We start from the raw sequence: 56,552 nt of genomic DNA, 5'->3' as shown, positions 1-56,552 counted from the left end.
GGATCTGACGCGCCCGCGCCGGCCAGTAGAAGTCGAGCGCCGCGTACGGTCGTACGGCGAGCTGGCGGCCCTTGCGACTGGTCGCGTGCGTGGCGAACAACCAGCCCCGGGCGTCGACCCCGTGCAACATCACCGTCCGGACGTCGGGCAGACCGTCCGCGTCGGCCGTCGCCAGTGCCATGGTGTGCGGTTCCGTCTGCCCGGCCGCGACCGCGTCCGCGAACCACTCGGTGAACAGTTCGCGGGGCTCCGCGGGGCTCGCCTCCGGGGCGAAGGCCGGGAGTTCCGGCAGGTCCCAGACCCGCAGGGTCCTCAGCAGCGCGTCGAGATCGGTGTCCATGCCCCCGAGTATTCCCGTCCGGCCGCAGTCGCCGACGGACGGGGCGCACGGTGTCCGAGGGTCAGAACGAACCCAGCGTGAGCGCGTTCCCGTTGACGTCGTGCACCGAAACCGCCCCCTTGACCCCGTTCGCCGCGTCCTTCCACCGGTCGAAGGCACCGGCGAGGGCCTTGGCGGCGCCCAGCGGGTCGGCCACCTCCGTCTTCCCGCCGTTGATGTCCGTCGAGATGTACGCCTCGGCGAGTTCGCCCTGCCAGTCGCCGAGGACCCGCTGTATCCGGGAGGCCGCCGCCTTCTGCTGCTCGTCCCCGTTCGCCTTGATCCAGGTGCGGAACTCGGCGGCGGCCTTCTTCGACCCCGCCGCGTCCGAGTCCTCGGGCAGCTTCGGTTCCGTGAGGGTGGGGGCGTCGGGGGCCTTTTCGCCCTTCGGCTTCGATTCGAGCGGATTGCAGCCGGTGGTGAGCCCGGTGACCAGGAGCGCGGTGAGGGCGCCGGAAGCGAGTCGGGTGAAGCGTGTGGACATGTGCTGAATTCTCCTCGGAAACCGTTCGCGCCCCGTCGGGGACGGGGCGCGAACAGAACGTCACATCAGGCCGGAATCAGAATTTGATGGCGTCGGCCTTGTCATTCCAGTTGCCGCCGTAGGGGTAATCGTAGTCCTTGAAATTCGCGTACAGGCTCCAACCGGAGGCCAGGATGAGGTGCGGGTCGGGCAGGCCGCTGCGGATGTCGTACAGCCACACGCCCCGCTGCGGGCGATTGACGAACGCGGAGGAGGTCTTGTCGCGGAAGCTCGGCTTGTAGCGGTCCAGGTGGCGGGTCTTCGCGGTGTCGTACGTGGGCCACTGGAGGCGACGGCCCGTGAAGTCGGCGTGCTCCCAGAGGCACACCCAGTCGCTCGGGCAGTCGCTGTACGCGTTCGTCCCCACGTTCCCCGCACCGGCGGCGGCCTGTGCCGCACCTTCCCGTGCCGCCTGTGTGGGCGCGTGCTGGGCGAGGTAGGCGTTGGCCTGCGCGTCGGTGTCGAAACAGTGCATGGTCGCGTCCACGCCCACCTCGGCGCACACCTGCGCGGCATCGGGTATGTCCACGTTGTCGGGCACCAGAGCGCCCTGGTAGTAGACGCTCGCCGGGTGGGTCGCGGAACTTTCGAGTTCCGCCTCCTCCGCGGGCGTCAGCGTGCCGGAGACCGGCGTCGCCGGATTCGGCACGGGTGCATTGGCGAATGACGGGGTGACGAAGATTCCCGTTGCAGCCATGGTGAAAGCGGCGGTCGTCACAGCAAATCGAGTTCGATTGCGCATGGTGATCCTTCGCTGGTCGGTGTTGGTCAAGCACCGCAATGGAGTGAGGTCGCGTACGACACCACTCACTCGCCCGCATTTACTGCGCGCAGTTCGATGGAGAACGCGCACAGGCGGGTCGGCCGTCCCCCACGGCCTCGGCCGTCCCCTACGGCCGTTCCGCAAAGATGGCACACACACTCCTGGAATTCAGGGGCGGTGTGTCTTGAATGGCGCTTGACCGAAGGAGCCGGCGCCGCGGACGCCGCGGTACCACCCGCTGCGGAAGGAACCCGTCCGGAGCGGGTGCCGCAACGCCGTGGCCGCGGAGCCCGCCGGAAGCCGCACACCCGCCCGTTCGCAGCCCTGTCCGGGGCCGTTCACCGCCCGCCGCCCCAGCCTCTTGCCGGACCCACGGGCGGCGGCCGGGCAGGACGCGGCCAAGATGGCTCATTGTGCGATCAGGTCCCCCGGCAGGTGGGGGAGCCGTACGACCAGCATGTCGGGGGTCGTGCTCACTCCTCGGCGAGGAGTCGGGCGGTCGGCGTGCGGCGTTGGATGAGCACGGGGACGAGGGCGGCTGCGGCGGAGAGTGCGGTGCCCGCGACGACGACGCTGACGGTGGGGATGAGTAGGTCGCCCGTGTTGCCTGTGGGTGCTAGCCAGAGGGTGGCGGTTGTGCCGAGGAGGGTTCCGGTGAGGGTGCCGAGGAGGCCGATGAGTGTGCCTTCGGTGAGGACGAGTCGGGTGGTGACGCGTTCGTCCCAGCCGACGGCGCGGAGTAGGGCGAACTCGGCGGCTCGGTCCTGTACTCCGAGGTAGATGACGTCCCCGACGGCGACTGTCGAGAGTACGACCATGGTGATGACGGCGGCGATGTCGGTGGAGCGTACTTGAACGGAGATGGTCTCTCCGAGTAGTGAGCCGGCCAGGGTGCCTTGGAAGGTGTAGGTGGCGGCGAGGAGGAGGACGGTTGCTGCGGCGGCGGTGGCGACGGCTGCGGCGCCGAGGAGGGTTCGGCCGCGGGCGCGGGTGGCGCCGGCGAGGGCCATGCCGACGATTCCGGCGAACATGCGGGTGCGCCGTCCGGTGGTGACGGCGGGGCGCAGTGCGGTGATGGGGTGGACGCGGGCTGCGAGCCAGGCGGGTATCGCTCCGCTGACCAGCGCAACGGCTAGGGCGACGGGGATGGCGAGGGCGGCTCGCGTGGGGGGTACGTCGATGTCGAGGACGATTCCCGCTGCCCAGGCCACGCCCGTCCCGGAGATTCCGGCGATGGTGCCGAGGAGGAGGAGTTCGCCGAGGACGATGGTGAACAGGTGCCGGCGTTGCCAGCCCACCGCGGCCAGCAACCCCAACTCGCCGCGCCGCGACCGTACCGCCGATGCCGCCGCGTTCGCCACGAACAGCGTGCACACCACCAACACCAGCACCAACAACACCAACGACTTCGCATCCGATGCCTTGATGATCTGCGTCGCCACGTTCTTCTTGCTCCACCACTCCGTCAACCGCAACTCCGGCCGACCGTTCTCACCCGCCGGCAACACCACCGTCCGCGCCACCGGCGACGAACCCAACACCACGTCCACGTGCAGGCCCGTCCGTGCCTGGATCTCCTGAGCTGCGATCCGTACCCGCTCCCGCGACACCTCGTCCGCGCCCGACACCCCGGCCACCCGCACCCGGATCGCCGACACCGGCGCCAACGACTGCTTCCGCGTCATGTAGCCGTTGTCCGCCAGCCACTGCGTGGACGCCAACGACACCAACATCAGCGGAGGTTGCTGGACGTAGGAAGCGGGGGAGGCACCGGGGCGCAACGCGTCACCGCCCAGCAGTTTTCGGGAGCGGTCGTCGGCGCCGGTGAGGGCCGGTGCACCGTACGTACCGAGGGGGACCCGGCTCGCCGCGTCGAACTCCGGCAGCCGCTCGGCGTCGAAGGTGCCGACGATCTTCGGATGGCTCCTCAGCTGCACGGCCTGCGACTGCTGCGGTACGAGCGTACGGAACCACACGTCCTGGCCGTCGAGCGGCAGGATCGTCTGGGACAGCGGCGGGCGTTTCACCGAGCGGGGCCGCAGGGTGCCGTCGTCGGACAGGTCGTAGGTGATCGGCTGCGTGGCCAGGAACCCGGGCAGGACCATGTCGCTGCGCTTGCCGATCGGGTGGTCCAGCTGCCGGGCGCCGGCTTCGAACCGCTTGCGCAGGAGCGGCCGGTCCTCGCCGCGCCGGGTCAAGCTCACCCGTACCGCCAGGGCGTTCGCGGCGCGCTCGGAACGGAGCATCGGGAGGGTCGTCTCCACGGACTGGTCAGGCTTCGTCACATGGAGGGGCCCGGCGGGGCTCAGGTACTTCCCCTTGGTGACCGCCTCGTCGAGGCCGAAGAGCTCGGCTTCGGCGACCGGGTCGACGCCCGCGACGAGGTACGACACGGGGAAGTTGAACAACACCCGGGTCCGGGGCCCCGGCTTGCTCTGTTCGAAGTCGGGCCCCGTCTCGGTGACCTTCGCCCAGGACAGGCAGGTGACGGAACTGGAGAGTCCGGGGACGTGTTCCGCCTTGCGCATCGTGCCCTTGCACACCTCGCGTCGTTCGCCGGAGGGGAGGACTTCGAAGAAGCGACTGGTGTGGTAGGTGACGGCCCCGCTCGCCTCCGTCTGTTCCACCTTGGGCCCGGGTTTGGCCTCCAGCGGGTGCGGGGTGATGAAGACGGTGTGCGTGCGTTGTTTGATGGTGGAGAGGCCGCGGTCGTACTCCCAGGTCCGTCCGAGGTCGAAGGTGCCCCGGGTGCCCTTGGGGATCAGCTCGGCGAGGTCGATGGCGACCCCACCGGGCTCCGACGTGTGCCCGAGCATGGCGAGCGGTGCTGCGACGTCGACACCGGGTACTTCTCGTACGGTGGCGAGCTGGTCGGTGGTGATGCCGCCGTAGACGTCGGAGAGGGAGTTGGGACGTATCAGCCCCTCCGCCTTCTCCAACTCCTGTGCCGAGCCCTTGGGTCGGACGAGGAGGTCGTACGGGACGCGGCTCTTGGCGATGGTGCCGGTGACGGTGAGCTTGCTGGACTCCGTGGTTGCCGTCAGCACCACGAACGACGACACCGCCACGAGGATCCCGGCGAGGAGGGCCACGGAACGCGCCCAGTGATGCATCAGATGGTGGCGCATCAAACGGAGCACGGGGCCCTCCTCATCGGGCTTACCTCAGGTGCGTCGTGCGGCGGTCAGCACATGCCGCAGTACTCCCAGCTGCCGCAGTACGGGGTCGGGCAGGCCGACCCGCCCGAGTAGCAGCACCGGACGAACCTCCGCCCGGCCGTGCATCGGCCGTCCGGGCGGGCGGTGTTGCAGGCCCCGCTGGAGCAGCTGTAGCAGCCGGCATGTGCTTCGGCTTCGGGCGCCAGCTTGCTGAGCAGGGTATCGCCGAGCCTGGTCAGGAGCTTCACGGGATTCGCCTCTTCTCTTCGTGCGCCGTCGTGGGATGTGCGTCGTCCGGGTTCCGACGCCGCTGGCTGCTTGCAGCGGCTGAGCGGGAACGCCGCGGGGGCGGGTCTCCCGATGCCGGATGCGCGGCGGATTCGGGGAGGAACTCCCGAGCGTGTGGTGTGGAGTTCCGCGGGACACCACGAACGGCGCTTCTGATTCTGAACTCTTTGGAGTAGACCATTCACTCCGCGTAGTCACAATGTGATGATCAGCCATGCGACTCAGGCCACCTCCTGTTGCACGTGTAGCGAAGTGGTGCGAGCCGCGGTTCCGTTCGGCGGCGCCTGTCGGGTGCGGGCCGGGGCGGCCGTCGCCGGTTCGTCCCAGGTCGGGCCCGGGGTGAGGTCCGGTCCGCAGCGGGCGCACGCGGTACGGGTCCGCCCGTCGACCTGTACGGGTAGCCGGGCGGAGGTGGGGCGGGCGCACCGTACGCAACGGTCCGTCCGGCGGCGGGGGACCGGCACGGTCAGCCCCTCCCCGGTCATGCCGTGCTCCCCACCGCGCGCAGCTGCAACGTACGGTCGTCCGCGCGGTGTTCCGCGGGCCAGCGGAGGTTGAGTACGTGCGCCGGTATGGGCGGGACGCGGGGTCCCGCCCATACGTCGGGCGGCCCGTCCCACTCCTCCGGGAACAGCGGCTCCGGCTCCCGAACGGCACGGTACGCGGGCGCAGTTGGCGCGTGCCGTCCCCGCGACGGCCACAGGCGGCTCAGCACCCACAGGACGAACGACCTCAAGGAGCCGCGGCGGGCACCGTGCACCACACCCACCCCTCCCGGTCGACGCCCCAGTCCTCCGCGAGTGCCGCGACGAGCATGAGGCCGCGCCCGTTCTCGTCCCCGGGCCCCGCTGTTCCGACCCGTACCCGGTCCGGTTCGGTGAACCCGCTGCGCACCGCGAGGTCGACCCCCTCGTGCGTGCAGGTGATCCGGACGCGGATGGAGTCGCCGTTCCCGTACAGGAGGGCGTTGGTGACGAGTTCGCTGACGAGCAGCCCCGCGTCGTCCCGCAGGTGCCCCAGTCCCCAGTACCTCAGCCGGGTCTCGGTGAGCCGTCGTACCTGGCCCACCCAGAGCCGGTCGGACGCGGCCGGGAAGGTGCCCGGTCGGAGCGGGGTGCGGTCGAAACAGAACGCGGTCACCGCTGCCGCGTGTGTTCTGCGGGTCGCACGGCCGGTCATGGGTGCGCTGGGCATGGGGAGGTGCCTTCTCTCGTACCGAGGGTGTGAGGGTTCCCCCGCTCGGGCCCTGGCCGGGGACCCGATGGGCACGCGACAGCTGAGGGGCGCGTGCGCGGGGGCGCGTTGAGTGGAACGGATGCGCTTTCCGTAATCGCTCAACTACAGTCCTGCATCACGCACATGGCCTGCAAGTGCGACGAGACCTGTAGGCAAAGTGGCACATGCCAGCGCGCGGACAGGACCTCTCGCCCGGCTCACAGGGGGTTCGAGGCCGGGAGCATCCGCACGCGGGGCGTTGTCACGAGTCAGGAGAGGACACACACGCGTGGCTGCACGACGAGGTCCCACGTTTCGGCGTCGCGCTCTCGGCAAGGAGCTGAGGATGCTCCGGGAGCGGACCGGGATCACCATCAAGGAGGCGGCAACGGGCCTCGGCTTCAGCGAGACGAAGCTGAGCCGAGTGGAGACCGGGCACAACAACCTCCCCAGGGCGGAGGACTTGGAGGGCCTACTCGACCGCTACGGACTCATGGACTTCGACCAGCGAGAGGCTCTGTTGACCCTCCATCGCGAGTCGCTGAGTCGCGATCCCTATGTGAGCTTCCAGAACATGGTGTTGCCCAGCATGCCGATGTTCGCCAGCCTAGAGTCTGACGCACAGCTGATTCGGGCCTGGCACCCCATGTACGTCTTCGGGCTGCTTCAGAGCGAGAGTTACATGCGGGCCCAGTTCACCATCTCGAAACCGGTGGACGAGACGACGACCCAGTTCATCGAGACCAACGTGCGGCTTCGGATGGAGCGCAAGAAGGTGCTGACGCGGCAGGACAACCCCGCGGCGCTGTGCGTTGTCCTGGACAAGTCCGTACTGCGGCGTGTGATCGGGAGTCCCCAGGTCATGCGGGAGCAGTACGCGGAGCTTCAGCGGCTATGCGTCCGGGAGAACGTGACGGTGCAGATCCTTCCGTTGAGCGCGAGGAGCTATCGCACGGGTGGCGACTTCACCATCCTGGACTTCGGCGCATCCCTTGACTCCGTAGTCTTCGTCGATGTCTCGACCGGCTGCACTGTCACGGACAAGGAGTTCGACATCCATCAGTACAACCGACGATTCGATGCCATGCGAAGCGAGGCGTTGGGTCCCTCGGCCACTCCTGACCTTCTGGACCAGCTCATCAAGGAGTTCGACTCAGCGTGAACGTGCCTGCAAGCAGCTCGAAGATGCCGAGTGAACAAGTATGGTTCAAGTCCTCCTATAGCGGAACGGAGGGCAACATTTGCGTAGAGGTCGCCCACTTTGCGCACCGTACGGGCGTCCGCGACTCGAAGGACAAGCAGCGCCCCGCGCTGTACGTCCCGCACGCGGCCTGGCAGGAGTTCGTACGGCACACGGTGGCGATCTTCAACGACCCTCGCTAGGGTGCGTGTTGCTCATTCGAGAGCGAGAAGCGCTGGCGACGTGTCCGATGGGGGACAGTGCTTCGGTCTCGATAGGCAATGAGCACCATGAGTCTCTAATCGTCGCAGAGCCTCAGCAGGCCATCCGCAAGCGGTGGTCGAGCTGAGGCTGCCCGCCGACTGGTCGATCACCTTGGTGAAGGGATCGACTGGTGAGGCCGACTTTTCTCGTGCAGGTGCTTCTCACACTCCTGTCCTTCGTGTCGTCGCTGCTGGTAGCGGTGGTCGCGGGGGTGCTTTCGCATGTGACTGGGGCGCGGGTAGCGGGCGCGTTGCTGTACGGCGGCGGCGCGTTCATCGGCTGGATGACGCTCTGCGTGATCGTGCTGACGGCACTCGGTCTGCTCGGGCACCACGGTCAACCCGGCGAGTGAGGAGCGTGCGGAAGTCGCCCTGACGGAGACCGATCCGAGGGATCACGTGGTGCAGCAGCCCGGACCCGCGATGGTGGACGATGGAGCCTGCCCGGTCGAGACGGACGCCGTTGCGGTTGGATGGTGTCGCGGAGAAGCTGCCCTTCGCGTTCGAGCAGATGGAGGGGTGTGCGGCCCGGTGGATCAGGTGCACGAGGTTGTGACAGGGAACCGCTATCCGGGGCGGGGCGTCGAGGAACTGCTGGCCAAGTAGAACCTCTTCGACAACCGCTCGCTGGAGTTGTCGAGTTGGCGCGACGCCCGGGAGGAGGCCGCCCGGTCCGAGCCGTAGACTGCCCGGCACCGAGCTCGGACCGACACCAGGGGAGGAACCCCGTGACCGACACCCGCACCATCACCAACCCGTCCGGCCTGCACGACCCGACGCCGTTCGGCTACAGCCACGCCGTGTCCGCGCCCGGCGAACCGGTGTTCATCAGCGGCCAGTACGCCTCCGACGCCAGCGGTCAGGTCGTGCCGGGCGACTTCGCCGCCCAGACGGAGCTCGCCCTCGCCAACCTGCGCACCGCGCTCGCGGGGGTCGGCCTCGGCTTCGAGCACGTGGTTCGGCTCGGCTCGTACATCGTCGACCACGACCTGGAGAAGCTGGCCGTCCTCGGTAAGGCCCTGGCCGGGGCCTGGGGCGACCGGCTGCCCGCGCAGACGCTCAGCGGGGTCGCCTCGCTCGCCCTGCCGGGGATGCTCTTCGAGATCGATGCGGTCGCCGTCCGGCCGACGGCGGGGACAGCGGACTGACCCTCTGCTCGGGCGCCACGGTCAGCTCGGCGAGTGAGGAGCGCCCGGCACTCAGGAGCACGGCCGGAGTCGGATCCCACCGGCGGACCCCGGAGGTCAGAGCTGGCGGGCGAAGACGCGGGCGCCGTTGTGGAAGTGGACGGTGAGCCCGTGGTTGCCGGCACGCTCACCCTCGCGAGTGGACCAACGTTCCACGGACGCGATCTCAGCGTTCTCGGACCGGGTCAGCGCCGCGGCGAACCACGCCTCGGGAAGGTCGTCCGACTGCGGGGGCTCACCCGTCGGCGGGGCCGCGTCGGTCACGGGCGCGTCGTCGAACGAGTCGTGCTTCGCGCCCTCGGGGAGCTGTCCCACGAACTGCCACCGGGCCTCCCCGGTCGCCGTGGTGATGACCACGCCCCGCGGGTGCTGCTTGTCACCCGCTTCCGCGAGGGTTTGCACACGGCTGGCCGTGGGCTGGTTCTTGACCAGGTCGATGACGAAGTCCGTGAAGCGGGTGGGGCGCATGACGTGAAATCCCTTCGTGGAAGCCGCGCCAGTCTATGAGCCGTCACGCCCCGGCCGAGGCCATCGACACATCACGTGCCGAGCCCCTGCACGCGTCCTAAGGCACTGTCACGGTCGAAGGGATGCCGCGATTGCGGGGAGGCCGGCGGCCCGGCGAGCCATCAGGAACATTGGCCCTCGGGACCTCTGTGTTTCGTGGACGACGGTGAAGCCCTGCTGCTGGTAGTAACGGACGAGACCGGGGTAGCGGCAACCGCGCCGCACCCACACCCGGCCTTCGCGGAAGGCCCGATCAACTGCCCACAGAGCCAGCAGCGTGCCGGGTTTCCACGCGCGAAAGCGGGGGTCGGTGACCGTCGTGTAGAGATACAAGGACGGCTCGCCCAGTTCCTGTTCCGTCCAGGCCATCGGAGGCGTCGAATCCGTCACGGTGGTACACCCGGCGGGCTTCCCGTCCGCCTCCAGGATCCACATCGATCCGTCTACGTTGTCGGTGAGGGCGGTGACGCGCCCCACGTCCGCACGCCAGCTGGGGAACCCCCGCTCCTCCAGCCACAGCGACCGCGCCAGCACGATGGACTCGACTGCCGGCTCATCGGCTGGCGTTGCGGGACGAACTCCGAACCGGACCCGAGCCCTTCCCTCACGTCGGTCCGAGCCGGAGGCTTCGTTGACCCGTGGGCCAACCGGTTCTGAGGCAGGTGCTTCACCCATGCCGTCACCGTACCGAGGCGTGAACGTCACGTGCTCGCGCAACAGCCGGAACCGTACTGGCGGGCACGTCGGCGAACGGGACAGAATCGTCCCCATGAGCCTGCGTCTCGGGGAAGCGGCGAGCCGTCCGGCCAGGTGGCCCGGTCACGCCGCGGTCGTGTGGGGATTGGCCTTCGCCATTCCGAGCTTCGCCTGGGCGTGGGGGGTCGGCCTGGCCACCGCCTCGACCGCGCTCGCGCCATCGCTGGTCGAACTGGCCCGTGAGCGCGACCCCGGGTTCATCGCGCTGCTGTGGGCCACGGGCGCGCTCAAAGCCGTGGGTGGACTGCTGGGCGTGGCGCTGGTGTGCCGTCATGCCTGGGGCCGCGGCATGAACCGGCTGCTGCAACTGGCGGGCTGGGGCGCGACGGTCCTGCTCGTCTGGCACGGGGCGGAGTTCGTGGTGCACGGACTGCTCGTACAGGCCCACGTCATCGACATCGACCCCGACCTGAGTTCGGTCACCCGCTGGTACACGTACCTGTGGGGGCCGTGGTTCGTCGCGGGCGGGGTCCTCTTCGGGCTCGCCGCACGGACCCACTTGAGCACGGTGGCGGACCGTGGGGACGCCCTGATCGCGGGGAGGATCGGGGGCTTCGGAGCGCTGGCCCTCTCCGCCGCCGCCCTGATGACAGGGATCGGGTAGGGCCGCCGGAGGTCCACCCTTCGGCAATCGGCGCCCCCCAGCGGGCCGCCGCTCAGAGGCTCTGGACGAGCCCGACCCCCAGGGCGACGAGTGCCGCGGCGATCAGAAGGGCACCGGCCCGGGTGAGGTGCGTGCCCAGGGACGCGCGTCCTTCGGAGCCGAGGGCCAGGTGCACGAAGAAGCCGCCGGACTGGGCGAGCACCCCGACCAGGAGGAGGACGCCGAAGACCCAGTCGGTGCTGGACGAGAACTCGGCCTGCGGCAGGTAGAGGAAGTAGACCAGGGAGAGGATCAGCAGCACACCGGCGTGCGCATGACCGGCGCGGAAGGACCGTTCGCGCAACGGGGTGAGCGCGCCCTGCCTGGTGGTGATGAACTGGAGCAGCGCATGGCCACCGAACTCGACGGTCACCAGGGCGAAGAGCGCGATGATCGGCAGGAGTTCGTACGCTTCCATGACGTGCCGCCTTCGGCCGTGACGGGCAGGGGAACGGGCCGCACGCTACGGCACCCTCCGCTCGCCGCCGGTCGGTGGCGAGCGGACCCGGTGGGGATTCACCCGGACGGCACGTCGCCGTGGACCGCAGGGTGCCCGTCGGCGCACCGCGTACCAGTAGCGTCGCTGAACATGCGGAAGTCGGTCGTTCTGGGGGCGCTCGTCCTGTCGGTGGCGCTCCTCGGGGCAGCTGCCGAGGGGTCCGTCCCCGCCACTTCGCCGGGTGCCGGGGACGGTCTGGACCGGTTCAGGAGCCAGGCCGTCAACTGGACGCGGTGCAGGGACGCGTCGCTCGCCGCGAGCGGGACGGAGTGCGCGCGGATCACCGTTCCGCTCGACTACGGACGGCCGCGGGGACGCACCATCGAGGTCGCCGTCTCGCGGATCGCGTCGACGGACGCGGCGCGGCGGCGCGGCATCCTCCTGACCAACCCGGGCGGTCCCGCGGCCCGGGGCCTGGGCCTGCCGAGGGACCTGCGGACGGTGATGGGCCCGGCGGTGACGGCGGCGTACGACGTCGTCGGCATGGACACTCGGGGGCTCGGCGAGAGTACCCCGGTGGACTGCGGGCTGACCCGGAGCACCTGGCTGCTGCACGCGCCGGGGCCGGACCGGGCGGGGTTCGAGGAGAGCGTACGGCGCTCCCGGGCCGACGCCCGCAGCTGCTGGGAGCGTGCGGCGGACGTGCTGCCCCACCTCTCGACCCGCAACATCGCCCGGGACGTCGACGTCGTCCGCGGTGCGCTGGGCGAGCGGCGGACCTCGTGGTTCGGCCAGTCGTACGGGGCGTTCCTGGGGGCCTCCTACGCCCAGATGTTCCCCGACCGGGTCGACCGGCTGGTGCTGGACAGCGCACCGGACCCGGCCGAGTACCCGTTCCGGATGGTGCGCCGCCAGGGTCTCGCCAACGAACGGGCGCTGGACGACTTCGCGGCCTGGGTCGCGCCCCGGCACCGTACGTACGGACTCGGTGCGACGCCCGCGGCGGTGCGCACCCGGGCCGCGCAGCCGGTCTTCGGGCCGATGACCCACGCCCCGTTCCCCTGCGCCTTCTGGGCGGAGGAACCGCGCGAGCCGCGGACCGTCATCGACAACGGGGTGCCGGCCCTCCAGATCCAGGCGACCGGGGACCCCCGCACCACCTACCGGTCAGGGCTCCGGATGCACCGCGCGCTGCGCGCCTCCCGGCTGGTCACGGTGCCCGCCAGGGCGCACACCGTCTACGCGAGCCGCCCGAACGACTGCGTCCGCCGCACGGTCAACACCTATCTGGTGCACGGCACCCTGCCCGCCCGGGACACCGTCTGTCGCGACTAGGACGCAGGGCGCGGCGGGGGCTCCTGCGAGGTGCGGCCGTCGTCCCCTCCGCTCTCGTTGCCGCTCTCGTTGGCCTCGAACAGTTCCCGGGTGCGGCGCAGGAGGGCCGCCCGGACCCCGTCCGGGGCCAGGACCCGTAGCGGGGTGCCCAGGCCGAGGAGGTACCGGGCGAGTTCGTCGGCGTCGTTGGCGCCGATCTCGACGATGGTCGCGTCGGGCCCGTCCGGGTGGTGGGTGCCGATCGTCGGGGGGACCAGGCGCAGCGCCCGGTCCATGGGGTGCGGGAGCCGGACCGTCCCGTAGAGGGGGTACACGACGCTCGCGATGCTCCGGGAGACGAGGTCCGCCGGGTCGGGCGGGTCGACGAGTTCGACGGGCCGTCCGGTCGGTCGTACGTGCACCACCCGGTCGGCCCGGAACGTACGCCACTGGTCCCGGGCCACGTCCCGGGCGACGAAGTACCAGCGCAGGCCCGTGTGCACCAGACGGTAGGGGTCGACGTCCCGGACGCTCTCCCGGCCCGCGTGGTCGCGGTACGACAGCCGGGTGCGCTCGCCGCGGCGACAGCTGGCGGCGAGTTCCCGCAGCAGGCCGGGGGAGATCCGCGGCCCCTCCGCCCTGGGCGTGTGGACGAAGGTGGCGTCCATCTCGCCCAACCGGTCCGCGATCCGGGGCGGCAGCACCTGGCGCAGTTTGAGGAGCGCCGACACGGCCGCGCGGTCGCCGCCGAGGACTCCGCTGAGCGCGGCCTCGCGGAGTGCGACGGCCACGGCGAGCGCTTCCTCGTCGTCGAGGACCAGCGGCGGCACCCGGGTACCGCCGCCGAGTCGGTAGCCGCCCCAGGGCCCGGGGTCGGACTCGACGCAGTAGCCGAGTTCCCGCAGCCGGGCGACGTCCCGCCGCACCGTGCGGTCGGTGACCGCCGTCCGCTCGGCCAGCTCGCGGCAGGTCCAGGTCGGCCGTGCGGACAGCAAGGAGACCAGTTGCAGCAGGCGGGCGGAGGTGCTGATCACGTTCCGCAGTGTTCCCCATGACCAGGACCGGACCTGTCCTGGTCCCGTCCTAGGGTCCCCTCCCATGAACACAGGAACCACGCGTACGGGAACCACCATCGCCGCTGCACCCGCACCGGGGATCCGGCTGATGTCCATCGACTTCGACTGTCCGGACCCCGCCGAACTGGCCCGTTTCTACGGAGAGGCCCTCGGCCTGCCCGTCGTCTACTCCAGTGACGACTTCGTCCTGCTCGGCCGGGAGGGTGCACCGGGGCTGGGCTTCATCCGGGACGTCGACTACCGGCGCCCGACCTGGCCGGACCCCTCCCAGGGGAAGCAGGCGCACATGGAACTGAACGTCGACGACCTGGCGGCGGCCCACGCCCGGCTGCTGGCCCTGGGCGCCGTGGAGCCCGCGGTCCAGCCGCACACCGGACAGCGCAGGGTCCTGCTCGACCCGGCCGGTCACCCGTTCTGCATCGCCACGCAGAGCTGAGCGTCACCGGGGCTCGGCAGCACCGCAGCAGCGCACCCCTCCGGTCAGCCGGTCGCCGTCCGGACAGGGGCGCTGCTGCGTCCCTGCTGCCGTCCGCTGAGTTCCGCGTCGAGCGTTTCCATGGCCACGCGCATGGACTCCGCGTACACGGGGTCCTTCAGCCGCTTCCACATCTCGGCCTCGGGCACGTCCTCGACGCAGCTGCTCACCCACCAGATGTTGCCGAAGGGGTCCTTGACGCGGCCCCCGCGCTGTCCGAAGGCGTCGTCGGCCACGGGGGTGACGACCCGGCCGCCCGCGGCGACGGCCCGGGCGACCGCCTCGTCCGCATCGGGGACGAACACGTTCAACAGGCTCGGCAGGGCGGGCCAGTCGGCCTGGCGGTCGAAGGCGGACACGACGGTGTCGCCGAGCCGGACCTCCCCGTGACCGATCGACCCGTTCTCGGTCGCCACCCGCATCAGTTCCTCGCCCTCGAACGCCGCGGTGACGAACTCCAGGAAGGCTCCCGTGTCGTCGGTGACGACCCAGGGCGCAACGGTGGTGTAGCCCTCGGGCGCGGCGTTCTTCTGCTCCGGCATCGCGGTCCTCTCGCTGGTGTTCGCTTGCCGAAGCCGACGATAGGCACCCAATAGGCCACAGTGTGTCCGCTAGGGCGAGGTGTTCGAGCCCGTCGCGTCGATGCGTGAACAGCCCTGTCGTTGCGCCGAGTTGAAGCTGACGAGGCACTCGCTAGCATCGGCCCTCATGATCGCAGTCGTCGTCACCATCGCGCTGGCGTTCGCCGGCTACGCCGTCACCTACCTCAACGGACTACGCCTGTCGCAGCGGCAGGAGCGGCTGGCCCGAGTGAACCGCCAGCTGAGCGACTTCTACGGGCCCCTCTTCGCCCTCACCGAAGCCAACAGACGCATCTTCGCGGCGTTCTGGGAACGCCACGCCCGCCCCGGCGGAAGGTCTCCGTTCGACGACGAGACCCCGCCCACCACCGAGGAACTCACCGAGTGGCGGCTGTGGATCACCACCGTCTTCCTCCCGAACATCCAGGTCATGCGCGACCTGGTCATCAGGCAGGCGGACCTGTTGAGCGAACCGGAGATGCCGCCGCTCCTGCTCGAACTGTGCGCGCACGTCTCGGGCTACGAGGTCACGGCCGCCCGGTGGGAGCAGGGCCACTACGAGGAGCACCTCTCGGTGGTGCCGTTCCCCAGCGAGGACCTGGGGACCTATGCGCGGGAGGGGTTCTCCGCGCTGAAGAAGGAGCAGGCCCGGCTGCTCGGGCGGCAACGGGGGAGCTGACGGACTCCCCCGTCGCCCACGGGCCGGGCGGTGCGGGGGGCGGGTCAGGTCGCTGAGTCGGCGAGGATCTTGAGGGCCAGGGTCCGCGTCTGCTCGTCCGCCTTCTCCGGGCTGCCGGTGCCGAAGGGCGGTTCGGGGTCGTACTCCAGGGCCAGTTCCATGGCGCGGCCGATCCGGTCGTCGGAGAGGCGTGCAGCGAGGTGCAGGCCCATGTCGATCCCGGCGGAGACCCCGGCGGCCGTGATGATCTTGCCGGTTTCGACGAAACGCCCCGGTGTGTAGATCGCCCCGACCTCCTTCAGATAGGGGCGGGAGGCCCAGTACGTGGTGGCGGGCAGCCCGCGCAGCAGCCCGGCCGCACCGAGGATCAGCGAACCGGTGCAGATCGAGGTGGTCCAGGTGGTGTGCCGGTGGGCCCGGCGGATCCATTCGAGGATGCGTTCGTCCGTCATGCTGGCCGTCGTGCCGCGCTCGCCGCCGCCCGGTATCACCACCACATCGGGGCGACGGACCTGCCGCAGGGACTTCGCCGCGGCGATGCCCAGTTCACCGGTGTCCGTGCGGACCAGTCCGGCCTTGACGGCCACCGTGGTCACCTGCACTCCGGGTACGCGGCAGAGCGCCTCGTACGGCCCGACCGCGTCCAGCGCGGTGAACCCGTCGTACAGCAGCACCGCCACCTGCACCTGTCCGGGCTTGCGGTCCGCACCGGCCGCGGGTGCCGTCGCCGGCGCCGCCGCGGCCGGGGCGGTGGCCGCCGCGCTGGCGATGCCCGCGCCCAGGGTCACGCCCGCTGCCGTCAGCAGTGCTCCGCGGCGGCTGTGCGTCTGCTTCTCGCTCATTCCTCGGCCCTCTCGCTGGCTCGTTCCTTGTGCTCCAGGAGTCGGTGCGGTTCCCGACCGGGTTCCCGGATGGTGCTGCCACGCTTCCCTCGGAAACGGCCGACTCGCCTCGGCCCGGGGCGGTCAGACCGTCGCGTCGGCGATCAGCTTCAGGGCCAGGGCCCGCCGCTCCGCGTCCGCCGTCTCCGCGTTGCCGGTGCCGAAGGGCGGTTCGGGGTCGTACTCCAGGGCCAGTTCCATGGCGCGGCCCACCCGGTCGTCGGAGAGGCGTGCGGCGAGGTGCAGGCCCATGTCGATCCCGGCGGAGATCCCGGCCGCCGTGATGATCTTGCCGGACTCGACGTAACGCCCCTTCGTGTGGATCGCCCCGACTTCCTTCAAGTAGTCGTAGAGGGCCCAGTGCGTGGTGGCGGGCACGCCGCGCAGCAGTCCGGCCTTGCCCAGGATCGCGGCGCCCGAGCAGACCGAGGTGGTCCAGAGGGTGTGCCGGTGGGCCCGGCGGACCCAGTCGAGCACCTGGGTGTTCTCCAGCACGGCGTACATGCCCGGCCCGCCGCCGCCCGGTATCACCATCACATCGGGACGGGGGACCTGGTGGAGGGACTTCGCCGCGGCGATCTCCATCCACTTGGTGTCCGCCCGGACCAGCCCCGCCCGCACGGCCACCGTGGTCACCCGTACCCCGGGTACGCGGCAGAGCGCTTCGTACGGCCCGACCGCGTCCAGCGGGGTGAACCCCTCGTACAGCAGCACCGCCGCTTCCAGCTGTCGGGGCTTTCGGCCCCCGACCGCCGTGGCCGGGGCGGTGGCCGTCGCGCTGGCGGCGATGCCCGCGCCCAGGGTCACGCCCGCTGCCGTCAGCAGTGCTCCGCGGCGGCTGTGCGTCTGCTTCTCGCTCATTCCTCGGCCCTCTCGTTGCGCCCCGTCCCCGTTGCAGCAGGAGTCGGACCGGGACGCGGCCGGGTTCCCGGACGGTACTGCCGCGCTTCCCTCGGAAACTGCCAACTCGCCCTGACCGCAGATCGGTTCAGGCCCCGGAGTCGCACTCCTCGCAGACCAGACCGGCCCGGCGCACCAAGCCGCGCTCGACGACGGCGACCGAGGTCACCGCATCGCCCGCCTCGCCCCAAGAGCCGTCCTCCAAGAGGACCGTGCGCTCTCCGAGCAGCCGCAGGGTGCTCTTCTCGAAGATCCACTCCGTGCGTTCGCCGTCGTGCACCCGGGCGACGGCCACGCCGCTGCGGCCCGCCGCGTCGACGGCGTGCGGGACGGTGATGACCCCGGGGATGCGTGCGGCGGCGCGGTAGAGCGCGATGGTGAGTCCGGGCGGAGCCGCCGTGGCCCGCAACAGGTCACCGATGGTGACGAACGCCTGCTGGTCGGGGCCGGTGGTGGAATCGGATCCGGGCCCGTGGTTGGCCACGGCGTCCTCGTGGATCTGGTCGAGGAGGGCCCCGGGGTCGGTCGGCAGGCCGGCCAGGAACTCGTACGTCGGTGCGTTGAGGCTGCCCTTGCGGGACGCCTCCGGAATCAGCGTGTCTTCGCCGTCCGCGCGTTGCAGGGTCGGCTCGCTGCCGTCGACGGACGTCCACTGCTCCATGTCCTCGTCCGTGCGGGACCGGTCCATCCCCCCGTCCTCGTTCTCGCTCAGCGCGGTGCTGTGTCCGACGGTCCGGGTGTAGAAGTAGGACCCCTTCGCGTACAACGGCGCGGGCTTCGCGTGCTCGGCGAGCGCCGCCTTCTCCAACAGCCGCACGGCTGCGACGGACGCGGGGCGAACCGTCGGTCGGGCGTCCGGTCGGGGGTCCGCACCGCCGGGGCCGAACACCAGCACGGACGCGGTCACTCCAGCGGCCGTGAACGCCGCCAGCGCGACGGCCCTGCGCCGCACCGTCCACCGCGCACCACGTGAACTCCGCTGTCCGCCCAAGGCGTCGAGTTCGTTCAGGAGGTGGTGTCGACGCTCCTGCATCCGCTCCGGATCGAGCTCCGCGCAGGGCGCCGGCGGCAGCACTTCGGCCGCCGATCGGATCTCGTCCCACTCCGTCTGTTCCGCCTGGCCTGGTTGCTCCCGGTTCATGACGACCTCCTCTGCTGGGGCGACTGGGTTGCGTCCGGGCGTCCGACCGCCCGGTGCCGGTCCCGGGCGCGTGGCTGCTCCGGTGGCTCGCCGGCCAGTTCCTCCGTGACCAGGCGCCGCAGCTTCTCCCGTGCCCGTGACAGCCGGGACCGCACCGTGCCGACCGGGACGCCGAGTGCTTCCGCGGTGGCCGCGTACCCGAGGTCCGACCAGACGACCAACGCGAAGACCTCGCGTTCGCCCCGCTTCAGTCGGTTCAGCGCCCGTGCCGCGGCGGCCAACCGCTGGGTGTCGGCCAGTTGCCCGACGACCAGGTCCGAGAAGTCGGGCAGCGGCTCCGCGCGCGGCAGCCGTGACATCGCCGCGCGGTGCCGGCGGGCCGAACGGGCCGTGTTCCGCAGCACGTTCGACGCGATGCCCAACAGCCAGGCCCGTTCGCTGCGCACCTCCCCGAGCAGTTTGTCCCGCTGTCGCCACGCCTCCAGGAACGTCAGCGACATGACGTCCTCGGCCAGCGCCCAGTCGCCCGTGGAGCGGGCGGCGTGCGCATAGACCACACGGGCGTGTTCGTCGAAGAGCGCAGCGAACGCCGTCCGATCACCGGACCTGAGCCGGTCCTCCGCATACGAGTCCACGCCCACAAGTGTCCGCACGCGCCGATCGGTTCCCTCGGCTTCGGTCCGAGCTTCAGACGGCGGTCGCGAACAGCTCCTCCGCGGCGGTCAGCGCTCGACCGAGTGCCGCGGGCTCCGGCCGCAGCCCCGTGACGATCGCGTCGACGCCACTGGCCCGGTGGGGCGCCGTGACGGGCGGCTCGGGCGTCGTACGCTGACGCGGAGATGCCGGGCGCGGGAGCGGGGGAGGGCGCGTGGGAGTGACCGGACGTCGGGTGGCCGGTGCCGGAACGCGACTGGTCCAACGGGTGTCGACCACACGGGCGTTCGCCCGGGTGGCACCGTACGCGCTTCCGATGGTCGACCGGGCGGTGCACCGGCTCAGCGGGGGACGGACCCTGATGAGCGGGTGGCTGCTGCCGAGCCTGATGTTGACCACGACGGGCGCGCGTTCGGGTCTCCTGCGTCGCACGCCACTCGTGTGCGTGCCGGAACCCGGCGGCACATGGCTGTTGATCGGGTCCAACTTCGGCCGTGCGGGGCATCCGGGCTGGTCGGCGAACCTGATCGCACACCCTCGGGCATGCGTGAACTGGCAGGGGGAGGAGATCGAGGTGGGGGCCCGGCTGCTGGCGGGCGCCGAGCGGCAGGCCGCCTGGTCCGAGGCGCTGCGGTGGTGGCCGCCGTACGCCACCTATCAGTCCCGGGTGACGCGGGAGATCCGTCTGTTCAGGCTGGCCCGGAGGTAGGCCGCCCCTGCGGACGGGGCCGGACGGGGCCGGACGGGGCCGGACGGGTCGGACAGGCCGGACGGGTCGGACGGAGCGGGAACGCCGTCCGTGCGGGTGGGGCTACTTGGTGGGCTTGCGGCCCGTGACGCCGAGGTGCACCAGCAGCGCGAGGTTCGGCTTCAGATCGGCCTGCTTGACGCCCCAGGTCTGGAAACCGCGCTGGTGACCGGCGACCGAGGCGAGCATCGTGACCAGGGAACCCGCGACGGCCGCGGGGTTGACGTCCTTGTCGACGCGACCCTTGGCCTTGAGGTCCTTCACCGTGTCGGTGAGGGCCCCGGTGACCGGGTTCAGGACCTTGAGGCGGATCTTGGCGAACCGCTTGTCGCCCTCGGCCGCACCCAGGTCGATCACCCGCAGGATGGCGTCGTTGCGGCGCCAGAAGTCGAGGAACCCGTCGACGAGTTCCTGCGCGGTCTGCCACCCCGCCTTGCCCGTCCAGGAGCGTCCGTCGAGCAGCCCGCCGAGCACGCCGGCCTCGCCCGCCACCTCGTCCGCGATCTCCAGGACCGCGCCCTCCACGTCCGGGAAGTACTGGTAGAAGGTCGCCGGCGAGGTGCCCGCCTTGCGGGCCACATCGATGACCTTCACATCGCGGTACGGGGACGAGCTGAGCATCTGACCCAGGCAGTCCAGCAGCTTCTGGCGCGTCGCCTGGCCTCGTCGTCCGGCTACGCGGCCGTCGACGGTTCTTACCTGTCCTGTCATGTCGTCAGCTTACCGAGGGGGCATCAGAGCGCGATTCGACCGACTGCAAATGGGGTCCCCCCTGTTCGGGGGAGGGGGAGGGCGGGTGCGCGGCGGCCTCCGTTCGGGTTCCTCGTGGTCCGGGCCGTGCACAGCTCAGGGGCGGGTCCGTCCCAGGGCGGGGCGCTCGGAAAGGGTGTCATGGAATCCCCACCCCAACGGGAGGGTCCGGTTTGTGGGGAGGGGGGAGGGTTGGCGTAAATTGCTGGGAGTGTATGACTTAGGGGAAGGTTGAGGTGGTGATGGTCGGGTTCGCTGAGGGGGCGCCCTGCTGGGCCGAGGCGATGCTGCCCGACCTGGCCGCGGGGAAGCGTTTCTACGGGGAGCTGTTCGGGTGGACGTTCGACGAGGGCGCGTACGGCCGGGCGTACTACGAGGGGCGGACGGTGGGTGCGCTCGTCAGCAAGCGGGACGGGCGGATGCCCACCGTCTGGACGGTGTACTTCGCCGCCCCGGACCTCCCCGGCACGGTCCGCCGGGTGCGCACGGCGGGCGGCCGGGTGGTGACCGAACCGCTGCGCACCGGGGACGGTGACATGGCCCTGGTGGCCGACCCGGAGGGTGCCGTCTTCGGGCTGTGGCGCAGCGCCGGGCACCCCGGCTTCGACCTCCAGCAACAGGTGATGTCCTTCTGCTGGGCGGAGGTGTACGTCCGGGACGCCGCGGTCGTGGACCCCTTCTACGCGGCGGTGTTCGGGTACGGGGCCACCGACCTGCGCGACGACGGCCACCTGCGGGTGTGGTCGCCGGCCGGCACGCCGCCCGGCCCGGATTCGGCCGTCGGGGGCCGCATCCTCATCGGTGACAGCTTCCCGGCCGAGATGCCCTCGCACTTCCTGCTCTACTTCCGGGTCCCCGACTGCGACACCGCCGCCGCGACCGTCGTCCGGCTCGGCGGTCGCGTCCATCTGGCGCCCACCGACACCCCGTACGGCCGGATCGCCGTGTTCACCGACAACCAGGGAGCCGATTTCGGGGTCCTCCAGGACCACGAGGGGTCCGGGCGGGTGGAATCCGACTCCGAGACCACCCAGGAGTGCGACGTGCTCGCCGAGTTCGACGCCGAGTTCGACGCCGAGGGCCCGACCGACCGGCCCGGCGGCGCGCCCGGTGACGGGGAGTCGACTGTTCGGGGAGGCAAAGACGGCGGCAGCAGGGCGACGGGGCACTGAGTCGTGCGCCACATCGTGGACGTCTTCGAGGGCGGGAGGGCGCTTCGGAGGGTGACCAGAGTGCCCCATATCACGTGGTCGGCGGTCAGGTAGTCGATCCGGGACGCCCTCCGCGAGGTGAATGGACTGACTCGTCGTAGACACCCCGTTTCGTCCCCGGGTTCGCAACCGGCCCCCGGGGCAGGAAGAATCGGGGTGCGTGCCGCCCTGGCGGTTCGGTGGTGAGACGCTGCACGGGGTCGTGTTCGTACGGGCGGCCCGTACGGGGAGGTGGCAGGCAAGTGGTGGATCAGCTGATGCAGCATGATCCGAGACGGATCGGCCCGTTCGAGGTGCTGGGTCGGCTCGGAGCGGGGGGCATGGGACTCGTCTACCTCGCCCGCTCGGCATCCGGTAGACGGGTCGCGATCAAGACCGTCCGTACCGAACTGGCCGAGGACCAACTCTTCCGCGTCCGCTTCACCCGTGAGGTGGAGGCGGCGCGCGCGGTTTCCGGCTTCTACACGGCCGCGGTCGTGGACGCCGACCCCAGGGCCGCCGTGCCGTGGCTCGCCACCGCCTACGTGCCCGCGCCCTCCCTGGAAGAGATAGTGAACGAGTGCGGGCCGATGCCCGCGCAGGCCGTGCGCTGGCTCGCCGCCGGGGTCGCCGAAGCCCTCCAGTCCATCCACGGGGCCGGCCTCGTCCACCGCGACCTGAAACCGTCCAACGTCCTCGTCGTGGAGGACGGACCCCGGGTCATCGACTTCGGGATCGCGAGCGGGGTCTCCAACACCCGGTTGACCATGACGAACGTCGCCGTGGGCACCCCCGCCTACATGTCACCCGAACAGGCCAAGGACTCCCGTAGCGTCACCGGCGCCAGCGACATCTTCTCGCTGGGCTCCACCCTCGTCTTCGCCGCGACCGGCCACGCCCCGTACCACGGTGCCAACCCGGTCGAAACGGTGTTCATGCTGCTGCGCGAGGGCCCCGACCTGGCCGGGCTGCCCGACGAACTGCGGCCCCTGATCGAGTCGTGCATGCAGCCCGAGGCCGCTGCCCGGCCCAGCCCCGCGGACCTCCAGACCCAGTTGGCCCCGCACCTGTTCGGCTCGGGCTCCGACGACAGCGGCACCGCTTCCGCCTGGCTGCCCGAGCCCGCCACCAGCATGATCGAGTCCCGACGCGGCGGACGCACCCACGGGGCCCAGCTCCCCGGGGCCGGTCAGCGGATGGGCCACCCGGCCGGTCCGCAGGCCGGCGCGCAGGCCGGGCCGCCGCCCGCTCATCCGCTGGCGCACGGCGGCCCGCCCGGCCCCGCGCACAGCCCTGCCCACGGCCCCGGCCAGGGCGGGGCCCGGGGCGGACGCGGCCGGGGTGCGCCGGGCGCACCCCCGCCCCCGCCGCACGCCCCGCCCGTACCGCACCAGGCCCCGCCGGGGCCCGACCTGCCCCCGGACGCCGGGCAGCCCGTCCCCGGTCACGGCGCGGTGCGGCTCGCCGGCGCCCGGGTGCCCATCGGCCCCGGGCCCCGGGTCTCCGACACCCGCCAAACCGTCCACGGCCCGCCCCAGGCCCCGCTCTCCGGCCACTGGTCCCGGTCCGCCGCGGCCGGGCCGGGCGGCCCGGCACCCATGGAACCCGCCGCACCCGCGGCGCCGCCCCGGCCGGCCGCCCAGCCGCCCGCCGCGGGCGCCGGCTGGAGACCCTGGCGGTTCCGGATGTCCAACGACGTCTGGGGCACCCCCGCCGTCGACGGGGACCTCGTCTACGTGACCTCCTTCGAGGTGCACGCCCTCGACGTCGCGACCGGTCGCCGGCGCTTCAAGACCCGGGACGTCGCCTGGTCCATGGCCGTGTCGGACGGCCGGGTCATCGCCTCCGACGGGCCCACCATGTACGCCCTCGACTCCCGTGAGGGCACCGACCTGTGGCGCCTGTCCGCCGACGGCTGGGTGTACGCGCTGCGCGCCGAACGGGGCACCGTGATCACCGCGACCCGCGGCGGTGGCGTCCAGGCGTGGGACGCCTCGGGCGGCCAGAAGCTGTGGGAGGTCACCGGCGCCCAGACCGACTTCGAGACCCCCGAAGCCGGACCCGCCCTGCACGGCGACACCGTCTACCTCTGGCACGACGCCCGGCTGCGCGCCCTGGCCGCCCGCACCGGTGAGGAACGCTGGTCGTACCCCATCGGCGACGCCGCGTCCTGCGGCGGGGTGCCCGTCCGCGTCACCCAGGCCTCCGACGGCCACGCCTACATCAGCGCCGGCACCCGGGTCCTCGCCGTCGACAGCGGCACCGGACGCGTCCGCTGGCACTTCGAGGCGCCCGCGGCGTTCCTCGCCCCGCCCGCCTTCGCGCCCGGCCCCTCGGTCACCGGCGGCGGCGTGTACCTCGCCGACTACCTCGGCACCGTGTACGCGCTCGACGCCGCCGACGGCCGTGACCGCTGGCGCATCGCCACCGAACCCCGTTCCTCCACCGAGTCCGTCCTCGTCGCCGACGGCCATGTGCACGTGGGCAGCGGCAAGGGCCTCTACACGCTGGACGCGGTCACGGGCACCCCCAAGTGGCGTTTCCAGGCGGGCGGCGACGTGGTGGGCGCACCGGTCGTCGCCGAGGGCCGCATCCACTTCGGCTCCACGGACCACCTGCTGTACACCCTCAAGGCCGACGACGGCCGGCTGCGCTGGAAGCTGGCCACCGGGGGCGAGATCACCGGGGCTCCCGTGGTGCGCTCCGGCGTCGTCTACGCGTGCAGCAAGGACCGTTGCGTCTACGCCCTCGACGCGGAGAAGGGAACCGGCACGGCCCGCACCTGACGCCCCGGCACGGCGTGCCGGGGGCCATCGCAGCGCTGTACGGGGCCGAGCCCGTCTAGTGCTCTTCGGCAGGGCTCCAGTAGTGGGGGAGCATCTCGTCGACCCAGCTCGGTACGTGGGTGATGCCCTGGGGTCCCATGGTGGGGAACCAGGGGGCGATGTCGTAGACGAGTGTGCCGTGGACGGCGTCGAGGTCGGTGACGTGGAGGTCGAGGCCCTCGACCCGGAGGAGCCGGGGGTGGGAGACGGCGAGTTGGTTGGGGCGGCGGTGGTTGCGGTGGACGAAGGTTCCGGTGGGGGGCCAGTCGGGGTTGTTGCGGGGGCTGCGGGCGTGGAGGGCGACGTCGTCGGGGCTGGCGAGGTGGAAGTGCCAGAGGACCTCCAGGTGGGAGAACTCCTCCAGGCCCTGGAGGGTTTCCACGGGGAGGTCGGGGTTGAGGCGGATGACCGACTCGACCCCGCCCTGGTAGTCGTCGCCCGGTCGGAGATGGCCGCCGACGACGGTGGCCACGGGCATGATCTCCAGCTTGCTCATGGGTAGATCCCCTGGTCGTGGCCGGAATCCGGAGGGGATTCGGCTCCTCGGCGGCATCGGGCCCTCAGCCTATGCGGCGCAGGACGGTACGGGCCCGGTCGTCCAACTCGGCCGCCGGGGCATGGCCGCGCTGGCGGAAGGGGCTGAGGGCCCGCCGCATCTGGACGACGGTCTCCCGGGCACGACCGGAGTGGACGCCGTCCATCGAGTCGAGGGCCTCGGTCCAGGTGGCGATGGCGGCGTCCAGAGCCCCCTGCTGCACCTGCGCGGCGCCGAGGTAGCCGAGGGTGACGGAGTGGGTGCGCCGGAAGGTCTGCTTGCGGCGCAGACGGGTGCTCTGGGTGAACTGCTGCACCGCGCAGTACGGGAGGTACGCGGTGGAAACCGTACGGCTGTGGGCGGGCGCGGCGGGCGCGTTCGCCGGTCTCTCCGGGCTGGCCACCCTGCTGTGGAGGCCCGTCCAGCGCATCGCCCGGATGGGCCGACGGTTCAACCAGTTCATGGACGACTGGTACGGCGAGGAGGAACGCCCGGGAGTCCCGGCCCGGCCGGGCATGATGGAGCGGGTGAGTCGAATCGAGCACGAGCTCTGCCCCAACCAGGACAGCTCGATGCGCGACGCGGTGGATCACGTGCTCCGGGCCCTGCTCCGGATGTGTCCGGAGTGCAGCGATCCGGAGCGCGAACCCCCAGCCGGGAGCTAGGCGGGCATCCCGTACACGGGCCCACCGGGTGTGCACGCGCGTGGTCTAGTGGGCGCAGGGCCCGCTGGCTAGCCTGCTGGTCATGACCGATCACGTGCAGGTATCGACGGCCACCCCTACCGAAGAGGACGCCGTGACTCTGGCCGGGTCCGCAGTCAAGGCTCGCCTTGCGGCCGGAGCCCAGGTCATCGGCCCTGTCACCGCCGTCTTCTGGCACCTGGGTGAGTACGGCACCGGTCAGGAGTACAAGGTCCTCCTGACGACCACCTGGGACCGGTATCCGGAGCTGGAGGCCCACCTTCTGGCGGAGCACCCATGGGACAACCCCGAGGTGATCGCTGTGCCCATCGTGGCTGGCGCGGCGCCAGCCCTGGAGTGGATCCAGGGCTCCGTGACCTCGGCGCCGAAGGACTAGGAGCTGGTGCGCTCCAGGACCGCGCGGACGACGGGGAGTTGTCCGTGGGGACGGAGGCTCTCAAGAACGGACGTAAGACGCTCCATGGGGCGGATGGACGCGACGCCTGCGGCGAGGTCCAGCGCGCGGTCCGTCGTCGCGGCGGCCTCCTCCACCTCCCCGGCGGCGAGGTACGCCTCCGCGAGCCACGAGAGATAGAGCGACTTGTCCCGGGCGTACTCGTCCGGGTATCGGTCGAGGGCGTTCGTCAGGGCGGGGACGGCACGGAGCGGGCGACGGAGTTCCGTCCAGCAGCGTCCCGTCATGATGTTCAGCTCCGTGTGGTCTACCCAGGTCGACCAGTTCGGTTGCGGCTCGCCGTCTTGGGCGGTCTCCAGGGACTCCCGGGCAGAGGTGAGCGCGGTCTCCGCCCCGGCCGGCTGGCCGTCCACGGCGCAGGCCCACGCCAGCCGTTCGTAGAGCAGGGCCCGGACGGAGGATGGTGTCCGTGCCGTGATGGTGGCGCAGGAGTCCCGGGCGAAGGTCACCGCCGACCGCCGGTCGTGGGCGAGGGCGCCGTAAGCCAGGAAGGCGAGGCTGTTGCCGTAGAGGTCGGCGTCTCCGGCCTCCTGGGCGTAGCGCGGCTCTCCTCGTCCCTGGGGGCAGTGGTGTGCTGCTTCGGGGCGTGGACGACTGCGAGGAGTCGGCGTGCACGAGCGAAGCCAACTGCCGCCTGAAGAAACAGACCGTCGCCACGACCCTGGTGACCGCTGGTCTGCCCGAACGGCTCTCGTCGTGTCCCGGCAACCCACCCAGGTGCAGGGCTTGTGCGCCGACCTCCACGGCTGCGACGCGGTCGTGATCGCCCTGCGGACCGATTTCACGAACACGGCGGCCGAGCGGGACATCCGACGCGGCGGCGCGGCGGCGCGGCGGCGAACGCTCCCGCGCTCGGCATGCTGGGGCGGGAACTGCGCGGGTACAGCGGGACGGTCCTCGTCGTGACCAACCAGGTCGACCTGATGGCCCGCCGGTTCGCCGACGTGTCGGGCTGTTCCCGGGTCTTCGGGATCGGCTCGAACCTCGACTCGGCCCGCTACCGGCTCCTGCTCGCCCGGTACGCCCAGGTATCCCCCGAGCAGGTGCGCGGCCACGTCATCGGCGAGCACGGCGACCGCGCTGTGGTGTGCGCATCGACGACCACCGTCGACAGCCGCCCGATCACCATCCCGGTACGCACCATCATGGAAGCCCTCCAGCAGCGCCCGGCACTGATCCGCAACAGTAGCGGCCGTACCCGCTGCGGACCCTCCGGGGCCGTGCTCTCCACGCTCCGCAAGGCCCTCGGCCTGGTCGACGGCATCGAGGAGCTGTCCGTCCCGTACGGGGACGTCTACCTCGGAATCCCGCTGCACTTCACCGGAGGCAAGGCCGTACCGGCCCTGCCTCCCCTCACGCTTTGCGAACGCCTGTGTCTGGACTCTGCGGCCAGCAGTCTCCGCGACGCATACGCCCAACTCCCCGTTCTCTCCGAGAGGATCTCTACGTGATCACAGCAACTCGACTTGAGGCTGCCGCAGCGGCCGTCACCGTGCTGAGCAACTGCAAGGAGGTGACCGACTGGGCGTTGCGGTACTTCGGCCCGTGGTGGAACGCCACGACGGTGGACGCCGCCACCGTGTGCACCGGGGCCATCGTGATCGCGGACGTCAAGCCGGAGGACTACGAGGAGATCACCCTCCTCGTCCACGACGGCCGGCCCGCCGGAGAAGTGGAGTACGCCAAGCACCCGCTGCTGGTTGCGCAGGACGGCCAGGACATCATCGCCACGTCGCCGGAGGAGGGGACCGCGTACCGCAGCACGCCGTCCTCGGACCGCCTCGTCCTCGCCGGTTCCGACGCGCAGACCCTCGCCCTGGCCGCCGCGCGCCTGGCGCGGGAGGCGATCCGCGGCCAGCTCCTCCGCGACGGGTGGGCCGTGCTCCACTCCTCCGCGGTCGTACGGCCGGAGACCGGTGCGACGCTCCTCGCCTTCGGCGACAAGGGGGCCGGGAAGACCACCACGGCACTGCTGCTCGCATCACATGGCTGGCAGCTCCTCGCCAACGACCGTGTGCTGGTCCGGCCGACCGGCGAGAGGGATGTCGAGGTCGTGCCCTGGCCGTCGGCCGCTGCGCTTGGCCTTGGCCTGCTCCACTCGCTGGGATGGGACGACAAAGCGCGCGAGCACTTGCGGTCCGGCGGCAGCTTCCACCCGACACAACATGGCTCGGTGACCGGGGCGCTGCTTGCCGGCGATCACAAGCCGCTGTGGGAGAACACGAAGCGGGAGCGGAAGGTCCAGGTGTTCCCGGACCAGTTCCCGGACCTGTTCGGCGTGCCGCTGGCCACCGCCGGCCGAGCAGCAGCCCTGCTGTTCCCTCAGATCGATGCCGATGCGGCGCCGGACGTCGTCGACGACAGCCGCACGTTGGGCGAGGCCGACTTCATGTCCGGAAAGACAGAGGACCGGTACCCGGACGTCTTCGGGCAGACGCAGGGCGTGGACGGCGGCGGCCGGGAGAGCGCGCGCGTCGAGGTGGCCGCTCGTCTCGCCCAGCTGCCGCACCGCGCGCTCCGGCTCAGCCACGACGTGCCGGCGAACACTGCCCTGCTGACCAAGGTCGTGGCCTCGATCTGACGCCCGATCCGTTCGGTCGGGTGCGGTGATCCCATCCCTACCCACGTCAGGCCGACGAGCGAGCAGACTGCCGTGTGTAGCCCGACCAACTTCTAGTCGGGCTACACACGGACAACCACGGAAGGCTCCTCGATGACCCCCACCACTTTGCTGACCGACCATCCGGCGTGGACGGTGCTCCCGGACGGCACGACGTGCCGCCTCGTCACCGCAGGCGGCGACGCCTGGTTCGTCGCGTGGGACGGGACGGCCCTGATTCCGTCGAAGCTGAGCCGTCCCGCCACCAGCAGGACGGTGGACGCGGTCGAGACGCTGGCCGTCGACCTGCCGACGCGTGCCCCTCGCCAGCTCACCGAGCCCCTGGGCCAGTTGGGAACGGTGCACCGGTTGCCCTCCCCCACGCTGTGGGAGGCAATCACCAGCGGCCTGCTGCGCCGGATCATCCGGGCACCGCAGGCCCGCGCCCTGTATCAGCGGTGGACCGCGGCGTACGGCACTGCCTGGGATACCCCCGCCGGGACGATGCACACCGTGCCGAGCCCGGGCGAAGTACTGGACCTCACCGATGAGCAGTTCGCGACGGTCGGTGCGGCGCTCCACCACAAGGCCCTGCCGGCCGCCGCCGTGGCCTATCTGGAGCACGGTGAGAAGTGGGCGCAACTGCCGCCCGACGACTTGGTGAAGGCTCTCCAGGAGGTGTCGGGCATCGGCCCGTGGACCGCTGCCTGTGCCGCCGCTGACTTCACCGGGGACTACTCCGTCTACCCGCACGGCGACCTCGCGGTCCGCACCTGGGCCAGGAAGGCCGCCCCTACCGCGCTGCTGCCCGACGATCCGCGGGAATTCGAAGCCGCCTGGGGCCGGTGGGCATCGGACCGGTCTCAACTGCACGCCCTCACCACTCACACACTCGCCTGGGGGATCCATGCCCGACAGCCAGATAGCGGACGTCCCTGACCTGATCGCCGGAGCCCACCCGACTCGGCCGCTGGACCTGCTGCTGATCAACGCGCCGTTGCGGGACTACACGCTGCGGCCCCGCTTGACGGACTACACCCTGCCGGTGATCGGCATGGGGTACATCGCTACCTACGCCGCGCAGGCCGGCCACAACGTGGGGTTGCTCGACGCCGAGGCGCACGGTCTGGGCGTGGAGGACACGATACGGCTGGCCAACCGTGCCCGGCCCCGCTGGGTCGGACTGAACCTCCTGGCGCCTACCTATCAGTTGTCGGCGCGGATCGCCGCCGGGCTGGACGACTGTGTGCAGGTGATGGTCGGCGGCCACCACGCGAAGGCCGCCCCGGAAGCAGTGCTCGCCGACCCGCGCATGAGCCGCTTGGCCGCGCTGGTCGTCGGCGAGGGCGAGACCCGCGTGACCGCGCTCCTGGAGGACGTCGCCCGCCGGGCGGAGCTGCCGGGGGTGATGTGGCGTGACCGGCTCCTCGGCACGACCGTTGAGGGTATCGAGCACGACCCGGCCCGCACTCGGCACTGGCTGAGCCCAGACATCGACGGCCTGCCGATGCTCACCCGCGCGTTCCTGCCACAGGATCCGTACGTGGCCGGCGACGGCCGCCGGGAGGCCAACATGGTCGGGGCGCGTGGCTGCCCGTACGACTGCTTCTTCTGCGGCGCCGCCGTGAGCAAGAATCCGGACCTGACGATCCGCACCCGCGCCCCGGGCAACATCCTCGCCGAGATGCACCAACTCGCGTACCGCGAAGGGGTGAGCGCCTTCCGGTTCGTCGACGACCTGTTCCTCGGCGCGCGCCGCATCATCCACCCCATGATGGACGCCTTCACCGCCGACAAGGTCGGGGAGCGGTGGGTGTGGGACGCGACCGGGCGGATCAACGTGCTTGACCGCGAGGACGACTCGATGCTCGACACCCTCGCCGTCTCCGGGATGCGGGAGGTCGCGCTCGGGATCGAGTCCGGCAGTGACCGGGTCCTGGCCGCGATGGACAAGAGGATCACCGCGGCCATGACGCTAAGGGTTGCCGAGCGGCTGATGCGGCGCGGAGTGAACGTGAAGGGGTACTTCATCCTCGGCTACCCCGGCGAGGCCCCGGAGGACCTGACGGCGACGCTCGATCACGTGCGGCGGCTGTGGGACCTGTCCGACCGTCTGCCCGGCGGATTCCGAGCGAGCGCGTTCGAGTTCCGGCCCTACCCGGGGTCACCGGTGTGGGACCGGCTCGTCGCGGCCGGTCACGACCCGGCGGCGATGACCGCGTACGCCGACGTCGACCTGACCGAACAGGGAGCAGACGAGGCGATGCGGCAGCGGGACGAGTTCGCGTTCTCCGTGGGAATCCAGTTCGCCGGCACCCCGCTGCCGGAGCTGCGGGCCGCCCTGGCGCGGATTGCCCGTGAGCAGCACGACCGCACCACGACGGCGGTCGCCTGATGACGGGCACGCGACCCGGCCGCTTCATCACCCTGGACGGGCCGGGCGGCGTCGGCAAGTCCACCACCACGGCGGCCGTGGCCCGGCTCCTGACCGTCCACGGCGAACAGGTCCACGCGACGCGGGAGCCGTCAAACTCCCCGCTCGGCACGTTCATCCGGCAGAACGCCGACGACTACGACGGGGCCGCCCTGGCGTGCCTCGTCGTCGCTGACCGACACCACCACCTCGCGAAGGAGGTCGTCCCCCTCCTCGGCGCCGGGACCACCGTCGTCTGCGACCGCTACGTGGCCTCCACGCTCGTCGTGCAGGCCCTCGACGGCGTACCACAGCAGTACCTCCTCGACCTGAACGCGGGCCTACGGATGCCGGACCTCGCGGTGATCCTCACCGCGGACCCGCACGTCCTCGCCAACCGGATAGCCCAGCGGGGGGCGACGCACCGATTCAACCGGGATCCCAGCTTCCCGGCCCGGGAGTCCGCGCTGTACGGCGAAGCCGCCGAACTGCTGCGCGGCATGGGCGTACCCGTCCTTGTCATCGACACCGTCAGGGCGACACCCGAGGAGACCGTCGAACGGATCGCGACCGCCGCGCTCGGGCTCGGTAACGTCCACCACCTGGATTCCGCACCCTCACCCACGTAAGGAGACACCCCCACATGACCCTCAACGCCACGGTTGGCGACGACACTTGGGCAACAGTCGAACGGCTCAAGGGCTGGTTGGACGCGGAGGACAACGCCACGCCGCAGCAGGCCCGGCTCCTTCGGCTGCTCAAGGTCCAGGAGGAGGTCGGCGAGGTCGCGCAGGCCGCGATGGGCGCCGCCAACGCCAACCCGCGCAAGGGCAACAGCCACACCTGGGAGGACGTGCAGCACGAACTGTGCGACGTGATGCTGTCCAGCATGGTGGCGCTGCTCACGCTCACGCCGGACGCGGCGAAGGTCTTCCAGGAGCGCCTGGACGCCGTCGCCGAGCGGTCGCTGACCTGAGAGGACCGCGTCGCGCTGCCCCGTCCGGACCCCGTACGCGGCGTTGACCTGCGGGGGCGGGCCGGCGCGGGGACAATCGGGCCATGGCACCCACTCCCGGTCCGGCCCCCGGCACCCCGTACGACCGGCTGCTGCCCGACCTCCTCGCCGCGGGCCGCCCCCACCGGCTCGCCCTGACCGGGGGCTGGGCCGCCCGCGCGCACGGCCTGGTGGCCCGGGCGAGCCGTGACGTGGACCTCGCGACGGCCAGCCCGGTGCCGCTCCCGGAGATCGCCGCCGCCGTCCGCGGGGAACTGGAACGCCGGGGCTGGACCGTCCGGGCGGGGGAGCGCGGGCCGCTGTCCGCCCGGTTCACCGTGGAGGCGCCGGTCGACGGTGCCACGACCCGGCCCGTCACCGTGGACCTTCCGGGAACGGACCGGGGCGCCCCGGTCGGCGTCGTCCTCTACAAGGAGGCGTTGTGGCATCCGCCGGTCGCCACCCCGATCGGGCTCGCCCTCGCCCTGGAGGACCTGACCGGGACGAAGGTCCGCGCGCTCGCCGATCGGGGCCTGGCCCGCGACCTGGTCCACGTGCACGCCGTCGCCGACCGCTGGAGCCGCCCGGACCTGGAGGAACTGGGCCGCCGGCACGCCCCCGACACCTTCGACCCGCGTGACCTCCAGGCCCGGCTCTCGGGAGCGGAGTGGATGGACGAACGGGAGTTCCGTGCGTACGGGATCGGCCGCGTGGAGAGCGCGGCGCTGCGGGCGTGGGCGCAGGAGTGGGGCGACGAGATCGCGGAACGTCTGCTGGAGGGCGGGCCCCCGCCGGACGACGAGGACTGAAGAGGAGGACTGAACCCGCGGCGCGCGCTCAGCCGGGGTTCGGCGGGTCCGGGGGCCGGTCCCAGGTGCGGGTCTCGGCGGTGTCCGTGGGCGGCGGGGGCGGCTGCGCGGCGGGCACGGCGGAACGCCTCGGTCGACCGGCCATGACGAGCGCGCCCAGCAGGATCAACAGGCCGCCGCCCAGGGCGCCGACCACCCCCCAGCCCAGGCCCGAGCCGTCGCCGCGCACCGCCAACTCGCCCAGCGCCTGCCCGACCCGGACCATCCACAGCACCGTGAAGCCGAGGACCACCAGGCCCGCCAGCGCCACCGCCGGCCGGGACCTGAACACCACTCCCGCCAGGACCACCAGCGCCGCTCCGAGGAACGGCAGGAACAGCGAGAGGAACAGCTCCGCGCGGGCGTCCGTCACGCCCGGACCCGTGAACAGTTCCCCGACCTCGTAGTACCGCCCGAGGCGGCCGTCGTACCAGGCACGGAAGGGGCTCCAGACGGCGGCCGCCGCACCGATGAGCGCGAGGAGCGACCCGAGCACGTTGCGTGCCATGGTGTCGCCTCCTTCGCGGCCTACGCCACCGACGCTACGCCCGGTGTCCGGGCTCCGCCAGACGGGTGCCCCGCCCGCAGCGGGCCGTTCACCGTACGCGTCGGCACGGTGGCGCAGGCGTCATCCGGTCAGGCGCGCGCCGGTCGCGCAGGTGTCATCCGATCAGGGGCGCGTACCGGTCGCGTGGGTGTCGGTGGCGTGGGTGTCGAAGGGGCGCACGCCGGTGGCGTGGGTGTCCGCGGGCCGCAGCCCGCCACCCGTCGCATGGGTGTCCTGCGGCTTGCTGCCCGTGGCGTGGGTGTCCGCGGCCAGCGCGGCTCCGGCGGCGCCGAGCGCGGCTCCTGCGGCCAGGACGGCGACGAGAAGGAGCTTCTTTGCGCGGGTCATGTAACTGATCTCCCATGCGGTCAGTGGCCGGGCGTCGGTCGCACCGGCCGGATGCGGTGGAACCGCTCGTGCCGGAAACGGCGGCGGCGAGCCGCGGCGGCGTCCCCCTCGTGCCGCCACGGCTCGCCGTTCCCCCTGTTCCCCCTGGCGTTACGGGCGCCTTACGGCTTGCCGCCCGTAGCGTGGTTGTCCGCGGGCCTCGCGGTGCCCCCGGTGGCGTGGTTGTCGAGCGGCTTGACCTTGCCGCCGGTGGCGTGGTTGTCCTTGGCGGCCAGGATCTGGTCGTCCGTCGAGACGGCGTCCTGGGGCTGGGCCTTGCCGGTCTTGTCGGTGCTGCTCATGGTGCTGAACTCCTATTCCTGGGAGCCGTTGAGACGACCCGTCCGGCAGCTCCCCCGTGGGCTGCCGGACGGGCGCGCGGCCGACACCGTCATCGGCGTGGCCTGATCGGCTCGCCTGCCCCCCGCTGGGACGAGCCGATGAGATAGATGGTGGCCGAGCGAGATAAACGAACGATGAACGGGGCCGGTGACCGGCGGTTTCTCGGCGAACGACGGGAATCCGCGGGCGGGCCTGGTGCGTCCCGCGCAGCCCCCTCGGTAGGGGAGACGATCATGGACGCGCCCTGGTTGCCGGTCAGAGCAGATGAATTCCGGCCTGATCCCCACCGGGGACGAGTGGTCGTCAGGGCACGCCCGGTCCGGCCCGGCGCACGGCAGGGCGACCGGCTGCCCCGGGCGCACCCGGGGACGGGGTCACGCCACGGCTGCGGGGCTCAACAGGGACCGCACCTCGTCGGCCTCGCGCGAACCCAACTCCTCGTAGATGACCAGGGCCTCCGCCCAGCAGGCGCGGGCCCGGTCGGACTGCCCGAGCCGGGCCAGGGACCGGCCCAGCAGCGTCAGTACGCCGCCCCGGCGCCAGGGACCGCCGATCTCCCGCAGCGCCACCAACGCCTGTTCGGCGAGGGCGGCCGACCGGGCGGGCCGTCCGGCCGTGAGGTGGGCCTCCGCCAGCCGGAACAGGCTCATGCCCTCCCACAGCCGCTGGCGCGACTCCCGGAAGACGGCCAGCGCCTCAGTGAGCTGGTCGAGCGCCTCGGTGAGCCGCCCCGCCTGGGTGAGGGCCATGCCCAGCGCGTAGCGGCCGTTCGCCAGCCGCAGCGTCAGACCGATCCGGTCGTAGATCGCCACGCCCTCCTCGGCGAGCCGGACCGCCGTCTCGGTGCGGCCCGCGGCGAGTTGGATGCGCGACAGGTTGCACAGGGCACTGGCCTCCCCGGGCCGGTTGCCGTCCGCGCGGAACGCCGCGATCGAGTCGCCCAGGTACCGTTCGCCCTCCGCGTGCCGCCCCTCGTACAGGGCGATGATCCCCAGGTCGTTGGGCGCGTTGCAGCGCACCCACGGGTCGTCCGCGGCGTCGGCGAGCGCCAGGGCGCGGCGCGCCTCCTGCTCGGCCGCGGTGAACCGGCCGGCGGTGCTGTGGACCAGGGACAGCGTCAGCCGGGCGCGGGCCTCCACCCGGGGGTCGCCGTCGAGGGCCGCCGCGTCCCGCAGCGCGGTCGCCGCGGCCTCGTAACGACGGGCGCACACCCCCGTCTCGGCGAGCGCCTTCGCCGCCATCAGCAGGTCGACGGCGCTGCGCCGGGAGCCGCACCGCTCGCCCTGTCGGACGGCGGCCAGCAGGCATTCGGCCTCGGCGTACAGCCAGTCGAGCGCGGTGCCCCGGTCGGTGAACGACAGGCCCGGGCGGGCGGTGCGTTCCAGATGGTCGACGGTGCGGTCCCCGGGCCGTTCCAGGGCGTACACGCCGGCCGCCGTGGCCAGGTAGAAGTCGAGGAGCCGGGCCAGGGCGGCGGTGCGTTCGGCGGGCGGCTGCTCGTCGCGTTCGGCGCAGGAGCGCGCGTACAGCCGCAGCAGGTCGTGGAAGCGGTAGCGGCCGGGCGCCGCCGACTCCAACAGCGAGGTGTCGACGAGTGCTTCGAGGAGTTCCTCGGTGTCGTCCTCGCACAGGTCGAGCGCCGCCGCCGCGGCGGCGAGGGAGACGTCGGGGCCGTCGGCGATGCCGAGCAGCCGGAACGCGCGGGCCTGTGCGGGCTCCAACTGGCCGTAGCCGAGTTCGAAGGTCGCCTTCACCGCGAGGTCCCCGGCCTGGAGTTCGTCGAGCCGGCGGCGCTCGTCGGCGAGCTTGGCGGCGAGGGTGGACACCGTCCAGGTGCGCCGGGCGGCCAGCCGGGACGCGGCGATCCGGATGGCCAGCGGCAGGAACCCGCACGCGGCGACCACGTCGAGCGCGGCTTCCCGTTCGGAGCCGACGCGCTCCTCGCCGACGATCCGGGTGAACAGCTGCATGGCCTCCTCGGGGGACATCACGTCGAGGTCCACCAGGTGGGCGCCCGCGAGGTCCACCATCCGCACCCGGGACGTGACGAGCGTCGCGCACCCCTCGGTGCCGGGCAGCAGGGGCCGCACCTGGGCCGCGTCCCGGGCGTTGTCGAGCAGCACGAGGACGCGCCGCCCGTCGAGCAGCGTCCGGTACAGCGCGGCGCGCTCCTCCAGGGTCTCGGGGATCGACGGGTCCGGGGTGCCCAGGGCCCGCAGGAACGCCCCGAGGACCGCCTCGGGTTCGGCGGAGCGGGGACCGGCGCCCTGGAGGTCGACGTACAGCTGGCCGTCCGGGAACCGGGTCCGCGAGGCGTGGGCGACGTGCACCGCGAGGGTCGTCTTGCCGACCCCGCCGATGCCCGCGACCGCGGAGACCGCCATCACCCGCCCCTCGGCGGTGGCCAGCACATCGCTCAGCTCCGAGACGAAGGCCGCGCGACCGGTGAAATCAGGTACGGTGGCGGGCAGTTGAGCAGGTCGAACGGGCGCGGCGACCGGTTCGGGCGGGGCCGTCACGGGTTCGGCGAGCGCCGGGTCGGCGCGCAGGATGCCCTGTTGCAGTTCGCTGAGGCCGGGCCGCGGATCGACGCCCAGTTCATCGGCGAGCAGCCGTCGGGTGTCCGCGTACACGGCCAGCGCCTCCGCCTGGCGGCCACTGCGGTACAGCGCCAGCATCAGCAGTTCCCGCAGCCGTTCGCGCAGCGGGTGCGCGGCGGTCAGTGCGGTCAGCTCGGAGACGGCCTCGGCGTGGCAGCCCTGTTCGAGGTCCAGGTCCAGCCGGGTCTCCAGGAGTTGGAGCCGCAGTTCCTCCAACCGGGTCCGCTGGGTGTCCGCGTAGGGTCCGGGCACGCTCGCCAGCGGCTCGCCGTCCCACTGGGTGAGTGCCTGGTTCAGCAGGGTCCGTGCCCGCTGGAGGTCACCCTCGACGCGTGCCTTCTCGGCTCCGGCGGCCAGGTCCTCGGCGTGCGTGAGGTCCAGCGCTTCGGACGGCATCCGGATGGCGTAGCCGCCGGCCTCGGTGACGAGGACGCCGGGGCCGAGGGCCTTGCGCAGTCGGGAGGCGTAGGTGCGGACGGCGGCCAGGGCCTGCGAGGGGGGATCGTCGCCCCACAGCGCGTCGATCAGCTGGGCCGCCGTCGCCATCCGACCGTCGCGCAGCAACAGGGCAGCGAGCAGCGCGCGTTGCTGGGGCGAACCCATCGGGAGCGGGGTGGGGCCGCGCCAGGCCCGTACGGAGCCGAGGACGCCGAACCGCAGTCCCGGGGAGCCGTCGGCCGCGGTGGGGGTGAGGGCCGCCGTCGGGGTGGTGTCCCCCGGGGCGCCGGTGCCCACCGTGTCCGCCGCGGTGGCCGCCTGCGAGCTGTCGCCGGACGGTCCGGTGGCTCTGGACGGCCGGGGCGCTCCGGACGGCTCGACGGCGCCGGCTCCGGTGGCTCCGGGGCCGGTCGGGCGGGGCGGGGGCACCCGGGTCGGGCCCGCGGTGGGCGGGGGGCTCGCTTCGGCTCCGGGCGTGCTGCTGCTGGTCGCCTGGTGCGTGCTGGGTGCGGCGGCCGGGGTGGGGTGCGGGCCCGACACGACCCGTCCGGGCGCCTCCCCGTGACCCCTACCGGTACCGGCGCGGGGGCTGTCCGACGCTCCGTCCGTGCCGTCCGTGTCGTTCGGGGGGCCCGTCACGGCGTCCGGGGCGCGGTCCGCACCGTCAGGGTCGGGCTCCCGGCCCCCGCCGATCCGGGGGACCGCGGGCCGGCCGGGAGCGGGTGCCACCGGACGGCGCTGATCCGGGACTCGCGGTGCTCCGTCCATGCGTCCACCTGTCCTGCCTGAGGCGATGTCTGGGTTCCGTCAGTGTGCCTTGTCCGCTCGGGAAGCGGCAGCATTGATATGCACCCGTCACAGTGCTCGTGCCCGGGCGGGACCCCCCGGTGCGGGGATCTGCACGGGCTGTCGTACCCAGGGGAGACACCCGTACGCGCACCGGAGGTTCCCGGTGGGCGCGCCCGGTTCCGAACGGCTCGGACCGTGCGGCGCGTCGGCCCGTTCGGCGTGGCCGACCGCTGTGCGGGGCGCGCGGGCGCGTGGGTGGCGCGCACGGGAGCCTGACGATCCGTCATGACCGAAAAGTGGTGGACATCTGGGGACTCCTCCCTTGTTGAGGCGGGGTCAACGGTGCCGCGCGGGACCGTCGGGACGGTCCCGCGCGGCGGGTGCGGGTCGGATCAGGAGGCGTCGGTGACCGTTCCGGTCAGCACGGACCCCCCGGTCGGGATGCCCTCATCGTCATAGGTGGTCAGCTGGAGCCGGATCGATTCCGGGCCTTCCGTGACGGTGTCGCGGACCGTCGGAACGGGCACGTCCGCACTCAGCTGACCGGCGGGCACCGTCAGCCACAGGTTGCTGCCGTCCAGCTGGGACAGGGGCCGTTGCGGGTCGGGCTCGGCGCCGAAGTGCGTGGCGAGCCAGTCGGCCGGGACGTCCTTGGTGGACAGTTCGGTGCCGCCGGTCACCGGCAGGACGCGGAGCTCCGGCCCGTACACCTCCGTGTCGGCGGGCGCGGACAGGGTCATCCGCCAGGCGAGGGGGCTCCCCTCGGTCACCCGGTCCGCGACGGGCCGCACGGTGAACGTGGGCTTCGGGTCGTCGTTCTCGACGGTCACTCCGCCCCGGTCACTGCCGACGACGGCGCCCCGCACGGCCTTGGCGAAGACCTCGTGCGGCACGTCGTTGCCGTAACGGGTGTTGCCGTGCACGGTGACGGGGACGTCCAGGTGTTGCGTGCCCGGCTTGACGGTCACCGTGCGGGGGGCGAGCGGCGCCGGGCCGGCCGGGTCGGTGTACAGCCGGATCTGGCCACTGCCCCGTCCCGAGACGTGCACCGGAACGCGGACGGTGCGGGAGCCGGAGTTCCCCTCCTTGACGACGAGGCGGCCGAAGTCGACGCGCGGCATGTTCTTCGCCGGGTCGGGCGCCGGGGTGCCGGGGCGCCAGCCCCAGGCGTCCATCAGCCACAGCTTCCCCTTGGTGCTGCGCGGGACCAGCTCCAGCGACTTGACCTTGGTGAGGTCCAGCCCTGCGCGCACCGCGGACTTCAGCGGGACGCGGACCTCACGGGCCCAGGCGGAGGAGGTCATGGAGTTGCCGGGCAGCCCGTCCAGCGTGGCCTGACCGAGGCGGGCCCGACGGCCGTTGGTGTCGGTGATGCGGACGTCCAGCTTGGTGCCGGTGGTGTTGGGCGGCACGATCACGCGCAGCGCGAGGGCGTCGGAGCCCTTCACCGAGAACGGGCGGGACGGCGTCACCCGCACGGGAGTGCCGGCGCGGGACCACGCGGCCGACACCGCGTACCGGCCCGTCTCCCGGGGCAGGTGCCAGTACGCGAAGTGCGGTGAGGTCCCCTTCCCGTCCCAGGGCAGGCAGCTCTTCGTCTCGTCGTGGTCGACCTGGTTGCAGACCTTGCCGCCAGTGACCTTGGTGGAGGTGGTGGGCAGGACCGCGGGCTTGCGGTGGGCGCCGACCGCATGGGTGAGGACGCGGGCCGGGTTGGCCGAGGGCGCACTGCGGTGCGAACCGTCGAGCAGCGGGCGGACCTTGTCGTCACCGGCGACGAACAGCCGGGCCGCGGCGGCGATGTACGTCGACCCGGCCTTCTGCTGCTGGGTCGCCTTCAGCCGGGCGGCCGTACCGGCGTCGCAGTAGGCGTTGCCCTCGCCGCCCCAGTCGTCCCAGGCGGGGGCGACGGCCTGGCCGGGGGTCCACTCGGTGTTGAAGTAGTTGTGGTTGGCGCCGATGACGTAGGCGACCCCCTGGAGCGCCTTGCCGCGGCTGGTGCCGCGGGTGCCGTCGGCGTAGATCTGGCCCTGGAGGTCGGAGACGTCTCCGTCGCAGCCGGGGAGCAGGGTCAGGGAGGGCACGTCGGGTGCGGGGTTGTGGCCGAAGAGGGTCGGGCCGATGAGGACGGTGCCGCGGATCTTCCAGCGGACGGGTCCGCGGTAGCCGTCGGCGGCGGCGGGTGCCTTGTGGAGGGTGTCGAGGGCGGCGCGGTTGACGCCCTCGCCGCCGCGGGAGTGCCCGACGAGCAGGACCTTGTCCAGGTCGGCCTTGGGCAGCCGCTTGACGGCCGCGGGTGCGGTGGCCGGGTCCTTCGCCCACCCCGCCCAACGGGCCAGGTGCTGACGCACCAGGGACGAACGGGCCTGCGCGCCCGCGTCCTCGACGTAACCGTCCTGGCCGTTGACGCCGTTCGCGGAGATCGAGAGGGTGACGTAGCCCTGCGAGGCCAGCAGCTTCTGGTCGTGCAGATAGCCCTTGTAGCTGGGGATCTGTTGGAAGCCGGACGGGCAGGGCCAGTCGATGTTGGAGTCGCCCGCCGTGTTGTAACAGGTGCCGTGGCGGCCGTGCAGGAACAGGACGAGGGGGCGGGGGCCGGTCGCGTTCTTGGGCCCGACGACGGTGGCCTTCATCTCGACCTTGGCCGGGAAGTCCGGCAGCTTCACCGAGGAGAGGCTGTACTCGCCACTGGTCGTCTGGTAGCGGCCCTTCACACCCGGGTCCACGGAGTTCGCCGGCGCCAACGGCGGGATCGCGGCGCGCTGTTCGGGGGCGGCTCTACGGCGGGCCTCGGCCTGCTGCCCCGCCTCGTCCAACCTGCGCCCGCTCGCCAACACCTTCAGATCGTCACCGGCACCGATCCGTGCGCTGCCGAGCTTCAAACGGAAGGTCCGCTGGTCCTTCGCGGCGACCGGCACGCCCAGCCGGACGTCCCCGGCGTGGAACTCGACGCGCGAGTCACCGATCGGAACGGGCTTCGACGCGGTCCAGACGAGCTCCCGCTCGCCGCCCGCATCGGTTATTCGCCAGCCTTCGGGGAGCGATTGGCCCGGCTCGTCGACGGCCGGCGCGGACCGGACGGAGCCGGGTGGCGGCGCCGATCCCGGTGCGGCCAGGGCGAGTTGCGGCGCCCCCGACGCCAGCGCCAGGACCGCCACGGTGACGGCCCCCTTGCGCGTGACACGGATCAAGGTGATCCTCCTGTGCTTCTCGGTCGTGCTGGGGCGCCCCGGCGGATTCCGGGAACTCCCCCGGTCCGAAGGATGCGGGGGGCGGGCCCGCCGGTTGCCTACCGGCGGGCCCGGTGCCCGACGGCCGGGCGGGCGCGGGGGCGGCTACTGCGGGCTGCCGTCGTCCTCGCGCACGGCCGGCCCGCCCCGGTGGGTGCCCATCACCACGCCGCGGTGGGCGGGGCCGGCACCGCGCCGGCGGGACACGGCCAGGTGCCGCCGGGGACCCCGTCGGCCACCCGGACGTGCGACACGACGTACGGGTGCGGTGGACGGGGCGCAGCGGGTGTTCGGGCGCCCTCGCCGTCAGCGCGGGGGTTGCCTGCGCTCGTAGTCCCGTGCGGTCCCGCCGTGCTGGTCCACCCACCAGGCGATGCGGCAGTCGAGGCAGGTGTAGCGCCACCGGGGCAGCCGGGTCTCGGGGTCGGCGGCCTGGGCCAGGATCACGCACGTGCGGCCGCACTGGACGCACCGGACCGGCTTCTGAGCGTTCACACCGGTCAGTCTGGCAGGACGCTCCCGTGCGGGACCCGGTGTCGACCAGGGGTGATCAAGGGGCTGGTCGGGCGCGGACCGGGCGCGGGCCGGACGCGGGCCGGGGGCGGGAAAATTTGAAAGCGCCACAAAACGGACAGACAACGATTACCGCATAGCGGACGCCGGTGAGAGTGGCCTTGGTAAGTCCGGCTCGCTCTGCTCATGGTCCATGGAAACTCTGAGAGAACTCCGAATTCTGTCGCGCAAGGCAAGGTCGTAGCCCCTGTGGGGGAGGGGGAGTTAAGCGGAACTTTCCTCTCCGGTAACGAAAACCGCAGCGCCTACCCTCCTGTCCATGACTCAGGTGGAAGCACGGCCTCCGGCCGCAGACGCGGAGCCCGGCGCCCGGGGCCCCGCCGACGGGGGTGCGGACGTACGGGGCAAGGGGCTGAACGGGAACTCCGTCGGCCTGGTCGGCAGTGCGGTCATCGGCATCTCCACGGTCGCCCCCGTCTACTGCCTGACCTCCACCCTCGGCTCCACCGCCGGTGAGGTCGGCCTCCAGATGCCCGCCGTCTTCCTCGCGGGCTTCCTGCCGATGCTGCTGGTCGCCTTCGCGTACCGGGAGCTCAACCGCGCCGTCCCCGACTGCGGCACCTCCTTCACCTGGACGGTCAAGGCGTTCGGCCCGCGGCTGGGCTGGATGTGCGGCTGGGGCCTCGTCATCGCGACGATCATCGTCCTGTCGAACCTCGCCGGAGTCGCCACCTCGTACTTCTGGCTGCTGGCCGGAGAGCTCACCGGCAGTGCGGCCATCACCGCGCTCGACGACAACAAGGCCGTCCACATCGGCACGGTCCTGGTGCTCATCGCCGTCGCCACCGCCATCAGCTACCGGGGCATGACCGCCACCAAGGGCGTGCAGTACACGCTCGTCGCCCTCCAGCTGGTGGTCCTCGTCGTGTTCGTGGTGTTCGCCCTCCAGAAGGCGCGCTCCGGCGACTTCACGACCGGCGTCGACTTCTCCTGGTCGTGGCTGAACCCGTTCTCCGTGCAGTCCTTCGCCGCGTTCACCGCCGGACTGTCCCTGTCGATCTTCATGTACTGGGGCTGGGACGCCTCCCTCACCGCGAACGAGGAAACGATCGACAGCGACCGCACCCCCGGCCGCGCCGCCCTGGTCGCCATGGTCGTGCTGGTGGGCTCCTACCTCGCCACCGGCATCGCCGCGCAGATGGCCGTCGGCTCGGGCACCTCGGGGCTCGGCCTCGCCAACCCCGACACCTCCGACAACGTCTTCGCCGCGCTCGCCGGTCCCGTCATGGGCAGTGCGCTCGGCATCCTGCTCTTCGTCGCCGTCCTCGCCTCGGCCGCCGCGAGCCTCCAGACCACGTTCATCCCCGTCGCCCGCACCGTCCTCGCCATGTCCACGTACGAGGCGCTGCCCCCGTCCTACGCACGGGTGCACCCCCGCTTCCGCACCCCCGGCCGGGCGACCGTCACCGCCGGCATCGCGACCGGCGCCTTCTACACCGTCATGACCCTGGTCAGCGAGAACGTCCTGGTGGACACCATCTACGCACTCGGTCTGATGATCTGCTTCTACTACTCGCTGACCGCGTTCGCCTGTGCCTGGTACTTCCGCGCGGAGCTGCGCCGCTCCCCGCGCGACCTGATGTTCAAGGGCGTCTTCCCCGCCCTCGGCGGCACCCTGCTCGCCGCCGTCTTCACCAAGACCCTCATCGACATGTGGAACCCCGCCTACGGCTCCGGATCGGCCGTCCTCGGCGTCGGCTCGGTCTTCGTGATCGGCGTCGGCCTGCTGCTCCTCGGCCTCGGCATCATGCTCGTCATGCGCCGGCGGAGCCCCGCGTTCTTCCGCGGCGAGGTCCTCACCCGACAGACCCCGGCCCTGGTGGTCACCGACTGACGCGGCCCGGCGTGCGCCCGCCCACCAGGCGTGCGGGTGCGCTCAGCTCACCGCCCGCTCCACGAGCGCGGCGATCCGCGCCTCCACCTCGTCCGTCACCTCGGTCAGGGCGAACGAGGACGCCCACATCGCGCCCTCGTCCAGCTTCGCCAGGTCGCTGAACCCGAGCGTCGCGTACCGCGCGTTGAACTTGCCCGCGCTCTGGAAGAAGCAGACGACCTTGCCGTCCAGCGCGTACGAGGGCATCCCGTACCAGAGCTTCGGCGCGAGGACGGGGGCGCTGGCCTTCACCACGGCGTGCACCCGCTCCGCCATGACCCGGTCCGCCTCGTCCATCTCGGCGATCTTCGCCAGGACGTCCTGCTCCTCCTCCGCCGCCTTGTCCGCGCGCGACTTGCGCCGTGCGGCCGTCTTCAGCTCCCGGGCGTGCTCCTTCATCGCGGCCCGCTCCTCGGCCGTGAAACCCTTGCCCGTGCTGCCGTCGGTGCTGCTCATGGTGCGTTCCCTCCAGTCGACCCGGGTGGTCCCGCGGTGCGGGACCGATCCACAGGAGAGGACCATATTCCGACCCACTGACATCGGGCCGACACGCGACGGGCCGCCGGTGGAGGTACCCCGCGGACCGTCAGCCCTCCGCCGCGGGCAGCACCGGCAACAGGCGCGGCAGATGCCCGTCCGAAGCCGCCGCGGCCCGCTGCCGCTCCTCGGAGACCTCCCCGTACAGGGTGGTCCTGGGCCGCGCCGGACGGCCCGCGGCCTCAGCGATGGCGACGAGGTCCTTGACCGACCGGTACGAGCCGTAACCCGACCCCGCCATCCGGGAGATGGTCTCCTCCATCAGGGTGCCGCCCAGGTCGTTCGCCCCCGACCGCAGCATCTCCGCCGCCCCCTCGGCGCCCAGCTTCACCCAGCTGGTCTGGATGTTGCTCACGTGCGGGTGCAGCAGCAGCCGGGCCATCGCGGTGACCGCCCGGTTGTCCCGGGTCGTCGGGCCCGGCCGGGCGATCCCCGCCAGGTACACCGGCGCACTGGTGTGGATGAACGGCAGCGTCACGAACTCGGTGAACCCCTCGACGCCGTTCTCCCGGGCGCGTTCCTGCACCTCCACCAGGGTCCGCAGATGGCCCAGCCAGTGCCGGGGCTGGTCCACGTGCCCGTACATCATCGTGGACGAGGAACGGATGCCCAGCGAGTGCGCGGTCTCGATGACCTCCCGCCAGGTGGCCGTCGGCAGCTTGCCCTTGGTCAGGATCCAGCGCACCTCGTCGTCGAGGATCTCGGCCGCCGTACCGGGCACCGAATCCAAGCCGGCCTCCCGCGCGGCGGTCAGCCACTCCCGGATCGACAGACCCGTCCGGGTCGCCCCGTTGACGACCTCCATCGGCGAGAACGCGTGCACGTGGATGCCCGGCACCCGCGCCTTCACCGCCCGCGCGATGTCGAAGTACGCGGTGCCCGGCAGATCGGGGTGGATGCCGCCCTGCATGCACACCTCGACGGCACCCACCTCCCACGCCTGCGCCGCCCGGTCCGCGACCTGGTCCAGGGAGAGCGTGTACGCATCGGCATCCGTACGGCGCTGGGCGAACGCACAGAACCGGCAGCCGGTGTAGCAGACGTTGGTGAAGTTGATGTTCCGCGTGACGACGTACGTGACCTCGTCCCCGACGACCGACTTGCGCAGGTCGTCCGCGACCCGGCACAGCGCGTCCAGGGCCGGCCCGTCGGCGTGCAGCAACGCCAGCGCCTCCGGGTCGGTGAGCCGCGTCGGATCGTCCGCGGCGGTCCGCAGCGCGTCCCGGACGTCCGCGTCGATCCGGGACGGCACCATGCCCGGCGCCGCGGCCTCCCGCAACGCCTCCCAGTCCCCGTACACGGCGTCGAAGTCGTCCCGCCGGTCCGCGGTGCGGCCCTCGGTGTCGATGGTGCGGTGCAGGTCCGTGCGGCCCGAGGACGCCACGAACCCCTCGTCGGGCTCCTGCCAGGGCAACCCGACGGGCCGGGCGTCCGGATCGGCCAACCCGGTCTCCGGGTCGGCGAGCGCCCGGACGTGCGGCACCACCCGCGGGTCCAACCAGGGCTCCCCGCGCCGCACGAACTCCGGGTACACGCACAGGCGTTCCCGCAGGCTGAAGCCCGCAGCCGCGGAGTGCCGCGCCAACTCCTCGATCCGGGGCCACGGCCGCTCCGGGTTGACGTGGTCGATGGTCAGCGGCGACACCCCGCCCCAGTCGTCGATGCCGGCGCCGATCAGCCGCGCGTACTCCGCGTCGACCAGGTTCGGCGGGGCCTGGACACAGCCCGCGGGGCCCATCACCAGCCGCGCCACCGCGACCGTCGCCACCAGGTCGTCCAACTCCGCGTCGGGCATCCCCCGCATCGCCGTGTCCGGCTTCGCCCGGAAGTTCTGGATGATCAACTCCTGGACGCCCTGGTACGCCCGCGCCACCTTCCGCAGCGCGAACAGCGACTCGGCGCGCTCCTCGTACGTCTCGCCGATGCCGAGGAGCAGCCCGCTGGTGAACGGCACGGAATTGCGCCCGGCGTCCTCCAGCACCCGCAGCCGGACCGCCGGTTCCTTGTCGGGGGACCCGTAGTGCGGGCCGCCCGGCTCGCTCCACAGCCGGGTCGCCGTGGTCTCCAGCATCATGCCCATCGAGGGCGCCACCGGCTTGAGCCGCTGGAAGTCCGTCCAGGTCAGCACCCCCGGGTTGAGGTGCGGCAACAGACCCGTCTCCTCCAGGATGCGGATCGACATGGCGCGCACGTACGCCACGGTGTCGTCGTAGCCCTCCGCCGCCAGCCACTCGCGGGCCTCGGGCCACCGGTCCTCCGGCTTGTCCCCCAGGGTGATCAGCGCTTCCTTGCAGCCCAGTTCGGCGCCGCGCCGGGCGATGTCCAGCACCTCGTCCGGGGACATGAACATCCCGTGCCCCGCGCGCCGCAGCTTGCCGGGCACCGTCACGAAGGTGCAGTAGTGGCACTTGTCCCGGCACAGCCGGGTCAGCGGGATGAACACGCTCTTCGAGTACGTGATGACCCCGGGCCGGCCGGCCGCCGCGAGACCCGCGTCCCGCACCCGCGCCGCCGACGCCGACAGGTCCGTCAGATCGTCGCCGCGCGCCTGCAACAGGACCGCCGCCTCGCCCACGTCCAGGGTGACCCCGTCCCGGGCCCGCCGCAGCGCCCGGCGCATCGAATTGGCGGTCGGCGCCGAGGCACCCCGCCGGTCGGAACCTGCGGGGACTGCGGGGCCGGACGCGGTCTGGGCATCAGTCATGGACCGAGCATACGAGCGCAGCAGGGCGGCGTCAGTGGGGCCCGTGCCCGCCCCGCTCCCGGTGAAGTCCCACGTCAGCCCGGTAGCGGGGGGCCGTTCCGGCCACTTGGCGGACTCTGGTGGCGGGGGTGTGCGTCGGATAGCGTGAGTGACGTCTCGTCGCCCGCCGGCGGCTCCCCCCGGAGCGCGCACCCGCTGCGGGCGGCCGTTCACGGGGAGGGTGGGGCGTGCTGACTCTGGGCATCCTGTTCGGCGTACTGGTCGCCGTGGTGGTGTGGTTGGTCATCGTCCTGCTGCGCAGGTCCTCCACCTCCACCGAGAACGCCGACGGGCTCCTCATCGAGCAGCGACACCGCGCCCAGGCGCACGCGGACCGGCAGTCGTACCACTCGAACGCGGTCCACGGCCGCCCCCCGAGCTTCCGCGACGACCACCACCGCCCCTAGGCGTCCGGGCCCTGCGCCCGACACGACCCGGCAACGAAGCCGCCGGGAACGGAACCATCCGCTCGCGTCCGTCGTCGCAGGGGTCGGACACCGACGGGTGGTCGCCGGGCCGGGGGAACGGGCCCGCGCGTCCGCCGTGCGAGGGACGTGGGGGACAGGGTGAGTGCCGTGAGACCGATGCGGGCCGTCGTCAGGGCCACCGGGGCCGCAGCACTGTGCGCGGCGCTGGCCGCCGGGTGCAGCTCCGGCGGCGAACCGGAGGAGGGGGGCCCGGGCGGCCAGCAGACCCCCGGCGCGCGCACGGGACAGGAGGACACCACCCGCGGCGGCACCGCCGCGACCCCCACCCCTGCGCCCTCCCGCCTGGACTTCGAGGTCGACCCCGCCCGCGCACCCGACGACCACGCCGGGGCCGCGGCCCTGGCGAAGACGGCGGCGGCCCTCCCCGAGGAGTTCGGCCGGGGCTTCGAGAAGGCCGCACCCTACGAGAGCTCCCCGCGCGACTGGAACGTGCTGGACGAGTCCTGCGTCTGGCAGCGCGGAACACTGCCGGCGGACGTCCTCGCGAGCTTCACCCGACGCAGCCGACTGCCCGCCGCCGGTGGCAAGGGACTGGTCCGGATGTCCTCGACGGTGACCGTGCACCGCACCGGGTCCAGCGCCGACTGGGAGATGGCCGGCACCCTCGAAGAGGCCCTGCGCTGCCCCGACCAGCGGCTCGGCGGCGCCGAACGCGTCACCGGCCTGATGTCGTTGGGCTCCGCCTACGGCGAGGGCGGCAACCTCACCGCCGACGACGCCCTCATGGAGGCCGGCAAGTTCGTCGACGAACGCATCGGCGGCAAGGCCGCCTACTACGCCTGGCACCAGGCCCGGCTCGGCCCCGTCACCCTCGCCGTGGTCGTCAAGGGCGGCAAGGGCTTCACCAGCCTGCAACTCAACCGGTCCGCCGCCGAGGCCCTGACCTTCATGAAGAAGCGCGTCCGCGAGGCCCTGGGAGCCGCCACGTGACCGAGCCGCTGCTGCCCCGGGACCCGTCCGTCCTCGGCGGCCACCGCCTGCTCGCCCGGCTCGGCGCGGGCGGCATGGGCGTCGTCTACCTCGCCCGCGCCGCGTCCGGCGCCCTCGCCGCCGTCAAGGTCATCCAGGCCGAACACGCCGACGACGAGGACTTCCGCGCCCGGTTCCGCCGCGAGGCCGACGCCGCCCGCCGGGTCGACAGCCCCTGGGCCGTGCCCGTGACCGACGCCGACCTCGACGCGGAACAGCCCTGGCTGGCCACCGCGTTCGTGCCCGGCCCCGCCCTCCAGGAAGCCGTCACGGCCTGCGGCCCGCTGCCGGCGGGCAGCGTGCGGCTGCTCGCCAAGAGCCTGGCCGCCGCACTCGCCGCAGTGCACGCCGCGGGCCTGGTCCACCGGGACGTCAAGCCCGGGAACGTCCTCCTCGCCGTCGACGGGCCCCGGCTGATCGACTTCGGCATCGCCCGCTCCCTGGACGACACCGCACTCACCTCCGCCGACCTGGTGATCGGCACGCCCGGCTTCCTCGCCCCCGAACAGGCCCGTGCCGACGGCGGTGAACTCGGCCCCGCCTCCGACGTGTTCTCGCTCGGCTGCCTGCTCGCCTACGCCGCCACCGGACGCCCCCCGTTCGGCTACGGCACCGCCGACGCCCTGCTGTACCGCACCGTCCACGACGAGCCCGACCTCGCGGGCATCGCCGACGCGGCGCCCGCCCCGGCCGCCGAAGGACCACCCGGGGCCACCGGTCGACCCGCGCCGGGCCAGAACCCGCCGGACCCGCGGCTCGCCTTCCGCTCCGGCGCCGCGCCCCACCCCCAACAAACCCCCGCAGACACCCCCGCGGACGTCCCCGCAGACGCCCCCCGGGACGCCGCCCGCCCGCCGGAGGGCCCCGCGCCCCGCGCCACCCCGGCCACCGAACTGCTCGCCCTGCTCCGCCGCTGCCTCGCCAAGGACCCCGCCGAACGGCCCACCGCGGCCCGGATCGAGGCCGCCCTCGCCGAGGACGTACCGCGCGGCACCGCCGACTGGCTGCCGCCCCCGGTGGTCCGCATGATCGCCGACCGGTCGGCGGCGATGCTCGCCCTGCCCGACGTCGAACCCACCCGCGCCGACCCGACCCCCGCCCGGGCTCCCGCCCCACCGACCCGGCGCCGGCTCCTGCTGTTCACCGCCGGCGGCGCCGTCCTCGCCGCGGGCGGCGCGGCGGGCGCCTGGGCCCTGCGACCCGGGAGCGGGGGCGGGCCCGCCGCCCGCCGCTGGACGATCGGCCTCCAGGGCGCCCTGACGGGCCCCGCCGCCGCGGTCGGACGCGCCCAGGAACGCGCCGCCCGGCTCGCCGTGGAGGAGTACAACGCCCGGCGCCTCACGTCCTTCGAGCTGACGCTCAGGACCAGCGACGACGCGGGCCGCCCCGACCGGGCGGCAGCAGCGGCCCGGCGGCTCGCCGACGACCGGGACGTGCTCGCCGTCATCGGCTCCAGCACCGACCACACCTCGGACGCCGCGCTGTCCGTCTACGAGGGCGCCCTGATCCCCTTGGTGATGGTCGTGGGCGGCCGGACCGCGCCCGAGCAGCAACAGTCCCGCATGTTCCTGCGGGCCCGCCCCACCCACTCCTACGCCGCGATCCGGGCCGTGTACGCGCTGCTGGGCTCCGACCCGGCGCCCCGCCGACCCGGCCTCGTGGAGGACCGCAGCGACGAGACGGTGGCGTGGATGTACTCCACGATGTCCGCCTTCACCTTCCGCCAACTCGGCCGCCCTGCCCGCCCGCGGGTCGTCCCGGCCTCCCTCGGCGACGGCTTCGGCCCGGTCGTCGACGACCTGCTGGACGCGGGCGTCGACGCGTTCCTGTACTGCGGCCCGGCCGTCGGGGCGACCCGCTTCGCCCGGACCCTCGCCGACCGACGCTTCCGGGGCCCCCGCTACGCCGCGGAACCGGCACTCGACCCGGAGTTCCTCCGCGGGGCCGGGCCCGCCGCCGAGGGCTGGCGGGTCACCACCGCCGCGATCGGCCCCGAGGACCCCCGGGTCCGGACGTTCGCCGCCGCCCACCGCAAGCGGTTCGGGGCCGCCCCGGGCCTGTGGGCCGTGGAGACGTACGACGCGGTGAAGCTGGTGATCCGCGAGTTGGAGCGCACCGCCGACAGCGGGACCCGACCCGAACCGCGCGCACTGATGCAGCCGTTGCGCCAGGCCAAGTACCAGGGCCTCGCCCGACCGCTGCTGTTCACCGCGGACCGGGGCGAGTACAACGCCGCCGACGGCGTCTACCTCCACGAGGTGCGCGACGGCGCCTTCCGCTACGTCGGCCCCGCCCCGGCCCTACCACCGGGGGCCTAGGGCAACTCGCGACGACGGACCGGTGGCTACGGAAAGGGAGCAGGGAACGGCCATGCGCGCACTGAAGGGGACCGACCCCCGGTCCATCGGCGGATACCGGCTCCTGGCCAGGCTCGGCGCCGGCGGCATGGGCGTGGTGTACCTCGCCCGCTCCCCGGGCGGCGCCCTGGTCGCCCTCAAGGTGATCCGCGCCGAGTACGCCGCGGACCCCGCGTTCCGGAGCCGCTTCCGCCGCGAGGCGGACAGCGCCCGACTGCTGCGCGGTCGCTTCGTCGTCCCGGTGACCGCCGCGGACCCCGACGCCCGCGAACCCTGGCTCGCCACCGCCTTCGTGCCCGGCCCCTCGCTCGCCGAAGCCCTCGCCGAACGCGGCCCGTTCCCGTACCGCAGCGTGCGGGGGCTCGGCGCGCGGCTGGCGCTGGCGCTCGCGGAGGTGCACGCGGTGGGCCTGGTCCACCGGGACGTCAAACCCGGAAACGTCCTGCTGGCGTTGGACGGCCCCCGACTCATCGACTTCGGCATCGCCCGCTCCCTCGGCGCCACCGCGCTCACCGCCCCCGACGCGGTGATCGGCACCCCCGGGTACCTGGCGCCCGAACAGGCCCGGATGGGCACCGGCGAAGTGGGCCCGCCCAGCGACGTGTTCGCCCTGGGCTGCGTACTCGCCCACGCCACCACCGGCCGCCGCCCGTTCGGCACCGGCGCGGCCCTCGCCGTCCTGGTCCGCGCCGTGCAGGAGCCCGCGGACCTCACCGGCGTCGGCGGGCCCTGGCGCGCACTCCTGGAACGCTGCCTCAGCAAGGACCCGGCGGGCCGCCCCACCGCAGCCGCCCTCGCCGCCGAACTGGGCCCGGTGCCCCCGGTCGCGGGCGCCCCCGGCGACGACGACTGGCTGCCGCCGGACCTGCCCGCCCTGATCGCCGAACGCTCCGCCCGGGTCCTCGACCTGCCCGAACCCGAACCCGAACCGCAGCATCCGGCCGCCCCGCCGCCCGTCGCGCCACCTCCACCGGGTCGGCGGCGCTTCCTGTCCCTGGGCGCGGCGGCCGGGGTGCTCGCGGCCGGCGGCGCCACCGCGGCCTACCTCGCCCACGACCGTGACGACACGGGCGGCGACGCCGGACGACGCGGCACCCCGCCCCTGCTCACCCTCGGCCTGCACGGCGACACCTCCGGCCCCGACCGGGCCGTCGGCCGGGCGCAACACCACGGCGCCCGACTCGCCGTCGCCGCCCACAACGCCCGCCCGGACCGCGCGGTCACCCTGCGCCTCGTCCCCCGGGACGACGGCGGGGACCCGGACCGCTCCCGTGCGGTGGCCCGACGGTTCGTCGACGACCCCGCGGTGTACGCGGTCCTGGGCCCCACCAGCGACGCCACCGCCCTCGCGGCGTCCGAGCTGTACGTGAAGGCGGGGCTGCCGATGCTCACCGTCTGGGCCGGCCACGCCGACCTCCAAAAACTCCCGGACACACCGGTCTTCACCCTCCGCCCCTACACGACGGCGCTCGCCGCGCCCGTCGTGCAGTGGCTCACCCACGTACGGCCCGCCCGGCGCACCGCGCTGATCGACGACCGCGACGATGAGGACCACAGTTACGTCCTGGTCAAGGCACTGCGCGAGATACCACCGTCCCGGGGGACGGCGTCCGTGCACACCGTGGAAGCGGACTCCGACGACTTCGGCCCGGCGGTGGCCGACGCCCTCGCGGCCGGCGCGCAGGGCGTCGTCTACTGCGGGACCTCACCGCGCCGCGCCGCCCTGTGCGCCCGGGCCCTGCGGTCCGCCGGGTTCACCGGCGGACGGGCCCTCACCCAACCCGCCGGCACCGGGGAGTTCCTGACGGCCGCGGGCGACGCGGCCGAGGGGTGGGCGATCGGCTCGACGTTCGTCGACCCGGAGCGGCTGCCCCGGGCGGCCGGCTTCGTCCGCGCCTACCGCGAGGAGCACGGCACCGGCGCCCTCCCGCCGGGCACCGCCGAGGCCTACGACGCGGTGGGCCTCGTCGCCCGGGGCCTCGACGCCCTGGACACCCCCGATCGGGTCGCCCTGCGGCGGCACCTGCGCGGCGACCCGTACCGGGGAATCACCCGCCGGTACCGCTTCGTCGAGGGGGAGGACACCGTCGTCCAGAACGACGGCATGTTCCTCTGGCTCGTCCGCGACGGTCGCGCCCGCTACCTGGGCCCCTTCCTGGAGGTGGACCGCAAGGCCGCGGACCGGGCCCGGTGAACCAGGTTCACCGGCACCCGGGCGGCGGACCGGGAGACTCCACTCGTACTGACCGTGTCCATTACAGTGCTGCGAGCCAGCCGCTCGGCGAGGGCAGTGAGGGGGAGGTCCGGTGAGCGCAGCGGCCACCACGGTGTGGGGGCGGGCCGAACAGCAGGACTTCCGCAGCCGGGTCAGGGGCACGCTCCTCGGCCTCGCCGTCGGGGACGCGCTGGGGGCACCCGTGGCGCCACTCGACCGCGACGGCATCCGCGACGCCTACGGCGACCCGGGGTTGACCGACCTGGCCCCGGCCCACGGGCGGCGCGGCGCGGTCACCGCCGCCACCCAACTCGCCCTCTTCACCGTCGACGGGCTGATCCGGGCGCAGGTGCGGCGCGACACCGGAGCCTGGCACCCGCCCACCGACCTGCACCGGGCCTACCGGCGCTGGGCGGCGACCCAGTGGGACTGGGGCCCCGACGAGCGGCGTGAGAACGACGGTTGGCTCGCCCGCCAGGAGTGGCTGTACACGCGTCGCGACCCGGCACGCTCCCTGCTCATCGGCTTCGGCGACGCGTCGATGGGCACCCTCGACGCACCGAAGAACCCGCAGGAGCGCGGCTGCGAGGCCGCCGTCCGGTCGGCGCCCTTCGGGCTGCTGGTGGGCTGGGAGCCGGACCTCGTGGTCCAACTGGCGGTGGAGTGCGGTGCTCAGACCCACGGCCACCCCGAGGGGTACCTCGCGGCCGGCGCGTACGCGGTGATCGTGCACGGGTTGGCGCGCGGCGGGAGCCCGGACGAGGCGGTGCGCGAGGCGCTGTCGCTGATCGGTGCGCGGGAGGGCCACGAGAGCGTGAGCGCGGGCCTGGAACGGGCGTTGGACGCGGTGCGGCAGGGCCCGCCGTCCGCGGACCGGGTCGAGGACCTGCTCCACGGCGACGGGGGCGGCGGTGACGTAGGTGACGCCGGGGGCGGCGTCGACCGCAAGGGGGGCGGTGAGGCCGCCGGGGCGCTGGCCGTGGCCGTGTACTGCGCCCTGGTCGGGCAGGACGTCCGGCACGGGCTGACGCTCGCCGTCAACCACGGCGGGGACTCCGCCGGGACGGGCGCGCTGACCGGTGCGCTGCTCGGCGCCCTGCACGGGGAGACGGCGTTGCCCCCCGCCTGGATCGCCGAGTTGGAGGGGCGGTCCACGGCGCTCGCCCTCGCCGACGACTTCGCGATGGAGATGACCCAGGGGCCCGCCCTGCACGGCCCGTCGACCGACTCCCCGGCCTGGCTGGCGCGCTACCCCCGGGGGTGAGCGCCGCCGCCGGAACGGAGCCGAGCCCCCTCGGCCGGGACGGCGGGCCAGTCGAGAGGGCTCTTCGGGTGGTACGTGGTACGCGGTGCGGTGCGCGGTCGCGGCCGGGTCAGCCGAGGTCGAACGCGCCCCCGTGCACACCGGTCACGAAGGAGGTCCAGGACTCGGAGGTGTGCGCGAGCGTGGGGCCTTCGGTGACCTTGGAGTCACGGACGTCGACGGTGTGCGCGATCGGGGACTTGACCTCGATGCACGCGCCGTTGCCCGTGGAGTAGGAGGACTTGACCCACGTGTGCGTAGAGCCCTGCTGGATTGCCATGTTCGCTCCGGTTGTGCCAGTTGCCAGTTGGTTGTGTGGCTGACCGGTCGGTGGCCGTGGCCCCGACGGTCGCCGCCCCCAGGAACCGCGCCCCCGGGTCGGGGACGTGCTCCGTGATGGCGCGCTCGACGCTACTCGCCAACTCCACTGAGCGAACTCGCTATTCACTCGACAGGATGGGATTGGGTATTCAAGTCTTCCGCGGCTCATGGGCCGAGGTGTATTATTCGGCAATTTTTTCGAGAGCGGCCAATTTCCCGCTTCTACAGCCGTGTTGCCCGCACGGGGTCGCGCTCCGTCCGAAGGGGCGAGCCGTTCCGCACCCGCCCCGAATCCGTACCGGCGACCAAGGGGCCGGTGACTGAGCGTACCCCCATGCGATCATTTCTGCGATCATTGGGGGTGCGCGAAGGTATCGATGAGGACCGGAAAAGTCCGCTCAGCGTGCGTAGTCCTTCGCGATGTCGGAGATGAACTGTCGCGACTGCTCGACGTTCAACGCCTGTGCCCGCAAATGCTCGTACATCACGCTGTAGCGCTGCACGTCGTTCGCCTTCTCCAGATAGAGGTCACTGGTGACCCCCTCGATGTAGACCACGCTGGAATCCGACGCGTCGGGAAACTCCAAAATGGCGTACTGGCCGTTCAGCCCCGGATGCGCACCCATGTCGAACGGGATCACCTGGACCGTGACGTGCGGCAGCCGCGACTGCTCCACCAGGTACTCCAACTGCTCCCGCATCAGATCCTTGCCGCCGACCATCCGACGCAGGGTCGCCTCGTCCAGCACGGTCCACAGCCGCAACGGGTTCTGCGGGGCCGAGATCCGCTCCTGGCGCCGCAGCCGGACCTGCACCCGCTTGTCGATGTCGTGCGGCGCGGTCTCCGGCAGCGCGCCCGAGATCAGCGCCTGCGCGTAGGGCCGGGTCTGGAGCAGCCCCGGCACCACCTGAGGGTCGTACACGCGCAGCGAGGCGGCGTCCGTCTCCAGACCGATGTACACGCTGTACGGGATGTCGCCGAAGGAGTGCCACCAGCCCTGCTGGCGCGAGTCCTTCGCCATCTGCATCAGCGACTCGACGATGCGGACGTCTTCGACCTCGTACACCCCGCACAGGTCGCGCACGTCCCGCTGGCTGATGCTGCGGCGGCCGTTCTCCAGGCGGCTGATCTTCGACTGGGAGACGAGGAGGCGCTCGGCCACCTCTTCGGCGGTCATGCCCTTCAACTCCCTCAGGCGGCGCAGCTCCTGGCCGAGGCGGCGGCGTCTGACAGTGGGGTTGACATGGGACGCCATGGGTCTTACCTCCGGCTCCGGGCCCGCGACCACGGGCTGCTGTCGCCGGCGACTATCCGTATCTGCTGTTCAGCAGACTGCCACTCGGTGGGGTGTTGGCGCTGGCAAACTCCATGTTCTTGGGCATCCCTTGGCCCGGGTTCCGCGCGGTGCGGTGCTGCGGGGTGCGCCGTCGCGTGCGGGTGCGTCGTGGTTGCCCGCGCTGTTCCCCGCGCCCCTGACCTGTGCGTCCTGGTGCGGGTGCGTTGTCCTGCGCGGTGCGCTGATGGTTCGCGCAGTTCCCCGCGCCCCTGTCGGGTGCGTTCTGTCGCGGGTGCGCTGTTGCGTGCGGGTGCGTTGTGCTTGCCCGCGCAGTTCCCCGCGCCCCTGACCTGTGCGTCCCAGTGCGGGTGCGTTGTCCTGTGCGGTGCGCTGATGGTTCGCGCAGTTCCCCGCGCCCCTGACCTGTGCGTCCTGGTGCGGGTGCGTTGTCCTGCGCGGTGCGCTGATGGTTCGCGCAGTTCCCCGCGCCCCTGTCGGGTT

At 72.4% G+C, this 56,552-nt stretch carries 55 protein-coding genes and 1 pseudogene (1 of these 56 only partly in view); 26 read left to right on the top strand and 30 right to left on the bottom strand.

The genetic code is table 11. The features are described from left to right. The 7 genes from ACFV88_RS24680 to ACFV88_RS24650 form a co-directional block, all read right to left on the bottom strand. Positions 1–340, bottom strand: partial view of a pyridoxal 5'-phosphate synthase gene (locus ACFV88_RS24680; RefSeq protein ID WP_385494028.1) — the start only. It extends 341 nt beyond the left edge of the window; 340 of the gene's 681 nt are visible here — the first part of the coding sequence; it begins with the start codon at positions 338–340; its stop codon lies off the left edge, out of view. A 61-nt stretch (positions 341–401) separates the two neighbouring features. After that, positions 402–863: a hypothetical protein gene (locus tag ACFV88_RS24675; protein WP_385494027.1), complete on the bottom strand. Its 462-nt coding sequence runs from the start codon at positions 861–863 to the stop codon at positions 402–404. A 76-nt stretch (positions 864–939) separates the two neighbouring features. Continuing rightward, entirely contained in the window at positions 940–1,674 is a 735-nt protein-coding gene (locus ACFV88_RS24670; protein ID WP_385494026.1) for a peptidase inhibitor family I36 protein, read from the bottom strand. A gap of 464 nt (positions 1,675–2,138) precedes the next feature. Next, on the bottom strand, positions 2,139–4,805 hold the full coding sequence (locus tag ACFV88_RS24665; RefSeq protein ID WP_385494025.1) for an ABC transporter permease: 2,667 nt from the start codon (positions 4,803–4,805) through the stop codon (positions 2,139–2,141). A gap of 44 nt (positions 4,806–4,849) precedes the next feature. After that, positions 4,850–5,071, bottom strand: coding sequence for a hypothetical protein (locus ACFV88_RS24660; protein WP_385494024.1), 222 nt, complete (start codon positions 5,069–5,071; stop codon positions 4,850–4,852). 261 nt (positions 5,072–5,332) lie between these two features. Beyond that, entirely contained in the window at positions 5,333–5,596 is a 264-nt protein-coding gene (locus tag ACFV88_RS24655) for a hypothetical protein (protein WP_385494023.1), read from the bottom strand. A 247-nt stretch (positions 5,597–5,843) separates the two neighbouring features. Beyond that, positions 5,844–6,305 (bottom strand): ATP-binding protein, encoded by a 462-nt coding sequence (locus ACFV88_RS24650; RefSeq protein WP_385494022.1) that lies wholly within the window; start codon positions 6,303–6,305, stop codon positions 5,844–5,846. Positions 6,306–6,615: 310 nt separating this feature from the next. Between ACFV88_RS24650 and ACFV88_RS24645 the strand changes: the two genes are divergently transcribed. The 4 genes from ACFV88_RS24645 to ACFV88_RS24630 all read left to right on the top strand — a co-directional run bounded on the left by ACFV88_RS24645 (position 6,616) and on the right by ACFV88_RS24630 (position 8,917). Continuing rightward, positions 6,616–7,488: a helix-turn-helix domain-containing protein gene (locus tag ACFV88_RS24645; RefSeq protein WP_385494021.1), complete on the top strand. Its 873-nt coding sequence runs from the start codon at positions 6,616–6,618 to the stop codon at positions 7,486–7,488. Continuing rightward, complete coding sequence (locus tag ACFV88_RS24640) at positions 7,485–7,709, top strand: DUF397 domain-containing protein (RefSeq protein ID WP_385494020.1); 225 nt, start codon at positions 7,485–7,487, stop codon at positions 7,707–7,709. Before ACFV88_RS24645 ends, ACFV88_RS24640 begins: the two co-directional genes overlap by 4 nt. Positions 7,710–7,918: 209 nt before the next feature. Then, positions 7,919–8,122 (top strand): hypothetical protein, encoded by a 204-nt coding sequence (locus tag ACFV88_RS24635; protein ID WP_385494019.1) that lies wholly within the window; start codon positions 7,919–7,921, stop codon positions 8,120–8,122. 375 nt (positions 8,123–8,497) lie between these two features. After that, a complete protein-coding gene (locus tag ACFV88_RS24630; RefSeq protein ID WP_385494017.1) occupies positions 8,498–8,917 on the top strand; it encodes a RidA family protein in 420 nt (139 codons plus the stop codon). Positions 8,918–9,013: 96 nt separating this feature from the next. Here ACFV88_RS24630 and ACFV88_RS24625 read toward each other — a convergent pair whose 3' ends face one another. Then, entirely contained in the window at positions 9,014–9,424 is a 411-nt protein-coding gene (locus ACFV88_RS24625) for a hypothetical protein (protein WP_385494016.1), read from the bottom strand. Between the two features lie 108 nt (positions 9,425–9,532). Continuing rightward, the gene (locus ACFV88_RS24620) at positions 9,533–10,180 is read right to left on the bottom strand and encodes a GNAT family N-acetyltransferase (protein WP_385494015.1); all 648 of its coding nucleotides are present in this window, start codon (positions 10,178–10,180) and stop codon (positions 9,533–9,535) included. Positions 10,181–10,232: 52 nt separating this feature from the next. On the opposite strand from ACFV88_RS24620, the gene ACFV88_RS24615 reads away from it, so the two are divergent. Continuing rightward, entirely contained in the window at positions 10,233–10,823 is a 591-nt protein-coding gene (locus tag ACFV88_RS24615) for a DUF3995 domain-containing protein (protein WP_385494014.1), read from the top strand. A 52-nt stretch (positions 10,824–10,875) separates the two neighbouring features. On the opposite strand, the gene ACFV88_RS24610 is transcribed toward ACFV88_RS24615, so the two are convergent. Then, entirely contained in the window at positions 10,876–11,280 is a 405-nt protein-coding gene (locus tag ACFV88_RS24610; RefSeq protein ID WP_385494012.1) for a hypothetical protein, read from the bottom strand. A 171-nt stretch (positions 11,281–11,451) separates the two neighbouring features. On the opposite strand from ACFV88_RS24610, the gene ACFV88_RS24605 reads away from it, so the two are divergent. Continuing rightward, a complete protein-coding gene (locus ACFV88_RS24605) occupies positions 11,452–12,636 on the top strand; it encodes an alpha/beta fold hydrolase (protein WP_385494011.1) in 1,185 nt (394 codons plus the stop codon). Here ACFV88_RS24605 and ACFV88_RS24600 read toward each other — a convergent pair. Continuing rightward, positions 12,633–13,649 (bottom strand): helix-turn-helix transcriptional regulator, encoded by a 1,017-nt coding sequence (locus tag ACFV88_RS24600; RefSeq protein ID WP_385494009.1) that lies wholly within the window; start codon positions 13,647–13,649, stop codon positions 12,633–12,635. The genes ACFV88_RS24605 and ACFV88_RS24600 overlap by 4 nt on opposite strands. Before the next feature lie 64 nt (positions 13,650–13,713). Between ACFV88_RS24600 and ACFV88_RS24595 the strand changes: the two genes are divergently transcribed. Further along, the gene (locus tag ACFV88_RS24595; RefSeq protein WP_385494008.1) at positions 13,714–14,127 is read left to right on the top strand and encodes a VOC family protein; all 414 of its coding nucleotides are present in this window, start codon (positions 13,714–13,716) and stop codon (positions 14,125–14,127) included. Between the two features lie 44 nt (positions 14,128–14,171). Here the strand turns inward: ACFV88_RS24595 and ACFV88_RS24590 are convergent, their stop codons facing one another. Further along, a complete protein-coding gene (locus ACFV88_RS24590) occupies positions 14,172–14,708 on the bottom strand; it encodes a VOC family protein (protein WP_385494007.1) in 537 nt (178 codons plus the stop codon). Positions 14,709–14,874: 166 nt separating this feature from the next. Between ACFV88_RS24590 and ACFV88_RS24585 the strand changes: the two genes are divergently transcribed. Beyond that, positions 14,875–15,426, top strand: a complete 552-nt coding sequence (locus ACFV88_RS24585) for a hypothetical protein (protein ID WP_385494006.1) — start codon at positions 14,875–14,877, stop codon at positions 15,424–15,426. Positions 15,427–15,470: 44 nt separating this feature from the next. Here the strand turns inward: ACFV88_RS24585 and ACFV88_RS24580 are convergent, their stop codons facing one another. The 4 genes from ACFV88_RS24580 to ACFV88_RS24565 form a co-directional block, all read right to left on the bottom strand. After that, positions 15,471–16,268, bottom strand: coding sequence for a DJ-1/PfpI family protein (locus tag ACFV88_RS24580; RefSeq protein WP_385494005.1), 798 nt, complete (start codon positions 16,266–16,268; stop codon positions 15,471–15,473). Between the two features lie 123 nt (positions 16,269–16,391). Then, complete coding sequence (locus ACFV88_RS24575; protein ID WP_385494004.1) at positions 16,392–17,168, bottom strand: DJ-1/PfpI family protein; 777 nt, start codon at positions 17,166–17,168, stop codon at positions 16,392–16,394. A 127-nt stretch (positions 17,169–17,295) separates the two neighbouring features. After that, positions 17,296–18,348, bottom strand: coding sequence for a CU044_5270 family protein (locus ACFV88_RS24570; protein WP_385494003.1), 1,053 nt, complete (start codon positions 18,346–18,348; stop codon positions 17,296–17,298). Then, the gene (locus ACFV88_RS24565; RefSeq protein ID WP_385494002.1) at positions 18,345–18,983 is read right to left on the bottom strand and encodes an RNA polymerase sigma factor; all 639 of its coding nucleotides are present in this window, start codon (positions 18,981–18,983) and stop codon (positions 18,345–18,347) included. The genes ACFV88_RS24570 and ACFV88_RS24565 overlap by 4 nt, the downstream gene beginning before the upstream one ends. Positions 18,984–19,216: 233 nt before the next feature. Between ACFV88_RS24565 and ACFV88_RS24560 the strand changes: the two genes are divergently transcribed. Further along, positions 19,217–19,711: a nitroreductase family deazaflavin-dependent oxidoreductase gene (locus ACFV88_RS24560; RefSeq protein ID WP_385494000.1), complete on the top strand. Its 495-nt coding sequence runs from the start codon at positions 19,217–19,219 to the stop codon at positions 19,709–19,711. A gap of 102 nt (positions 19,712–19,813) precedes the next feature. On the opposite strand, the gene ACFV88_RS24555 is transcribed toward ACFV88_RS24560, so the two are convergent. Continuing rightward, positions 19,814–20,461: a TetR family transcriptional regulator gene (locus ACFV88_RS24555; protein ID WP_385493999.1), complete on the bottom strand. Its 648-nt coding sequence runs from the start codon at positions 20,459–20,461 to the stop codon at positions 19,814–19,816. Between the two features lie 281 nt (positions 20,462–20,742). Between ACFV88_RS24555 and ACFV88_RS24550 the strand changes: the two are divergent. Both ACFV88_RS24550 and ACFV88_RS24545 read left to right on the top strand, forming a co-directional pair. After that, a pseudogene (locus ACFV88_RS24550) lies at positions 20,743–21,495 on the top strand (VOC family protein); the annotation flags it as partial. A gap of 458 nt (positions 21,496–21,953) precedes the next feature. Continuing rightward, entirely contained in the window at positions 21,954–24,476 is a 2,523-nt protein-coding gene (locus tag ACFV88_RS24545; RefSeq protein WP_385493998.1) for a PQQ-binding-like beta-propeller repeat protein, read from the top strand. 55 nt (positions 24,477–24,531) lie between these two features. Here ACFV88_RS24545 and ACFV88_RS24540 read toward each other — a convergent pair whose 3' ends face one another. After that, a complete protein-coding gene (locus tag ACFV88_RS24540; RefSeq protein ID WP_385493997.1) occupies positions 24,532–25,011 on the bottom strand; it encodes an SAM-dependent methyltransferase in 480 nt (159 codons plus the stop codon). A 64-nt stretch (positions 25,012–25,075) separates the two neighbouring features. Then, on the bottom strand, positions 25,076–25,366 hold the full coding sequence (locus tag ACFV88_RS24535) for a hypothetical protein (protein ID WP_385493996.1): 291 nt from the start codon (positions 25,364–25,366) through the stop codon (positions 25,076–25,078). Positions 25,367–25,388: 22 nt separating this feature from the next. On the opposite strand from ACFV88_RS24535, the gene ACFV88_RS24530 reads away from it, so the two are divergent. Together ACFV88_RS24530 and cutA are read left to right on the top strand one after the other, a co-directional pair. Next, entirely contained in the window at positions 25,389–25,715 is a 327-nt protein-coding gene (locus ACFV88_RS24530; protein WP_385493995.1) for a hypothetical protein, read from the top strand. A gap of 82 nt (positions 25,716–25,797) precedes the next feature. Then, positions 25,798–26,130 (top strand): divalent-cation tolerance protein CutA, encoded by a 333-nt coding sequence (gene cutA, locus ACFV88_RS24525; RefSeq protein ID WP_385493994.1) that lies wholly within the window; start codon positions 25,798–25,800, stop codon positions 26,128–26,130. Here cutA and ACFV88_RS24520 read toward each other — a convergent pair. Then, positions 26,127–26,657 (bottom strand): hypothetical protein, encoded by a 531-nt coding sequence (locus ACFV88_RS24520; RefSeq protein ID WP_385493993.1) that lies wholly within the window; start codon positions 26,655–26,657, stop codon positions 26,127–26,129. The genes cutA and ACFV88_RS24520 overlap by 4 nt on opposite strands. 408 nt (positions 26,658–27,065) lie before the next feature. On the opposite strand from ACFV88_RS24520, the gene ACFV88_RS24515 reads away from it, so the two are divergent. The 7 genes from ACFV88_RS24515 (at position 27,066) to ACFV88_RS24485 (ending at position 33,023) form a co-directional block, all read left to right on the top strand. Then, a complete protein-coding gene (locus ACFV88_RS24515; RefSeq protein ID WP_385493992.1) occupies positions 27,066–27,659 on the top strand; it encodes a hypothetical protein in 594 nt (197 codons plus the stop codon). Further along, positions 27,656–28,789: a hypothetical protein gene (locus ACFV88_RS24510; protein ID WP_385493991.1), complete on the top strand. Its 1,134-nt coding sequence runs from the start codon at positions 27,656–27,658 to the stop codon at positions 28,787–28,789. Before ACFV88_RS24515 ends, ACFV88_RS24510 begins: the two co-directional genes overlap by 4 nt. A 132-nt stretch (positions 28,790–28,921) precedes the next feature. Further along, positions 28,922–29,746, top strand: coding sequence for a hypothetical protein (locus ACFV88_RS24505; RefSeq protein ID WP_385493990.1), 825 nt, complete (start codon positions 28,922–28,924; stop codon positions 29,744–29,746). Beyond that, on the top strand, positions 29,715–31,202 hold the full coding sequence (locus tag ACFV88_RS24500; RefSeq protein ID WP_385493989.1) for a B12-binding domain-containing radical SAM protein: 1,488 nt from the start codon (positions 29,715–29,717) through the stop codon (positions 31,200–31,202). The genes ACFV88_RS24505 and ACFV88_RS24500 overlap by 32 nt, the downstream gene beginning before the upstream one ends. Further along, positions 31,202–31,849, top strand: coding sequence for a dTMP kinase (tmk, locus tag ACFV88_RS24495; RefSeq protein WP_385493988.1), 648 nt, complete (start codon positions 31,202–31,204; stop codon positions 31,847–31,849). The genes ACFV88_RS24500 and tmk overlap by 1 nt, the downstream gene beginning before the upstream one ends. 14 nt (positions 31,850–31,863) lie before the next feature. Further along, positions 31,864–32,196, top strand: coding sequence for a MazG-like family protein (locus ACFV88_RS24490; protein ID WP_385493987.1), 333 nt, complete (start codon positions 31,864–31,866; stop codon positions 32,194–32,196). 83 nt (positions 32,197–32,279) lie between these two features. After that, positions 32,280–33,023, top strand: coding sequence for a nucleotidyl transferase AbiEii/AbiGii toxin family protein (locus ACFV88_RS24485; protein ID WP_385493986.1), 744 nt, complete (start codon positions 32,280–32,282; stop codon positions 33,021–33,023). A gap of 28 nt (positions 33,024–33,051) precedes the next feature. Here ACFV88_RS24485 and ACFV88_RS24480 read toward each other — a convergent pair whose 3' ends face one another. From ACFV88_RS24480 to ACFV88_RS24455, 6 genes are all read right to left on the bottom strand, one after another. Further along, on the bottom strand, positions 33,052–33,570 hold the full coding sequence (locus ACFV88_RS24480) for a hypothetical protein (protein WP_385493985.1): 519 nt from the start codon (positions 33,568–33,570) through the stop codon (positions 33,052–33,054). A gap of 162 nt (positions 33,571–33,732) precedes the next feature. Beyond that, a complete protein-coding gene (locus ACFV88_RS24475) occupies positions 33,733–33,957 on the bottom strand; it encodes a hypothetical protein (RefSeq protein WP_385493984.1) in 225 nt (74 codons plus the stop codon). A gap of 161 nt (positions 33,958–34,118) precedes the next feature. Beyond that, positions 34,119–34,298, bottom strand: a complete 180-nt coding sequence (locus tag ACFV88_RS24470; RefSeq protein ID WP_385493983.1) for a hypothetical protein — start codon at positions 34,296–34,298, stop codon at positions 34,119–34,121. A 414-nt stretch (positions 34,299–34,712) separates the two neighbouring features. Next, a complete protein-coding gene (locus ACFV88_RS24465) occupies positions 34,713–37,541 on the bottom strand; it encodes a BTAD domain-containing putative transcriptional regulator (protein ID WP_385494075.1) in 2,829 nt (942 codons plus the stop codon). 1,016 nt (positions 37,542–38,557) lie between these two features. Then, positions 38,558–41,356: a hypothetical protein gene (locus ACFV88_RS24460; protein WP_385493982.1), complete on the bottom strand. Its 2,799-nt coding sequence runs from the start codon at positions 41,354–41,356 to the stop codon at positions 38,558–38,560. Positions 41,357–41,701: 345 nt separating this feature from the next. Continuing rightward, complete coding sequence (locus ACFV88_RS24455) at positions 41,702–41,890, bottom strand: hypothetical protein (RefSeq protein WP_385493981.1); 189 nt, start codon at positions 41,888–41,890, stop codon at positions 41,702–41,704. Between the two features lie 337 nt (positions 41,891–42,227). Between ACFV88_RS24455 and ACFV88_RS24450 the strand changes: the two genes are divergently transcribed. Then, complete coding sequence (locus ACFV88_RS24450; RefSeq protein WP_385493980.1) at positions 42,228–43,802, top strand: APC family permease; 1,575 nt, start codon at positions 42,228–42,230, stop codon at positions 43,800–43,802. 42 nt (positions 43,803–43,844) lie between these two features. Here the strand turns inward: ACFV88_RS24450 and ACFV88_RS24445 are convergent, their stop codons facing one another. Beyond that, on the bottom strand, positions 43,845–44,297 hold the full coding sequence (locus ACFV88_RS24445) for an iron chaperone (RefSeq protein WP_385493979.1): 453 nt from the start codon (positions 44,295–44,297) through the stop codon (positions 43,845–43,847). Positions 44,298–44,427: 130 nt separating this feature from the next. Continuing rightward, complete coding sequence (locus tag ACFV88_RS24440; protein WP_385493978.1) at positions 44,428–47,082, bottom strand: bifunctional FO biosynthesis protein CofGH; 2,655 nt, start codon at positions 47,080–47,082, stop codon at positions 44,428–44,430. A gap of 227 nt (positions 47,083–47,309) precedes the next feature. On the opposite strand from ACFV88_RS24440, the gene ACFV88_RS24435 reads away from it, so the two are divergent. The 5 genes from ACFV88_RS24435 to ACFV88_RS24415 all read left to right on the top strand — a co-directional run bounded on the left by ACFV88_RS24435 (position 47,310) and on the right by ACFV88_RS24415 (position 54,414). Beyond that, positions 47,310–47,528 (top strand): hypothetical protein, encoded by a 219-nt coding sequence (locus ACFV88_RS24435; RefSeq protein WP_385493977.1) that lies wholly within the window; start codon positions 47,310–47,312, stop codon positions 47,526–47,528. A gap of 168 nt (positions 47,529–47,696) precedes the next feature. After that, complete coding sequence (locus ACFV88_RS24430) at positions 47,697–48,539, top strand: hypothetical protein (RefSeq protein ID WP_385493976.1); 843 nt, start codon at positions 47,697–47,699, stop codon at positions 48,537–48,539. Further along, the gene (locus ACFV88_RS24425; RefSeq protein WP_385493975.1) at positions 48,536–50,896 is read left to right on the top strand and encodes an ABC transporter substrate-binding protein; all 2,361 of its coding nucleotides are present in this window, start codon (positions 48,536–48,538) and stop codon (positions 50,894–50,896) included. The genes ACFV88_RS24430 and ACFV88_RS24425 overlap by 4 nt, the downstream gene beginning before the upstream one ends. Before the next feature lie 52 nt (positions 50,897–50,948). Next, positions 50,949–53,129 carry a bifunctional serine/threonine-protein kinase/ABC transporter substrate-binding protein gene (locus tag ACFV88_RS24420; protein ID WP_385493974.1) on the top strand — a complete coding sequence of 727 codons (2,181 nt, stop codon included), beginning with the start codon at positions 50,949–50,951 and terminating at the stop codon, positions 53,127–53,129. Positions 53,130–53,241: 112 nt separating this feature from the next. Next, positions 53,242–54,414 carry an ADP-ribosylglycohydrolase family protein gene (locus tag ACFV88_RS24415; protein WP_385493973.1) on the top strand — a complete coding sequence of 391 codons (1,173 nt, stop codon included), beginning with the start codon at positions 53,242–53,244 and terminating at the stop codon, positions 54,412–54,414. Positions 54,415–54,523: 109 nt separating this feature from the next. Here the strand turns inward: ACFV88_RS24415 and ACFV88_RS24410 are convergent, their stop codons facing one another. Together ACFV88_RS24410 and ACFV88_RS24405 are read right to left on the bottom strand one after the other, a co-directional pair. Then, positions 54,524–54,733 (bottom strand): DUF397 domain-containing protein, encoded by a 210-nt coding sequence (locus tag ACFV88_RS24410; protein WP_385493972.1) that lies wholly within the window; start codon positions 54,731–54,733, stop codon positions 54,524–54,526. A 439-nt stretch (positions 54,734–55,172) separates the two neighbouring features. Continuing rightward, entirely contained in the window at positions 55,173–56,030 is an 858-nt protein-coding gene (locus ACFV88_RS24405) for a helix-turn-helix domain-containing protein (RefSeq protein ID WP_385493970.1), read from the bottom strand. Positions 56,031–56,552 lie beyond the last annotated feature (522 nt).

Source organism: Streptomyces sp. NPDC059816 (assembly GCF_042732055.1).
In the GTDB taxonomy this organism is placed as follows: Bacteria; Actinomycetota; Actinomycetes; order Streptomycetales; family Streptomycetaceae; genus Streptomyces.
The sequence above is the reverse complement of the archived record's forward strand: the minus strand, read 5'-3'. Positions and strand labels throughout refer to the sequence as shown.

Bases quoted from the DNA above. Each gene is read 5' to 3' on its own strand.
- ACFV88_RS24675 (WP_385494027.1), bottom strand. From the start codon at position 863: ATGTCCACACGCTTCACCCGACTCGCTTCCGGCGCCCTCACCGCGCTC.
- ACFV88_RS24655 (WP_385494023.1), bottom strand. From the start codon at position 5,596: ATGACCGGGGAGGGGCTGACCGTGCCGGTCCCCCGCCGCCGGACGGAC.
- ACFV88_RS24650 (WP_385494022.1), bottom strand. From the start codon at position 6,305: ATGCCCAGCGCACCCATGACCGGCCGTGCGACCCGCAGAACACACGCG.
- ACFV88_RS24625 (WP_385494016.1), bottom strand. From the start codon at position 9,424: ATGCGCCCCACCCGCTTCACGGACTTCGTCATCGACCTGGTCAAGAAC.
- ACFV88_RS24615 (WP_385494014.1), top strand. From the start codon at position 10,233: ATGAGCCTGCGTCTCGGGGAAGCGGCGAGCCGTCCGGCCAGGTGGCCC.
- ACFV88_RS24610 (WP_385494012.1), bottom strand. From the start codon at position 11,280: ATGGAAGCGTACGAACTCCTGCCGATCATCGCGCTCTTCGCCCTGGTG.
- ACFV88_RS24605 (WP_385494011.1), top strand. From the start codon at position 11,452: ATGCGGAAGTCGGTCGTTCTGGGGGCGCTCGTCCTGTCGGTGGCGCTC.
- ACFV88_RS24595 (WP_385494008.1), top strand. From the start codon at position 13,714: ATGAACACAGGAACCACGCGTACGGGAACCACCATCGCCGCTGCACCC.
- ACFV88_RS24590 (WP_385494007.1), bottom strand. From the start codon at position 14,708: ATGCCGGAGCAGAAGAACGCCGCGCCCGAGGGCTACACCACCGTTGCG.
- ACFV88_RS24585 (WP_385494006.1), top strand. From the start codon at position 14,875: ATGATCGCAGTCGTCGTCACCATCGCGCTGGCGTTCGCCGGCTACGCC.
- ACFV88_RS24580 (WP_385494005.1), bottom strand. From the start codon at position 16,268: ATGAGCGAGAAGCAGACGCACAGCCGCCGCGGAGCACTGCTGACGGCA.
- ACFV88_RS24575 (WP_385494004.1), bottom strand. From the start codon at position 17,168: ATGAGCGAGAAGCAGACGCACAGCCGCCGCGGAGCACTGCTGACGGCA.
- ACFV88_RS24570 (WP_385494003.1), bottom strand. From the start codon at position 18,348: ATGAACCGGGAGCAACCAGGCCAGGCGGAACAGACGGAGTGGGACGAG.
- ACFV88_RS24555 (WP_385493999.1), bottom strand. From the start codon at position 20,461: ATGACAGGACAGGTAAGAACCGTCGACGGCCGCGTAGCCGGACGACGA.
- ACFV88_RS24540 (WP_385493997.1), bottom strand. From the start codon at position 25,011: ATGAGCAAGCTGGAGATCATGCCCGTGGCCACCGTCGTCGGCGGCCAT.
- cutA (WP_385493994.1), top strand. From the start codon at position 25,798: ATGACCGATCACGTGCAGGTATCGACGGCCACCCCTACCGAAGAGGAC.
- ACFV88_RS24515 (WP_385493992.1), top strand. From the start codon at position 27,066: ATGCTGGGGCGGGAACTGCGCGGGTACAGCGGGACGGTCCTCGTCGTG.
- ACFV88_RS24505 (WP_385493990.1), top strand. From the start codon at position 28,922: ATGACCCCCACCACTTTGCTGACCGACCATCCGGCGTGGACGGTGCTC.
- ACFV88_RS24500 (WP_385493989.1), top strand. From the start codon at position 29,715: ATGCCCGACAGCCAGATAGCGGACGTCCCTGACCTGATCGCCGGAGCC.
- tmk (WP_385493988.1), top strand. From the start codon at position 31,202: ATGACGGGCACGCGACCCGGCCGCTTCATCACCCTGGACGGGCCGGGC.
- ACFV88_RS24490 (WP_385493987.1), top strand. From the start codon at position 31,864: ATGACCCTCAACGCCACGGTTGGCGACGACACTTGGGCAACAGTCGAA.
- ACFV88_RS24485 (WP_385493986.1), top strand. From the start codon at position 32,280: ATGGCACCCACTCCCGGTCCGGCCCCCGGCACCCCGTACGACCGGCTG.
- ACFV88_RS24480 (WP_385493985.1), bottom strand. From the start codon at position 33,570: ATGGCACGCAACGTGCTCGGGTCGCTCCTCGCGCTCATCGGTGCGGCG.
- ACFV88_RS24475 (WP_385493984.1), bottom strand. From the start codon at position 33,957: ATGACCCGCGCAAAGAAGCTCCTTCTCGTCGCCGTCCTGGCCGCAGGA.
- ACFV88_RS24470 (WP_385493983.1), bottom strand. From the start codon at position 34,298: ATGAGCAGCACCGACAAGACCGGCAAGGCCCAGCCCCAGGACGCCGTC.
- ACFV88_RS24465 (WP_385494075.1), bottom strand. From the start codon at position 37,541: ATGGGTTCGCCCCAGCAACGCGCGCTGCTCGCTGCCCTGTTGCTGCGC.
- ACFV88_RS24450 (WP_385493980.1), top strand. From the start codon at position 42,228: ATGACTCAGGTGGAAGCACGGCCTCCGGCCGCAGACGCGGAGCCCGGC.
- ACFV88_RS24445 (WP_385493979.1), bottom strand. From the start codon at position 44,297: ATGAGCAGCACCGACGGCAGCACGGGCAAGGGTTTCACGGCCGAGGAG.
- ACFV88_RS24440 (WP_385493978.1), bottom strand. From the start codon at position 47,082: ATGACTGATGCCCAGACCGCGTCCGGCCCCGCAGTCCCCGCAGGTTCC.
- ACFV88_RS24420 (WP_385493974.1), top strand. From the start codon at position 50,949: ATGCGCGCACTGAAGGGGACCGACCCCCGGTCCATCGGCGGATACCGG.
- ACFV88_RS24410 (WP_385493972.1), bottom strand. From the start codon at position 54,733: ATGGCAATCCAGCAGGGCTCTACGCACACGTGGGTCAAGTCCTCCTAC.
- ACFV88_RS24405 (WP_385493970.1), bottom strand. From the start codon at position 56,030: ATGGCGTCCCATGTCAACCCCACTGTCAGACGCCGCCGCCTCGGCCAG.